At 45.2% G+C, this 57,671-nt stretch carries 52 protein-coding genes (1 of these 52 running past the window's edge); 22 read left to right on the forward strand and 30 right to left on the reverse strand.

Features of this window, described 5'->3' with window-relative positions; translation table 11 throughout:
* Positions 1-134: 134 nt before the first annotated feature.
* From GV64_RS08240 to frdD, 5 genes are all read left to right on the forward strand, one after another.
* Positions 135-1,331: an amino acid permease gene (locus GV64_RS08240; RefSeq protein ID WP_026257975.1), complete on the forward strand. Its 1,197-nt coding sequence runs from the start codon at positions 135-137 to the stop codon at positions 1,329-1,331.
* A 291-nt stretch (positions 1,332-1,622) separates the two neighbouring features.
* Positions 1,623-3,398 carry a fumarate reductase (quinol) flavoprotein subunit gene (gene frdA, locus GV64_RS08245; protein WP_020580566.1) on the forward strand — a complete coding sequence of 592 codons (1,776 nt, stop codon included), beginning with the start codon at positions 1,623-1,625 and terminating at the stop codon, positions 3,396-3,398.
* A 10-nt stretch (positions 3,399-3,408) separates the two neighbouring features.
* Entirely contained in the window at positions 3,409-4,158 is a 750-nt protein-coding gene (locus GV64_RS08250) for a succinate dehydrogenase/fumarate reductase iron-sulfur subunit (protein WP_026257974.1), read from the forward strand.
* Positions 4,158-4,547 (forward strand): hypothetical protein, encoded by a 390-nt coding sequence (locus GV64_RS08255; RefSeq protein ID WP_020580564.1) that lies wholly within the window; start codon positions 4,158-4,160, stop codon positions 4,545-4,547. The genes GV64_RS08250 and GV64_RS08255 overlap by 1 nt, the downstream gene beginning before the upstream one ends.
* Positions 4,548-4,559: 12 nt before the next feature.
* Complete coding sequence (gene frdD, locus GV64_RS08260) at positions 4,560-4,913, forward strand: fumarate reductase subunit FrdD (protein WP_020580563.1); 354 nt, start codon at positions 4,560-4,562, stop codon at positions 4,911-4,913.
* A 212-nt stretch (positions 4,914-5,125) separates the two neighbouring features.
* Here frdD and GV64_RS08265 read toward each other — a convergent pair whose 3' ends face one another.
* Together GV64_RS08265 and GV64_RS08270 are read right to left on the reverse strand one after the other, a co-directional pair.
* Positions 5,126-5,449 carry a hypothetical protein gene (locus GV64_RS08265; protein WP_020580562.1) on the reverse strand — a complete coding sequence of 108 codons (324 nt, stop codon included), beginning with the start codon at positions 5,447-5,449 and terminating at the stop codon, positions 5,126-5,128.
* Positions 5,449-5,868 carry a hypothetical protein gene (locus GV64_RS08270; protein WP_020580561.1) on the reverse strand — a complete coding sequence of 140 codons (420 nt, stop codon included), beginning with the start codon at positions 5,866-5,868 and terminating at the stop codon, positions 5,449-5,451. Before GV64_RS08270 ends, GV64_RS08265 begins: the two co-directional genes overlap by 1 nt.
* A gap of 159 nt (positions 5,869-6,027) precedes the next feature.
* On the opposite strand from GV64_RS08270, the gene GV64_RS08275 reads away from it, so the two are divergent.
* Together GV64_RS08275 and GV64_RS08280 are read left to right on the forward strand one after the other, a co-directional pair.
* On the forward strand, positions 6,028-6,723 hold the full coding sequence (locus GV64_RS08275) for an SDR family oxidoreductase (protein WP_020580560.1): 696 nt from the start codon (positions 6,028-6,030) through the stop codon (positions 6,721-6,723).
* Positions 6,724-6,747: 24 nt separating this feature from the next.
* Positions 6,748-7,407, forward strand: a complete 660-nt coding sequence (locus GV64_RS08280) for a hypothetical protein (protein ID WP_020580559.1) — start codon at positions 6,748-6,750, stop codon at positions 7,405-7,407.
* On the opposite strand, the gene GV64_RS08285 is transcribed toward GV64_RS08280, so the two are convergent.
* The 3 genes from GV64_RS08285 to GV64_RS08295 all read right to left on the reverse strand — a co-directional run bounded on the left by GV64_RS08285 (position 7,402) and on the right by GV64_RS08295 (position 10,184).
* Positions 7,402-7,725: an Hpt domain-containing protein gene (locus tag GV64_RS08285; RefSeq protein WP_020580558.1), complete on the reverse strand. Its 324-nt coding sequence runs from the start codon at positions 7,723-7,725 to the stop codon at positions 7,402-7,404. The two genes, GV64_RS08280 and GV64_RS08285, sit on opposite strands and share 6 nt — an antisense overlap.
* A 61-nt stretch (positions 7,726-7,786) precedes the next feature.
* Positions 7,787-9,754 carry a DUF1631 family protein gene (locus GV64_RS08290; protein WP_160171778.1) on the reverse strand — a complete coding sequence of 656 codons (1,968 nt, stop codon included), beginning with the start codon at positions 9,752-9,754 and terminating at the stop codon, positions 7,787-7,789.
* A 145-nt stretch (positions 9,755-9,899) separates the two neighbouring features.
* On the reverse strand, positions 9,900-10,184 hold the full coding sequence (locus GV64_RS08295; protein WP_020580556.1) for a hypothetical protein: 285 nt from the start codon (positions 10,182-10,184) through the stop codon (positions 9,900-9,902).
* A gap of 261 nt (positions 10,185-10,445) precedes the next feature.
* Between GV64_RS08295 and GV64_RS08300 the strand changes: the two genes are divergently transcribed.
* The 8 genes from GV64_RS08300 to GV64_RS08335 all read left to right on the forward strand — a co-directional run bounded on the left by GV64_RS08300 (position 10,446) and on the right by GV64_RS08335 (position 19,033).
* A complete protein-coding gene (locus GV64_RS08300; protein WP_020580555.1) occupies positions 10,446-10,751 on the forward strand; it encodes a hypothetical protein in 306 nt (101 codons plus the stop codon).
* A gap of 503 nt (positions 10,752-11,254) precedes the next feature.
* On the forward strand, positions 11,255-12,145 hold the full coding sequence (locus GV64_RS08305) for a TIGR01212 family radical SAM protein (protein ID WP_020580554.1): 891 nt from the start codon (positions 11,255-11,257) through the stop codon (positions 12,143-12,145).
* Between the two features lie 426 nt (positions 12,146-12,571).
* On the forward strand, positions 12,572-13,213 hold the full coding sequence (locus tag GV64_RS08310; protein ID WP_157236870.1) for a Crp/Fnr family transcriptional regulator: 642 nt from the start codon (positions 12,572-12,574) through the stop codon (positions 13,211-13,213).
* Positions 13,214-13,385: 172 nt separating this feature from the next.
* Positions 13,386-14,612, forward strand: coding sequence for a NupC/NupG family nucleoside CNT transporter (locus GV64_RS08315; RefSeq protein ID WP_020580552.1), 1,227 nt, complete (start codon positions 13,386-13,388; stop codon positions 14,610-14,612).
* A gap of 99 nt (positions 14,613-14,711) precedes the next feature.
* Positions 14,712-15,434 (forward strand): purine-nucleoside phosphorylase, encoded by a 723-nt coding sequence (gene deoD / locus GV64_RS08320; RefSeq protein ID WP_026257972.1) that lies wholly within the window; start codon positions 14,712-14,714, stop codon positions 15,432-15,434.
* Between the two features lie 268 nt (positions 15,435-15,702).
* The gene (gene guaD / locus GV64_RS08325; protein ID WP_020580550.1) at positions 15,703-17,070 is read left to right on the forward strand and encodes a guanine deaminase; all 1,368 of its coding nucleotides are present in this window, start codon (positions 15,703-15,705) and stop codon (positions 17,068-17,070) included.
* Between the two features lie 429 nt (positions 17,071-17,499).
* Positions 17,500-18,015, forward strand: a complete 516-nt coding sequence (locus tag GV64_RS08330) for a GNAT family N-acetyltransferase (protein ID WP_026257971.1) — start codon at positions 17,500-17,502, stop codon at positions 18,013-18,015.
* 97 nt (positions 18,016-18,112) lie between these two features.
* Positions 18,113-19,033, forward strand: coding sequence for a Gfo/Idh/MocA family protein (locus GV64_RS08335; protein WP_020580548.1), 921 nt, complete (start codon positions 18,113-18,115; stop codon positions 19,031-19,033).
* Between the two features lie 16 nt (positions 19,034-19,049).
* Here the strand turns inward: GV64_RS08335 and sctV are convergent, their stop codons facing one another.
* Genes sctV through GV64_RS08350 form a run of 3 tightly spaced genes read right to left on the reverse strand, consistent with a single transcriptional unit; the run spans position 19,050 to position 21,878 of the window.
* On the reverse strand, positions 19,050-21,131 hold the full coding sequence (sctV, locus tag GV64_RS08340) for a type III secretion system export apparatus subunit SctV (RefSeq protein ID WP_020580547.1): 2,082 nt from the start codon (positions 21,129-21,131) through the stop codon (positions 19,050-19,052).
* 42 nt (positions 21,132-21,173) lie between these two features.
* Positions 21,174-21,467 (reverse strand): tetratricopeptide repeat protein, encoded by a 294-nt coding sequence (locus GV64_RS08345; RefSeq protein WP_020580546.1) that lies wholly within the window; start codon positions 21,465-21,467, stop codon positions 21,174-21,176.
* Positions 21,468-21,479: 12 nt separating this feature from the next.
* On the reverse strand, positions 21,480-21,878 hold the full coding sequence (locus tag GV64_RS08350; RefSeq protein WP_020580545.1) for a hypothetical protein: 399 nt from the start codon (positions 21,876-21,878) through the stop codon (positions 21,480-21,482).
* Between the two features lie 235 nt (positions 21,879-22,113).
* Here GV64_RS08350 and sctC point away from each other — a divergent pair, with 235 nt between their 5' ends.
* Genes sctC through GV64_RS08365 form a run of 3 tightly spaced genes read left to right on the forward strand, consistent with a single transcriptional unit; the run spans position 22,114 to position 26,767 of the window.
* Positions 22,114-24,258, forward strand: a complete 2,145-nt coding sequence (gene sctC / locus GV64_RS08355; RefSeq protein WP_020580544.1) for a type III secretion system outer membrane ring subunit SctC — start codon at positions 22,114-22,116, stop codon at positions 24,256-24,258.
* Between the two features lie 18 nt (positions 24,259-24,276).
* On the forward strand, positions 24,277-25,806 hold the full coding sequence (gene glpD / locus GV64_RS08360; RefSeq protein ID WP_020580543.1) for a glycerol-3-phosphate dehydrogenase: 1,530 nt from the start codon (positions 24,277-24,279) through the stop codon (positions 25,804-25,806).
* A 55-nt stretch (positions 25,807-25,861) separates the two neighbouring features.
* On the forward strand, positions 25,862-26,767 hold the full coding sequence (locus GV64_RS08365) for a gluconeogenesis factor YvcK family protein (RefSeq protein ID WP_020580542.1): 906 nt from the start codon (positions 25,862-25,864) through the stop codon (positions 26,765-26,767).
* 23 nt (positions 26,768-26,790) lie between these two features.
* On the opposite strand, the gene GV64_RS08370 is transcribed toward GV64_RS08365, so the two are convergent.
* From GV64_RS08370 to GV64_RS08420, 11 genes are all read right to left on the reverse strand, one after another.
* Entirely contained in the window at positions 26,791-27,432 is a 642-nt protein-coding gene (locus tag GV64_RS08370; RefSeq protein WP_020580541.1) for a sugar transferase, read from the reverse strand.
* A 32-nt stretch (positions 27,433-27,464) separates the two neighbouring features.
* Positions 27,465-28,661, reverse strand: coding sequence for a glycosyltransferase family 2 protein (locus tag GV64_RS08375; protein ID WP_020580540.1), 1,197 nt, complete (start codon positions 28,659-28,661; stop codon positions 27,465-27,467).
* Complete coding sequence (locus tag GV64_RS08380; protein WP_020580539.1) at positions 28,658-29,752, reverse strand: glycosyltransferase; 1,095 nt, start codon at positions 29,750-29,752, stop codon at positions 28,658-28,660. Before GV64_RS08380 ends, GV64_RS08375 begins: the two co-directional genes overlap by 4 nt.
* On the reverse strand, positions 29,749-31,254 hold the full coding sequence (locus GV64_RS08385; RefSeq protein ID WP_020580538.1) for a GumC family protein: 1,506 nt from the start codon (positions 31,252-31,254) through the stop codon (positions 29,749-29,751). Before GV64_RS08385 ends, GV64_RS08380 begins: the two co-directional genes overlap by 4 nt.
* Positions 31,244-31,642 (reverse strand): hypothetical protein, encoded by a 399-nt coding sequence (locus GV64_RS08390; RefSeq protein ID WP_020580537.1) that lies wholly within the window; start codon positions 31,640-31,642, stop codon positions 31,244-31,246. The genes GV64_RS08385 and GV64_RS08390 overlap by 11 nt, the downstream gene beginning before the upstream one ends.
* A gap of 320 nt (positions 31,643-31,962) precedes the next feature.
* Positions 31,963-33,111: a glycosyltransferase gene (locus GV64_RS08395; RefSeq protein ID WP_020580536.1), complete on the reverse strand. Its 1,149-nt coding sequence runs from the start codon at positions 33,109-33,111 to the stop codon at positions 31,963-31,965.
* Entirely contained in the window at positions 33,104-33,829 is a 726-nt protein-coding gene (locus tag GV64_RS08400; RefSeq protein WP_020580535.1) for an acyltransferase, read from the reverse strand. The genes GV64_RS08395 and GV64_RS08400 overlap by 8 nt, the downstream gene beginning before the upstream one ends.
* Positions 33,792-35,282, reverse strand: coding sequence for an O-antigen ligase family protein (locus tag GV64_RS08405; RefSeq protein ID WP_020580534.1), 1,491 nt, complete (start codon positions 35,280-35,282; stop codon positions 33,792-33,794). Before GV64_RS08405 ends, GV64_RS08400 begins: the two co-directional genes overlap by 38 nt.
* 13 nt (positions 35,283-35,295) lie before the next feature.
* On the reverse strand, positions 35,296-36,726 hold the full coding sequence (locus GV64_RS08410; RefSeq protein WP_020580533.1) for a lipopolysaccharide biosynthesis protein: 1,431 nt from the start codon (positions 36,724-36,726) through the stop codon (positions 35,296-35,298).
* A 37-nt stretch (positions 36,727-36,763) separates the two neighbouring features.
* On the reverse strand, positions 36,764-37,834 hold the full coding sequence (locus GV64_RS08415; RefSeq protein ID WP_020580532.1) for a glycosyltransferase family 4 protein: 1,071 nt from the start codon (positions 37,832-37,834) through the stop codon (positions 36,764-36,766).
* Positions 37,827-39,935 (reverse strand): putative bifunctional diguanylate cyclase/phosphodiesterase, encoded by a 2,109-nt coding sequence (locus GV64_RS08420; RefSeq protein WP_020580531.1) that lies wholly within the window; start codon positions 39,933-39,935, stop codon positions 37,827-37,829. The genes GV64_RS08415 and GV64_RS08420 overlap by 8 nt, the downstream gene beginning before the upstream one ends.
* 376 nt (positions 39,936-40,311) lie before the next feature.
* Between GV64_RS08420 and GV64_RS08425 the strand changes: the two genes are divergently transcribed.
* From GV64_RS08425 to GV64_RS08440, 4 genes are all read left to right on the forward strand, one after another.
* Positions 40,312-40,644, forward strand: coding sequence for an STAS domain-containing protein (locus GV64_RS08425; RefSeq protein ID WP_020580529.1), 333 nt, complete (start codon positions 40,312-40,314; stop codon positions 40,642-40,644).
* A 259-nt stretch (positions 40,645-40,903) separates the two neighbouring features.
* Positions 40,904-41,179 carry a hypothetical protein gene (locus tag GV64_RS08430; RefSeq protein ID WP_152553970.1) on the forward strand — a complete coding sequence of 92 codons (276 nt, stop codon included), beginning with the start codon at positions 40,904-40,906 and terminating at the stop codon, positions 41,177-41,179.
* Positions 41,179-43,992 carry an SLBB domain-containing protein gene (locus GV64_RS08435; protein WP_020580527.1) on the forward strand — a complete coding sequence of 938 codons (2,814 nt, stop codon included), beginning with the start codon at positions 41,179-41,181 and terminating at the stop codon, positions 43,990-43,992. The genes GV64_RS08430 and GV64_RS08435 overlap by 1 nt, the downstream gene beginning before the upstream one ends.
* Positions 43,989-44,696, forward strand: a complete 708-nt coding sequence (locus tag GV64_RS08440; protein WP_020580526.1) for a CpsD/CapB family tyrosine-protein kinase — start codon at positions 43,989-43,991, stop codon at positions 44,694-44,696. The genes GV64_RS08435 and GV64_RS08440 overlap by 4 nt, the downstream gene beginning before the upstream one ends.
* Before the next feature lie 15 nt (positions 44,697-44,711).
* On the opposite strand, the gene GV64_RS08445 is transcribed toward GV64_RS08440, so the two are convergent.
* The 11 genes from GV64_RS08445 to nhaA all read right to left on the reverse strand — a co-directional run.
* Positions 44,712-45,488, reverse strand: a complete 777-nt coding sequence (locus tag GV64_RS08445) for a substrate-binding periplasmic protein (RefSeq protein ID WP_020580525.1) — start codon at positions 45,486-45,488, stop codon at positions 44,712-44,714.
* A 37-nt stretch (positions 45,489-45,525) separates the two neighbouring features.
* On the reverse strand, positions 45,526-46,197 hold the full coding sequence (locus tag GV64_RS08450) for a SanA/YdcF family protein (protein WP_026257968.1): 672 nt from the start codon (positions 46,195-46,197) through the stop codon (positions 45,526-45,528).
* 87 nt (positions 46,198-46,284) lie between these two features.
* The gene (locus GV64_RS08455) at positions 46,285-47,397 is read right to left on the reverse strand and encodes a glycosyltransferase family protein (protein ID WP_152553971.1); all 1,113 of its coding nucleotides are present in this window, start codon (positions 47,395-47,397) and stop codon (positions 46,285-46,287) included.
* Positions 47,398-47,546: 149 nt separating this feature from the next.
* Entirely contained in the window at positions 47,547-48,656 is a 1,110-nt protein-coding gene (gene trmA, locus GV64_RS08460; RefSeq protein ID WP_020580522.1) for a tRNA (uridine(54)-C5)-methyltransferase TrmA, read from the reverse strand.
* Between the two features lie 94 nt (positions 48,657-48,750).
* Positions 48,751-50,058, reverse strand: coding sequence for an NCS2 family permease (locus GV64_RS08465; protein WP_020580521.1), 1,308 nt, complete (start codon positions 50,056-50,058; stop codon positions 48,751-48,753).
* Positions 50,059-50,690: 632 nt separating this feature from the next.
* Complete coding sequence (locus tag GV64_RS23710) at positions 50,691-51,671, reverse strand: GIY-YIG nuclease family protein (RefSeq protein ID WP_020580519.1); 981 nt, start codon at positions 51,669-51,671, stop codon at positions 50,691-50,693.
* 253 nt (positions 51,672-51,924) lie between these two features.
* Entirely contained in the window at positions 51,925-52,410 is a 486-nt protein-coding gene (gene rimI, locus GV64_RS08475) for a ribosomal protein S18-alanine N-acetyltransferase (RefSeq protein WP_020580518.1), read from the reverse strand.
* 61 nt (positions 52,411-52,471) lie between these two features.
* Positions 52,472-53,410, reverse strand: a complete 939-nt coding sequence (locus tag GV64_RS08480; RefSeq protein ID WP_020580517.1) for a uracil-DNA glycosylase family protein — start codon at positions 53,408-53,410, stop codon at positions 52,472-52,474.
* 242 nt (positions 53,411-53,652) lie between these two features.
* Entirely contained in the window at positions 53,653-55,203 is a 1,551-nt protein-coding gene (locus tag GV64_RS08485) for a 2-isopropylmalate synthase (RefSeq protein WP_026257967.1), read from the reverse strand.
* A gap of 436 nt (positions 55,204-55,639) precedes the next feature.
* A complete protein-coding gene (hemH, locus tag GV64_RS08490) occupies positions 55,640-56,662 on the reverse strand; it encodes a ferrochelatase (RefSeq protein WP_020580515.1) in 1,023 nt (340 codons plus the stop codon).
* 225 nt (positions 56,663-56,887) lie between these two features.
* On the reverse strand, positions 56,888-57,671 hold the 3' portion of the coding sequence (nhaA, locus tag GV64_RS08495) for a Na+/H+ antiporter NhaA (RefSeq protein ID WP_020580514.1). 392 nt of this gene lie beyond the right edge of the window; 784 of the gene's 1,176 nt are visible here — the last part of the coding sequence; the start codon falls outside the window, past its right edge; it ends in the stop codon at positions 56,888-56,890.

Here is a 57,671-nt window from a genome sequence, read left to right on the forward strand (position 1 = left end):
TTCATTTTTGAAATAAGCAGAATTTACCTGCAATTCAGACTGACTTTGTCCAACAGGACATAAATAGGCAAGCATCTTTGCTAAATTCCCCTATCTTTATCACTGAAATTTATAATCAGTGATGGTGCTCGCTTATGTCTGAACCAAGTCGTTCCACCGTAATTGGCAGTGCTTTGATTTTGGCTGGAACGGCAATAGGAGCAGGCATGCTGGCATTGCCATTGGTATCAGCGAGTACCGGATTGATACCCGTAATCATTCTTTTTCTGGTAACAGCATTCTTTGCCGTAATTTCCGCCTTATATGCTTTTGAGGCCAATGTAGCCATTAAACCAGGCTGTAATTTGTACACAATGGCGAGCAGAACGCTGGGGCGTATTGGTAAAGTTCTCTCGGCTATTGCGCCACTTGGTCTTTTTTATGCGCTGATGTCTGCTTATTTCTCGGGAGGAGGGTCATTACTGGCACAGTATGTTCAGGTTGCTATTCCAGGGGCATCTTCTCAATTGTGTGTGATTCTGTTTGCCCTGATTGCTGGTGCGTTTGTCTATTACAGTACCCGGGCAGTGGACCTTATCAACAGAATTTTCTTCAGTTTGATGATTATCACTTTCATACTTGCACTGATTTCTCTGGCTCCATCGGTGCGTTATGAGAGCATGACTCATTCGACAGATGTCGGGTATTTCTCACTGATGGCAGCGCTGCCTGTGATATTTACTTCATTTGGTTACCATGGTGGTATACCCAGTATCATCATCTATCAGAGAAAGCAGCTGGCACATATTCCTCTTATCTTTTTACTGGCTACGTTGATTCCATTAACCGTCTATACGCTGTGGTTGATTGCAGTAATGGGGATTCTGCCAGAAGCAACATTACTGCAAGTCAGCCAGTCTTCCGGAGCAACCGCCCATTTAATCTCTGAATTAAGCCGAGATGATGACATGCATACTATCTTGTATCTGTTTTCTGACCTGGCTCTTTTAACTTCGGTACTGGGGGTTGCCCTAGGCCTGTTTGACTATCTTGCCAATTTACTGCAGCGTGCAGATACCCGTATTCATCGATTACAAACCGCTCTGGTGACTTTTATTCCTCCGGTAATTTTTGCCATTATGTTTCCGGATGGTTTTGTTGCAGCGTTAGGTTATGCAGCAATTGCTCTGGCAATACTGGCAATACTGCTGCCTACCGCAATGGTTTATGTACTCAGGAAAAATACAGAATACAAAAATTCGTTCCGGGCTCCAGGTGGAGTTGTTTTGATGTCTCTATGCTTTTTATTTGGTTGTATTGTCATCCTGTCTCAGCTTATCTCCAGGCTATAGGTTTTTTTACGTAATCTTGGTGAGTGGAGCGAAGTTGTTTGAGGTTTAAAAAGTATACCTGCCTACCGCAAAATGATTGCTGTTGTTTATAGTGATTACTCCTATATCTCCATATATAAAATATGGTTTTTCCGAAACATTGATTTATTTTTGTTCTATGTCAATGGCATTGATTTTGGGGTTATATAAACTCTTGTCCTAGATTTTTAACCCTTCTCTAATTATTCGATTTAGCCAGTTCTCTGGCTATCCCTGTTTGGGGTAGTGGTGAATGGTGATAGAGGTTTGCGTATGCAGGTCATAAAGGCTGATGTAGCCATTGTCGGTGCCGGAGGTGCCGGTCTTCGGGCTGCGATTGCCGTTGCAGAAAAAAATCCTGAACTAAAGGTAGCACTGATTTCCAAAGTGTATCCCATGAGAAGTCATACCGTTGCGGCTGAAGGTGGTTCTGCCGGGGTGGTTCAGGATCATGATTCTCTGGAAAATCATTTTGTTGACACCGTTGCGGGTGGTGACTGGCTATGTGATCAGGATGTAGTGGACTATTTTGTGTCCCATGCCACAGAAGAGATGATCCAGCTGGAGCACTGGGGTTGCCCATGGAACCGTAAGCCGGATGGCGACGTGAACGTTCGTGCCTTTGGTGGTATGAAAATAGAGCGTACCTGGTTTGCTGCAGACAAGTCTGGCTTCCATATGCTCCATACACTCTTCCAGACTTCCACTCAGTACCCATCAATTGAGCGTTACGACGAGTATTTCGCCACTGATCTGATTATGGAAGATGGTCGTGCTCAGGGTGTTGTAGCGATCGAAGTGAAAACCGGGGAACCTAAAGTATTCCTAGCGAAATCTGTAGTACTGGCAACAGGCGGCTCTGGTCGTATTTTCCGTTTTAACACCAATGGTGCCATTGTAACCGGCGATGGTCATGCCATGGCTCTGCGTGCGGGTGCGCCTCTGCGCGACATGGAATTTGTCCAGTATCACCCAACTGGCCTGCCAGGCTCTGGTGTTCTGATGACCGAAGGTTGTCGTGGTGAAGGCGGTATTCTGCTGAACAAGGATGGTTATCGTTATCTTCAGGATTACGGTCTGGGACCAGAGACACCAGTTGGTCAGCCAAAGAACAAATACATGGAGCTGGGTCCACGGGACAAGCTTTCTCAGGCTTTCTGGCAGGAGCAGCGTAAAGGTCGCACCATTGATACGCCGCTGGGTGATGCCGTTCACTTGGACCTGCGTCATCTGGGTGAACAGAAACTGATGGAGCGTCTGCCTCTGATCTGTTCCCTGGCGAAAAACTACCTGGGTGTTGATCCGGTTCATCAGCCAATTCCGGTTCGTCCTGCTGTTCATTACACCATGGGTGGTGTTAGAGCGGATATTAACTGTGCTACTGATCTGGCGGGTCTGTTTGCTGCTGGTGAATGTGCCAGCGTGGGTATGCACGGTGCTAACCGTCTGGGTTCAAACTCTCTGGCAGAGACTGTGGTTTTCGGTAAGGTTGCCGGTGAAAGTGCGGCTGATTTTGCCAGTCAGAACGTGATGTCTGATGAAAGTAAATTGCTGGATCAGGCAAAAGCGCACTTGGCAGCCATTGAAAGCCTGCGCAACGCAAACGGCACTGAAAAGGCATCTCACTTGCGTCACGAAATGGTGAAAGCCATGGAAGACAGTTTTGGTATTTACCGGGTTGGCGAAGAGATGCAGGCCGGTCTGGACAAAATCTCTGAACTTCGTGACCGTTTCAGAAACGTTAAGGTAGAAGACAAGAGCAAGGTATTTAACACCGAATTGTTGCAGGCTTTCGAACTGCAAAGTTCTCTGATGGTCGCTGAGTGTATGGCTATTGGTGGTGTTGAGCGTAAAGAATCCCGTGGTGCGCATCAGCGTATTGATGGCTTTGAAGCCCGTGATGATGTCAACTTCCTGAAACACTCCATCACCTTCTTCAATGGTGATGCCAAGCCGCGTCTGGAATATGAAGACGTTAATGTAACCCGCTTCCAGCCAGAAGAGCGTGTGTATGGCGCGGCGGCTGAGAAAAATGGTGAAGGGAAGTAAGGGGGCTGCCATGAGTGATAAAACCATAACCATCGAGATTCTGCGTTACAACCCGGAAACCGATGACAAGCCAACCTTTGGCACCTTTACCATTCCTTATGTCGAAGCCTGGTCTATGCTGGATGCCCTTGAGCACATCAAGGACGAGCTGGATTCAACACTGGCCTATCGCTGGTCCTGTCGTATGGCAGTGTGTGGTAGCTGTGGCATGGTGATTAACGGTACGCCGAAGCTGGGCTGTGAAACCTTCCTGCGAGATTACTACCCGAACACAATCCGGGTTGAACCACTGGCTAACTTCCCGATTGAGAAGGATCTGGTGATTGACTCTGAAGACTTCATCAAAAAGCTGGAGTCTGTGAAGCCCTACATCATCAATGCGATGGAGAAGCCGGTTGAAGAAGGTGTGAATAAACAGACACCGGCTCAACTGGGACTGTACAAGCAGTTCTCCATGTGCATTAACTGCATGCTCTGCTATTCCGCGTGTCCACAGATGGGCTTGAACCCATTGTTCACCGGACCGGCAGTGATTGCTCTGGGTCACCGCTACAATCTGGATAGTCGTGATGATGGCTATGAGCAGCGAACTGAAGTGATTCAGGGCAAGAATGGCGTCTGGTCCTGTACCTTTGTGGGCTACTGTTCTGAGGTTTGCCCGAAGAATGTCGATCCGGCTGCTGCCATCAATCAGAATAAATTGCAGGGTTCCCAGGACTGGGCGCTCTCTTTCCTGATGCCACGTAAAGGAGACAAGTGATGAGTCGTCGTCCCTATGTGCGCCCCATGAAGCGCACCTGGTATATGGATCACCCTTATTACCGCAATTACATGATTCGGGAGTCTTCCTGTGTCGTTGACGGTCTTTATGCGCTGAACCTGTTCGCAGGACTGGTGCAACTGGTGCGAGGTGAAGCCGCCTGGAACAGCTGGCTGGCTTTACAGGCTAACCCGCTGATGATTCTGTTCAGTGTGGTGACTCTGGGCCTGACCATTTATCACGCCGTGACTTACTTTGAGATGACGCCACGGGTTCTGCCTCAGCAGATCCGTAAGATGGTCAAGGATCATGTGGTCAACAAGCTGATGTACGTCGGTTTGGCTGTATGTTCAGCGGTTATCCTGGCAGCTTCTGTGTTTGGACTTTAAGGGAGAGGGAAGATGAGTAATAAGCGTCATATTGAACCTCTGTTATGGAGTCTGTTTGGTGCGGGTGGTACCACCATCGCCTTTTTCTTTCCGGCCATTATTTTTGTGGTTGGATTGGGTGTGCCTCTGGATATTATTCCGGCGGAAGCGCTTTCCTATGAACGGATGTCCGCATTCTTTCTGGAAAGCTGGATTGGCAAGCTGGCTCTGATGGTGGCACTGGTGCCTTCTTACTGGGCCTGTATTCACCGTATCTATCATGGTTCACATGATTTGGGCTTTCATCCGGGAGTGGGTGTTAAGGTCGCTTGCTATGGTGGGACTCTGATTCTCAGCCTGGCAACGATTACTCTGCTGTTGGTCTAATCCGATAGAATAACAAGGGGCTGAATAAGCCCCTTGTTATACCAATCGAACTTTCTAACTACGCTATTGCGCTGGAGATATGAACACCAGACCATCGTTAGAATTCCTCACAATAGCCCTGCTATTATTCGTCATTCTGCCTTGTTCTGACGTCCATATCTCCATGCTCATTACGGTAGTTAGAAAGCACGATTGGTATTATTTGGTTTGAGTTAAGATGAACTTTCAGGCGATTTAATTCTTTCCTGAAGGTATTTTTGTTCAATTCTTCTCTGATTTCTGGAACAGTTAACTTCCTGCTCAAGTGTGGAATTAGTTTTTTTTATGTGTTCTTCCTGCTCGTAGATCAATGCTGCAATCTGGTTGTGGATATTTTGAGTGATCTTGTCGACCAGCTGATTACGATTAATTTTGGTCAGAGAGTGCTTCTGAATAAATGTATCCACAGCTACTCTGGACATGACGCCAAGAAGACTGTCATGTTCGTCTGCTTGTTGAATTATTAAACTGAGACTATCAATCTTCCCAAGGTTCATTACAGTAGTTCCTTCGTGAGTTCCGGTAGTTTTTCCAGTACATAGAGCTTAACGAAGTGGTTACCAATAGTATGTTGAGCATCTTCAGGTAGATCAATGCTGTGCTTTTCTAGTAAGGATAGGGTTTGGTCCAGTTTTACAAGACTATCGCAATGCTGCTGAATTGCTGAAGAGAGTCCTGACCATTCACTCCTTTCAGCAAGTTGTACAATAATATCCAGATTATGAGGGGTAACTTGTCGATTGCTTAGCCTCTGGCCTTCAGTGCTTTTTGCTGATTTGTGATGGTATACCCGTGAATCAGCAAATTGAGCCTCTTTGGTCCTGAACTTACCTTTTGCTTTAGCCTTTATGCCAGACTCTTCTGACAGAGAAGTCTGGGTAGGCTGAATGGTTGTCCGGGATATGTCTTTTGCCATGGTACGTACCTGTCCGTGGTAACGTTGTAATACAGCCATTTTGCCATAAAGTAAGGTGGCTGCTTATCTTGTGTTGAACGGATGTCGTTATAAGGTTAAATATCGGCCATTTTGTTGTAAGTTCTATAAAGAATCTTTTTCTATACCACTGGAGGTCATATGCAGAAGGTAGTTGTGGTGACTGGTGTGAGCCGAGGACTTGGACTTGAGCTTTGTCGCCAATACCTTTCAGAGGGGGCTAAAGTGTATGGTTGCTGCCGGTTTCCGGAGCAGTCACAGCAACTTCTGGAGCTAAAACGCAATGCGGGCTACCAGTTTGAGTTGGTGCCTCTTGATATTACCCAGCCCGGAATGATTCATAATCTGCAATATGTCATTGAAGAGCCTATTGATATCCTGGTCAATAATGCCGGTATTTACGGTCCCTCCGGGCTATCTTATGATGAAGTGACTGTTGATCCCTGGATGGAGGTGCTTCGGGTGAATACTGTTGCGCCCATGATGGTTACTCAGGCTTTGGTTGAGAAAGTGGCTGAGAGCCATGATAAGAAAATTATCATGATGTCCAGTAAAATGGGGAGTGTGGGTGATAATCAGAAAGGAGGCAGTTATATCTACCGTTCTGCTAAAGCAGCACTGAATGCAGTGGGTAAAAGTCTGGCCATTGATCTTGCCGGGAAGGGGGTCAGCGTAGGTATTTTGCACCCGGGCTGGGTACAAACAGATATGGGTGGAGCTAATGCCCTGATAGATACTGAGACCTCGATCCGGGGTATTCGAAAAGTCATTGAGCAACTTTCTTTGAAAAACAGCGGCCAGTTTATCAATTATGATGGTTCAGTGATTCCCTGGTGAATTAACTAATCTGGTGAAATTTGAATGGCATCTATTGTTCAATCGTTACGCTTTTTTTCTTGTTATGGTTTGAGTTTGACAGCCTTGTTCCTGTTGGCAGCGGTTCCGTCTGAAATTATTGGCTTCTACCTTCATCAGTCTTTTGCAACCACTGGAGAGCTGAGCGGTGGGTTTGTTGACCTGCTTACCTCCGTATTGATCGAGCCTCTTGCCACAGGGGCGGCTATTTTCTTTATTGAGAGTCGTGATCAGGGAGGGAAGTTAAGTATTTACGACAGTTTAATGAAATCAACAGGCATCTATTTTCCGTTGGCTACCAGTTATCTGTTAGTGTTTGTGATGGTTACGCTTGGGTTGAGTCTCTATCTGATACCAGGTTTTTATCTGTTGTATAAACTGATGTTTGTGGAATATCGGGTTGCCCTGAAAAAAGAACAACCAATGGAAGCTATCAGAGCCAGCTTTAACCAGACGAAGGGGAGGTGGTCTTTGTTGTTTCTACCCTTTGTAGTTCTGCTGATCATTCTGCTGTCTTCTCAAACCCTGATTGGTTATTTATTGACGAGCCAGGGGGATGATATGCTGTTGCAGGTATTTGGTGGTGTTTTTGAGTCTCCCTTTATGGCATTTGCTGTTGTAGTTGGATATCGACTATTCAGTCTAACCAGTGAACCGCTCTCATAAATTGGGGTAGTGGGCTTCAATACTTTTGAAGCTATCATGCAGCTTAAGAAACAGAGGTTCATAACGCTCAGACTCAATCTGCTGTCCAGAATACTCCAGGTCTCCTGCAAGTGAGGCTAATTGATCCGCTCCGACAATAGCGGCTCCCCCTTTAATACGATGGGCAAAACTGACAATAAGCGCATTTTGGTGGTTATTGACCGCTGTTTTTAAATTCAGGATATCTTCCCGGGTACTCTGGAAAAAGGTTGATAACAGTTCTTCCAGTAGTGTCTCGTCACCATCAACAACTTGATTTAAATTTTCCAGATTTAACATAAAGCCTTCCGTACAGATGTTTAATAAGATAGTTAGTCGCCATTAAAACTGAGGGCTTTAATCAATGCTTTTTGAATCGCTCCATGACAGCTTGAATGGCACGATCAAAAATGGGGTTCTCTTCCATGATCCGGACTGAACCATTCTCAATTCCTTTCCTGAGGTCACTTCCGGATCGCTCCGCGACCCGCATTCCTGAGCGGTTTACAAAAATGTAGCGATGCCGGTCCTTACTGAGCCGGGCGAGCTTGCAGCGGAGGCGGTGAGAATCACCCTCGCCAATGAATTCAACCCATTGACCCGGATGCAATTCGTCAATAATGATGGGTTCAAGTGTGGAGTGGTAATCTTGTTGCTCACCAGTTATTTCATTTGATTTGCCCACGGTCAGTTCGAGTTCCAGGCGATCTTTATCCATCTCTGTGTTGACTTCTGAAAGTGATATTTCCTGTGGACTTATACCTGGTTTAACAGAGGAGAGAATGATCTCTTCTTCGAGTTCAGTTTCTCCTTCCGGCATTATTTCAGCCTGGAAATCAATGGTATTCTCTTGATCTTGATCTTGATCTTGATCTTGATTCAGGTTTTCTAATGGCTGTTCATTACTTTCAATTGGGTGGTTTTGGTTTTTCGAATCATCATGCTCAGGTTGCAGGATAATATTCAGGTTGTATTGGAACCCATCCAGGCAATCCTGGAATATATCCGGGTTTTCACTGTGATCAGAGACGATTGTTCGAACAGTGTGTTCAATCAGCATCAGCACATGGCTACTTAGTTTTGGGTCTTTGCAATACTGCATCCCAGCAGAGGTTAAGGTGTTTAACAAGAGGCGTGCGGGATGTTCCTGATCAGTTAAAAATGCATCATCCAGAATGGCTTGCTTTAAGATCGGAATCTGTAAAAGAGCTATCGTTTTTTTGATTTCATCAGGAAGGTTATGATCTTCCAGTATGTACTCAAATAACCAGCCAATCATATTGATCAGATCTTCGTGGTGACGTGAAAGCTTTGAGCTCACGCCCTGTATTTCCATAGCACCAATAACGGAGTTGTGAAGGTTTCTTATTGAAATCTGTTGCTCAAGAATCTCCAGCTGAAGTGTGCTGAGGACATTGGCCAGATCAATGGCCCTCACCCTGTTGGCCTTGGCCTCTGGGATGAGTTCATCTTCTGCCAGCATGTCTTCTAATCGGGATACCAACTTGTCAGCAAAGGCATCCAGAAACTGTGGGCTCTCCATTTCAGGATAGGGATCTTGATGTACGGCTGGCTGTCTTGATTTGTAGGATTGGGGAATAGACACAAGTTTTTGATCAGTGCTTGAACTGCTGTTTCTCTCCAATATTTCCGGTGGAGATAGCTGCTTGGGTTTCAGCCCTTTATCAATGAGTAGTTGATCGACTTTTAGCCAAAGCTCATCAGCTGGTTTTTTCAAGTGACAGGCAAACCAGACGAATAGCTGTTGCTCAATATCATGATCTGGGTGCAGGCTTTCAATAGCGGAAGAGAAGCTTTCACATATCCGCTCCGGCATGGCCGGATAAGTGCCTTCATGCAGAGGGTACTTAGACTCAAGACAGAGTTTGATTCGGCAAATGCGCTCTGAGTTATTACTGCTCTCAAAATGTTTGGTTGCAGAAAACCAGAGAAGTTTATGGTCAAGCTCGGCATTGTCCAGTAGCTCCAGCGTCAATGCACCCTCGTTTTGCTTTGAATGTTCATTCTCAATATTGGTCAAATTATTGATAAAGCACTTTTTGATGGATGATTCGGATTTCTTTAGACGGTTCTTGATATCTACCCAGCGCATTATGTCCTGATCATTGTTGATTTCTTCCAGGTGTGCTTCCAGTTGAGAAGACAAAGCAGGGATCAGTTTTTCGGCCTCAGGATAAATGATCGCTTGAACCAGTTGATTTAACTCAGAAAAAAGAGAGCATTGCGGAGGTTTGTCATCACCACTTCGGCTTAGAGGTATAATGTTGGAAGACTGAGCTGACATGCTGGCCACATCCCTGTACTGCACTGACATCACCTGCGGGATAAGTACCCACAGAGACCATTCACATCATTTAATTATAATTATATTGAAAGCTCTTAATTAGAATAAGAAGCAATAAAAAAGGAGAGGAGTCTGCCATTTGTCAAATAAATGACAACAAGCCAGAATGTTATCCCTCTCTGAGTTCTTTAGCTATTTCTTTAGCCTTTTCAAGTGCTTTATTGAAGCCATTTTTAAACAGATTTTCACGAATCTGCTTCTGGAGCTCTTCCGGTGTAATTTCACCATTTTCTGCAGTGCTTTCTGCAAGCTTGTTTTCTTCCTTGTTTTGCACAAGATCAGAAAATGCCTGAGATTGCATCGGATCAATACGGTCTACAGGTTTGACGTTGCCAACCTGTCCAGAGTTATCAGAGGGTAAGTTTTCTACATTCTTGTTAGTAATGAATGACATACTCAGGCTCTCCATTGCCCAGTTCAAGCTGGCTTCTTTTGTATTATGTCAATGTCGCTTTATCGGGCGGCATTGTTCGCTAATGCTTTCAATCCTTCTAATGATCAGTCTAGATTATGAATAGAGATTATAAAAAGATAGATGCTCTTGTTTTTGCTTGATGATCGTTATTTGGTTCAACGAGCTGACAGCTGGTCTGCTGATCATAAAGCCACCTGCCATACCGCCGACAACTGAATCTAGTACAGCCGGGAGATAACTATGAGCGGTGAGCATTTTACGTTAACGATCAGCCAAAGCACATCTGACGCCGGCGATTTTGCCATACATATGAAAGAACCAGATAAACCTGAGCAGCTATTAGTACATTTAAGGTTTATGCCTTTAGCCATGTTTGATGAAACGTATCTGGATGATTTGGTTGGAGTAATGGCCAGAAAACTGGCCAAGAGAATTATCGAGTGGCGTGTGGCACCCGATGATCCGGATGCCATGCAGGCCTGTCAGGATGAAGCCCGTGCTGTGGTGCAGGAAGCCCTTGAAAAAATGAAAAAACACCCTGAATAGCCATTTCAGGTGTTAATATCCAGATGGGAAAACCATTAATTTATACTGAAGAGCATGACTTGATCATGGAAGTCCTTCCTCGTTTAATCACTCCACCTGACTTCTTCAACCCTTAGGCTCTGTGACATAAGGTTCCTTTCCCAGTTCAAGCCAGAATGCTTCTGACCAGGCGCAAGAGCACAGGAATACTGGTGCCTTTCAAGTTCTTGCAACAACGGTAGAAGCATTCTGGCTTAGGCCGTTGTGTGGTTCGTAAAGCCGCTTTCCTGCTTCGTTGAACTGGTTTCAATGTAGAGCCACTACACCTGCACCAGTTCGCCTTGTGGAATACAGCTTTACGAATCAGGCTATGCGCCCCGCTGGGTTTGGAATTTTGTCAACAGACTCTAATATGAGAGCGTTCGATTAAGCATTGGCCATTAGGTCATGCGTTGAATTCCCTATAGGCGAACATACAGACAGCCGGTATGTTGTAGCGATTTTTTATTATGAAATGACTCTCTATGGACATGACCCGCTTCGTGAATACTTTTGGCCGTTATCTTCGGCAGAAGTACGGGGAAAAAGTGCACAAAGTTTCGGTGAATGCATCATTTACCTGTCCAAACCGAGACGGCAGTAAAGGTATTGGTGGCTGTACATTTTGTAATAATGCCTCTTTCAGTCCAGGCAGTACGAAAGCCGGTGATATTTCTGAACAGATCCGGCAGGCTCAGGAAAAGGTTGGGGCCCGTACCGGGGCCAAAAAATTCATTGCCTACTTTCAGTCCTACAGTAATACCTATGGTTCTCTTGAAGATCTCAAGCGCTATTATGATGAGGCGCTGGCCCAGCCAGGTGTGATAGGTCTTGCTGTTGGTACGCGCCCTGACTGTGTGCCGGATCCGGTTCTTAAACTGCTGTCAGGCTATCAGGATCAAGGTTATGAGGTTTGGTTGGAGCTGGGCCTTCAGTCAAGCTTTGATCACACCCTTGAACAGATCAACCGTGGGCATAGCTATAGCGATTATGAGGATGCAGTAATCAGGGCAAAAAAATATGGCCTTAAGCTGTGTACTCATCTGATTGTAGGGCTGCCTGGAGAAGATCCTGAGGACTCGCTGGTGAGCTTTGATCGTGTCATTGAGCTTGGGGTTGATGCCATTAAAATACACCCGCTCCACATTGTTAAAGGCACTCAAATGGCTCGACAGTGGCGTAAGGGAGAGGTTCGTGAGTTAACGATGGAATCCTATACGGATGTGCTGGCAAAAATGATTCTACGCTCACCAGAAGGATTATTGTTTCACAGGCTGACGGGGTCAGGTGAGCGACAGTATCTTCTTTCGCCAGAGTGGACAATGCATAAGTGGGATGTGCTGGGGGCTCTTTATAAAAAGCTTGAAACGAGTTGAAAATTGCTGGCTTATTTTATGTGAATCCTTACATAGAGGCTGCTATAGGCAGCCGTTAAAACTCTCATCCAATTATTTTTTATCCAGAATATTATTCTCAGTTGATCAAAGGATAATTCCTTCGCTGAGAAAATACAGATCCCAGTCTATTGAGTCTGGCTTCGATTTTTACTTAATACTGTATCCAGTAGCAATCTATTTCCACGGCATGTTTTCATAAATGTCGATGTTGCTGCGTTCATTACCGCTAGCGAACTAATGACCTGCTGGCATAATGCTGGCATACCTCTTTAGATTCCGATTTTCATACTCGTTTTTTCTTTCTTGTTTACGAGCTCCACTATCATCCCTGAATAGCTCTCTAAGAAAGCTGAATTCAATACTGAGTAGAAAGAATAGAGCTATTTATCTTTTTTGGGAGGCGGTGTGCTCCGGGATTTTGATACAAAAATATATCATCGTTTATTGACAGTACCTGGAGGAAGGCCGGTTCGATATGCTGCGGGTCAGGTCATCTGTTTTCAGGGGGGGGAGGCCAATGCTCTGGTCGTTGTCTCGGGTGCTGATATTAAGGTGCAGTATGTCTCAGCATCCGGGAGAAAGTATACCCTCGGTCAGGAAGAAAATTATTTCGGGGTGTTGGGGGAAATGGAGCTATTCAGCGGCTCAGGAACCCATATGCTCAGTGTTGTTGCCGTTAATCCCGTTGTTGGTTATCAGCTTACCCGTGAGAAAGTTCTGGGTGCTTTGGTAAAAATGCCCGATCTTGCTCTGGATTTTCTCGCACTGATGTCAAACCGGTATCACACGACGGTGACCAGAGCGATGGAGAATATTCTCTATGGCCTTCGATTCAATGCGCTTAAAAGACTGGTTGACCTGTCCGATGCGGCCGATCACGGTGCTTTTACGGTTGCTCAGGACATTGAGGCTGAGAGTTTGGGAACCTCTTCCCGAGCGTACCGGAGAGTTTTAAAGAGTCTTATTGATGAAGGTGTGCTGGAGAAGCATGGAAATAGTTTCAAACTTATCAATCCGGAGCATGCTTTTTCAGAAATACAGACATGAATCAAAAAATGATCAAGTTTTAACAAAAAACGCATTCAACAGGACAATTGTCCTTTTTTACGAAGCCTCTGTTGAATAAAGATAGGGGCAATTAAGGCCAGCCTTATTTCTTGAGCGGTTTTCATTGAAAACTGTGGGCATCATTTTTCTTGTTTATTGTTAGGGGGCACTCATGGGTATCTTCATGAGCCTGTTTGGTATGGCAATGCTTATCGGGATTGCGATACTTTTTTCGGAAAATCGAAAAGCGATAAATGTACGGACTGTTTTGGGTGCATTACTTATTCAAATTGCGTTCGGTGCATTTGTTATGTATGTCCCCGCAGGTCAGACAGTATTACAAGTTGCATCCAGTGGTGTGCAAAGTGTTATTAACTTTGCCAATGATGGCCTGGCTTTTGTTTTTGGTGATCTGGCCAGATTTGAAGTCGGTTTTGTTTTTGTAATTAATGTCCTGTTTGTCGTTGTTTTTATCAGTGCATTAATCTCAGTTCTTTATTATTTAAACATTATGCAGGCGGTCATTAACGTAATTGGCGGTGTACTGCATAAGCTTCTTGGTACCAGCCGGGCAGAATCTCTCTCAGCAACGGCGAATATTTTTGTGGGTCCTATTGAAGCACCCTCCATGGTTAGACCTTTTGTTCAGGGCATGACCCGCTCTGAGCTATTTGCGGTGATGACGGGGGGGCTTGCTTCCGTAGCGGGCGGTACCATGATCGGTTACATCAATCTGGGCATCGATATCAAATATATTCTGACCGCCTGCTTTATGACGGCTCCGGCAGGGTTATTGTTTGCGAAGCTGATTTGCCCGGAAACCGCTGAACCAGCCAATAACGTCAATGATGTGATCGACCAGTCTGATGAGAAGCCTGAATCCATTCTGGATGCTATTACCCAAGGCTCCATGGTTGGTCTGCAGCAGGTCGCCTGTGTGACGGCGTTGTTGATCTCATTTGTTGCCATGGTGGCTCTGGTCAACGGTATTGTTGGTGGGCTGGGTGGCTTGATTGGTTTTGACGGCATTACGGTGCAGAGCATTCTGGGCTATCTCTTGTCACCTCTGGCCTTTGTTATGGGGGTGCCCTGGAGTGAAGCTACTCAGGCAGCCTCTTTTATTGGCCAGAAAATCATCATTAATGAGTTTGTTGCCTATATCGACTTTGTGAAGGTTGCAGCAGAACTCTCTCCCAAGACTCAAGCCATTGTTACTTTTGCACTCTGTGGCTTTGCCAACATTGGCTCCGTTGCCATGGTGGTGGGTGGTCTGGGTGGTCTTGTTCCTGGCCGCAGAAAAGAGATGAATGCGCTGGCAATGAAAACACTGCTGGCGTCGGTACTTGCCAACTTGATGAGTGGCACTATTGCCGGATTGCTGATCGGACTTGGCGGTTAATCAATAATTGAAACCTGCCGGACCTATAAACCTCAGGGGGAGTTGACCGGCAGATTTGTGACCCTGACATAGACAGTTGTATCGTTGGAGTTTGAATCCGTGAGTACTGCACACATTAATGCGAAGCCAGGCGATTTTGCAGAAACTATTCTGATGCCGGGGGACCCGCTTCGAGCCAAGTTTATCGCTGAAAACTATCTGGATGATGCCAGAGAAGTGACCAACGTCAGAGGTATGCTGGGTTTTACCGGAACCTATAAAGGCAAGCCGGTGTCTGTCATGGGACATGGTATGGGTATACCATCTGCCTCTATTTATTTTCATGAGCTGATTACTGTTTATGCAGTGAAAAACCTGATACGTATCGGCAGCTGTGGTGCAATTCATGACGATGTAAAATTGATGGATCTGGTCATTGGCATGGGAGCCAGCACTGACTCCAAAGTCAACCGTATCCGCTTAAGGGATCATGACTTTGCTGCGTTGGCTGACTTCTCTCTCCTGCGTACAGCGGTTGAGCAAGCGGAACAGAAAGGTTTATCGGTTAAAGTGGGCAACCTGTTTTCTTCTGACCTGTTCTACCGCCCGGATGAGGACCTGTATCCACTGATGGCCAGTCATGGAATTCTGGGTGTTGAGATGGAAGCGGCTGCACTTTATGGTGTTGCTGCAGCACTGGGAGCCAAAGCACTGACTATTTGCACCGTCACTGATCATATTCTGCGCCATGAGGCCCTGGGAGCGGATGAGCGTCGCACGACTCTGAATGATATGATCACTCTGGCGTTGGATACCGTTGATCAAATGGATGAAAAATCCTGATCTCTACGTGATGTGTAACTAACCATATGGCATCATACTTTCTGAGTAAGTGGTCAATCACTCTTCAGCGTTACAACTTTGGTCATATAGCTACGGCTATGCTCCCGCCATTGTGCCTTGCATAGTAACTGTCCACTCACCCAGAAATATTCGATTCCATATGGTCAGCTACTTATTGTTGATTAATTGAATGGGCGTGGTTTCTTTATGAATCACGCTCATTTTTTATATGGCTTCCTTCGAATCTAATTGGCCCACAGGTTTAGTAATGAATCACGATGATATTCTTTTCGGCATATTGGGAAATGCTTTTCATTGCCCGGTTCTTGGAGAGTTTGAATTTCTAGAGAATGTACTGATTACCATCAATACTGACGGTGAGATTGATTCTCTTCTAAAGCCTGATGAATATGCAGTCAGTGATATTATGGAGGTGCTTGAGAGAGAAAACCGTCTGGTCAGGTTAAAGGAGAAGCAATACCTTATACCGGGGTTGATTGATTTGCATTGCCATGCCCCACAGTGGCCTCAAATGGGTAAGGGGCTGGATCTTCCCCTGTATAACTGGCTGGCGAATTATACATTTCCACTGGAAGCTAAATATCAAGATCTGGAGTTTGCCAAACGTGTTTATGATGATCTGGTCCAGTCTACCTTAAGTAGTGGTACAACCAGTGCCGTTTATTTCTCCAGTATTCATCTTGAGCCAACGAGGGTACTTGCAGATACCTGCCTGGAAAAAGGGCAACGGGCTTTTGTTGGTAAAGTCTGTATGGATGATGTTGAGCAATGCCCTGATTATTATCGCCAGAGCGTTGAAAAGAGCCTCTATGAAACCGAAGCGTTTCATCAGTATGTTTCAACGATGTCGGGCAATCATGGATTGATTTCATCCGTGGTTACGCCACGATTTATACCCAGCTGCACAGAAGGTCTTCTCAAAGAGTTAGGACAGTTTGCCACCAATAATAACTGTTATGTGCAGACTCACTGCTCCGAAAGTGACTGGGCGAGAGAGTATAGCCAGCAAAAATACGGTGAAACGGATATTTCTGTTTATGAAAAAACTGGCTTGCTGGGTAGAAAAACCATTCTCGCTCACTCGATTTTTCTGACTGAACAGGATGTTATCAAAATACAGGATTATGGTGCCAGTATTGCTCACTGCCCTTTGTCGAATATGTACTTTGCCAATGCAGCTATGGAAACTCGAGAACTGCTCAACAGAGGATTACACTGCGGTTTGGGCAGCGATGTGGCGGCCAGTGTGACACCTTCAATGTTGCGGTCTTGCTTTGATGCGGTCACTCACTCCCGGGTTAGGGAAGAGGGCACCTCGACAAAACTGGCAGCAGGTGAGCGAGGAGAGGCGAAGACGAGAATTTCATTCCTTGAAGCATTCTGGATGGCGACAACCGGCGGTGGAAAAGCACTTGATAAGAATATAGGGGTGTTTCGAAGAGGTTTCAGTTTTGACGCGGTTCTGGTGGATGCCAATATTCAGGACTGTGATTTGAAAATATGGCAAGCGTTGGATAGTGCTTCGGATATTCTGGAAAAAATTATATCGACCACTAACAGGCAGAACATCATAAAAGTATGGGTGCAGGGTAGGGAAGTTGTTTGTAAACAATAATTAGCGGATCAGGTGGAAACAATACTATAGGTGTTTTTTTCACCTGATGTAAATGATTTAAAATCATGGGTTTAGTAATGTGACGCATGGTTATGTCCTATAAAAAATGGATTTTTTTCTTTGGCTTTCTATTAAATGAAATCGAAATTTTATTTTTAATTTAAAAAAAGAATAATTCTATCAGGTGTCTTTTAAAGGAAAAGTTCATATTGAGTATTATAATTCCTGCCAAAGGTGTTTGGGGCTTTCATCTTTTCTTCCTTAATTAATAAATCAAGCCTGCTAAATGGAATAGATAATCTTAACACTTCAGCTTGATTGGATATTGCTAGGCGTTTTAAACGATATGGTTGGGCTATAGATATATAAATAAAGCCTGTATCGCTTTTGCCGATGTTTTACCTGATAGCTGACTATCAGGATAATGATATGCATATAGACCTGGGTAATGGTTACTGCCTCAGAAGGTTCCTTTATGGGGATGCCATCTCTTTGGCCAAGCATGGTAATAACGCTAAAATTGCGAAAAATCTTCGGGATACTTTTCCGCATCCCTATACGATCGAACATGCCAGAGCCTGGGTGCAACATGTAAAAGAGCATGAGACCAAAACCCGGTTTGCCATTGATTTTGGTGGTGAGGCTATCGGAGAGATTGGTTTTGTGGTTCAGTTGGATGTTCATCGCTTCGGGGCAGAGATCGGCTTTTGGGTTTCAGAGGAACACTGGGGTAAAGGGATTATGACCGGTGCTCTGTCCTATGTTTGTCAGTATGCATTTGATGAAATGGGGCTTGTTCGAATTTTTGCAGATGTTCAGGCTCGCAATGAGGGGTCCCGTCGAGTTTTGGAAAAGTGTGGTTTTGAGCTTGAAGGCGTGATGAGAAAACACGTTTATAAGGATGAGCAGTTTATAGATCAGTTGGTTTTTGCTTTAGTCCGCTAGTTGTAATTTTTGTCTTTCTTCTCTTATTTAGTAACATCACTTCTCCCCCTTTCTGGGGTGAGAAGTAATGTAGCGGCTAAAGAAATGAGAGAAAGTAATGAGAATTGGTTTGATCGGTCTGGGAGATATTGCACAGAAGGCATACTTGCCAATTCTTACGGAATTTCCTTCTGTTGAAGCTGTTTTCTGTACCCGAAGCCGTCAGGTTCTTAGTGAGCTTGCAAAGAAATACCGGGTAAATGACTTTTGTTGCGATTATAAACAGCTTCTGAATATGGGTGTTGATGCTGTCATGATCCACAGTGCCACCTCAACCCATGTGGACATAGCCAGCTACTTTCTTAAAAACAGTATTCCCGTGTTTGTGGATAAGCCCTTGTCCACTGACTTCGGCGACTGCGAAAGACTGCATGACTTAGCCGAAAGTGTCAGGCAGCCCCTTTTTGTTGGTTTTAATAGACGCTATCTTCCAATTTTAAAAGAACCCCTGTTACAGGAGTCCAAAGAATCACCTTTACTCTATTTCCGCTGGGAAAAAAATAGACATAACCTGCCAGGGGCTCCGCGAACATTTGTTTTTGATGACTTGATTCACCCACTGGATAGTGTGAATCAATCTGCAGGTGTTAAACCGGAAGACCTATTGATATCAGAACAGATGTCTAATTTCGGCCTTAACAGGCTTGATATTCAATGGCAGGCAGGAAGTACTTTGATACAGGCTTCTATGAATCGGTTGAATGGAATTACCAATGAGCGGATCACTTTGTGTTATGAAAACCAGTCGTACCTGTTTGATAGTTTTCATACTGGAGTCCTTCAAAAAGCCAGTCGGGAACAGTTGGTTCGCCTGCCCGACTGGACGCCGATGCTGGCAAGTAAAGGATTTAACGCTATGATTGAACACTGGCTGGAAGTGGTCTCGAAAGGAAAATTGGCCGAGGATATTATTGCAAGAAACCTCAGGACTCACCTGCTGGCTGAAACGATCTGCCAGCAGGTTGAGAAACAGATTTAGGGGAGATAACCCCTATTTACAGCGAGATACGACCCAGGGGTTGAACAGTGATCTCTTCAGTCAACTCCTGGTGTGAAAGCACTGCCAGGTCATAGACCTCCAGCTCGAGGAGTTTACGGACATAGCGGCGTATATCCATGGATGTGATCAGCACAGGCTTATGCTCAAGGTGGCCTATTTTACCGACTGAGTGTTTAACGTTTTCGACAAACTGTGCAGAAGTAGACGGATCAAGTGCTAAGTAACTGCCTGCCGAAGTCTGTCGAATGCCTGAACGGATCGTGTCTTCTACATCCTGATCAAGCAGGTAAACTGGCAGCATATTTTTGCCATTGGAGTATTTATAGCTGATGTAACGCTTCAATGACGAGCGTACATACTCAGTTAACTGAACAACCTCTTTCTCCTTATGCCCCCATACCACCAGAGACTGTAGAATGGATCGAAGGTTCCTGATGGAAATATCTTCAGATACCAGGCGCTGGAATATCTCCGTAATCTTATTGACGGGTAAAAGTCGCTGCACTTCTTTAATCAGTTCACCAAAACTGCTTTCCATTTTTTCCAGAAGGTAGCGGGTTTCCTGAATGCCAATGAAATCTTCTGCATACTTTTTCAAAACATGAGCCAGGTGATAGGTCATGATTTTGGGCGAGTCCATAAAGTTAACATTATTACGCTCAAGCTTGTCCTTCTGGCTCTCATTGACCCAGAGAGAGTCGAGGCTTGGTAGGAAGGGGTCACCCATTTCATAGGGGATCTTCAGCATGTCCAGATGCTCATTACTCTCCCTGACAAATAGAGAACCAGGCTTGAAGTAGCCTGAGGCTACGGGAACCTCTTGGAGCAGTATGCTATAGGTATTCTCATCCATGGAATCATTAAATCGTAGATGAATACCTGGAAAAGGAACACCAAGATCCATATACAGTGACTTACGAACTTTGAGTAACTCCTCATTCAGGGAGGATGTATTCAGGCTCTTCTGAACAGAGGTAGGGACATCAATAATCAAGGGCAGGGTCTGGGTAAACTCTTCCTGCTGATCCAGTCTGGTTTTTGCTTCACCAGGCGTTTCTGTTGCAGCGGCCATAGCCGGAATACCACCGTCTTCTTCAGCTGTTCGGGCTTTCTCTGTTTTCTTCAGTAGAAAATAACCACCACCACCAATGGCTGCAGCGAGACTTAGAAAGGTTAGCGTTGGGAAACCAGGAATCAAGGCGAAGCCAAGCAATAATGCGCCACCGACCATTAGCGCCTTCGGCTTATTGGTGAGTTGATCACCTATTTCATTACCCAGATCCTTGGCATCTTCATTGGATACCCGGGTAACGATAATACCAGCGGTGATGGAGATCAGCAGGGCTGGTATCTGGGAGATAAGCCCGTCACCAATGGTCAAAATAGCGTAGAGCTGAAGAGCATCTCCGCCTGACATTCCCTCGCTGGTACCAATAGCAACCCCGGCGGTGATGTTGACAAAGATGATGATTAAACCAGCGATGGCATCACCTTTAACAAACTTCATGGCACCATCCATCGAGCCGAACAGCTGACTTTCTTTGGTGACCAACTCTCTTCGGCGCTGAGCTTCTTCCATCTCGATGGCCCCAGCACGAAGGTCAGCATCGATACTCATTTGCTTTCCAGGCATACCATCCAGAGAGAAGCGGGCACTAACCTCTGCTACCCGTTCGGAACCTTTGGTAATTACCAGAAACTGGACAATGGTTATGATCAGGAAGATAACCACACCAACCCCAAGACTTCCGCCGACCACAAAATTACCAAAGGTGTAGACGATTTCACCGGCATCGGCCTGAAGGAGAATCAGACGGGTAGTGGTGATAGACAGAGCAAGTCGGAAGAGAGTGGTTATCAGTAGAACCCCCGGGAAGGAGGAAAACTCCAGAGGCGACTTGAGATAAATGGATGTCATCAGAAGAATGGTGGATATCCCCATATTCAACGCGATGAGGAAATCCACCAGGGGGGTGGGCATGGGTAGAATGATAAGCCCGATGATGGATACCAGCAGGCCTGCCAGTACCAGATCATTCCTACCCCCGAAGTTCAGCCCGGGTAACAGTTGTGCCATGAGAGGTGCGCCGCTGCTATGGGGCTGGCTTTGTCTTGAAGATTAGCGGCTCAGTGCAGCTTTTTTCTTCTTGAGCAGGGCTCGCCCCTTGATCCATTTTATAGCCCGTACATCGCTGCCAGGCCTCGCATATTTTAGAAAATTATCGGCTGCATTGATGGATTCTTCAGGCTGTTCTGCTTGTAGGTAGGCATAGCTCAGCATGCGATAGACATCGGGATTTTCCTTATCTATAGACTTCAGGGCTTCCAGTAAGGCAATGGATTTTCTGGGCTGAAGATATTCAAGATAATAAGATGCCTGCGACAGTAGCCAGGTTTTTAATGATTTATCCATTTCAATATTCCTTTAGCTGGCAATCAATACATTACGACACATCATTAGATATTCACTATCTGTTTTAGCGTTCTCTATAACGGCAATTGCCTCTTCCATGGCTTTGGTATAGTTGCTGTTTTTTTTCTGTTTCTTAAGGTACTTTGAAAGTGAGTTAATCGCTTCTCTGGTAAGGCGATAATGCTCTTCAGGGTTGGAATAAATGTTTTGGCCAGAGATATTTGTGGCAAACTTTAATTCCCTGTTCTGGAAATTTCTGCTCATATCCAAAGCCTTCCAGGTGTAGTCAACGACTTTTTCACCAGAAGGTCTAAAGTTTGATTTTGATTTTGGAAAATCTGAATCAGCTAATGCACTGTCGATTCTTGACATTCCCGAGATACCGCTACCAAATGAAACTGATCCTGCCATAACAAAGCCCGCCTGATAAATTAATCCTTTGGTGCTTTCGGCGGAAAAGTAGAGGGATTAAATAACTTTTCTCATGTTAATTATTTTTTTGACGAAATACTGGTGAATTGAGTTTGTTTTCCGATAAACTGGTATGTAACGAATTTTTATTGACACTTACTAAATTACAAGGCATCTATTCATTAAGGGCTGTTGAATAAGCTGGAGCAGACATGAGCATGGAGGCACGCGTCTGATGGGCTTTATAAGAAATACCCTGATAATCCTGTCCCTGTTGCTGGCGCTTACTTTTCAAGCGTTGGCGAACTGGTCATCCGAGGAGCCCCAAACCCGAAAACATGTGGTGCGCCCTAAGGAGACTCTGGAAGTTATTGCGGGCAGTTACGGGTTTGAGGTGAATGAACTGGCCCGCTATAACAAACTTGATTCTACTCAGGAGTTGCGGGTAGGACAGGTTATCTACTTCCCATCCAACATTGCACAGGAGCAGCCCGATCTTCCTTCAGTCGATCAGGGAAGACCTCTGGATGCCAGAACTTTTCCCAATTCAGTCGGTGCAACTGTTGAGGCAGAGAGCGCACGATTAATGCCGCTTTTGGATGGGGAGCAGTTGTCAGGGAAAGAGTCAGACCTCTCCAGGTACGGCAGTCAGGTTCATTATGCTTCGTCTTCTGACTTTGATTATAACTTTGCTCAGAAAAATACGCGTCAGAATATGGCGCCAGACGCCCGCCGCTCTGCAAACCTCTATATGATGCAGTCGCAGACACCAGGCGACAATAAAATGGTTATTTCTGCAGAGGATGCTATCCGCGATGCAATAGACGACTTTGAGGATACTATCGGTGATGATGAGTCGCCTGCTCTGGCCGCTTTTGGCGTTCGTCCTTATGCTTATTTTGGGAATGGGGACAGCTTGAAGGAAGTCTTACAAAATTTTGCTGCCAGCTATTACATGCCAGTTATTATTGCGGATACGGTTGAAGGGCAGGTCAATGGCAAGATTGGTCCTATGACCCCAGTGGACTTTCTGGATCATTTGGCAAATATCTATGGTTTCATCTGGTATTTTGATGGGCATACACTGTTTGTTTATGATGGTAGCTCTTCCAGCCAGCAGATTATCAGTCTGAGTTATTTACCTATTAACCAGCTAAAGAAAACACTGAAAAAGATCGGTATCTGGGATGGTCGATTTTTCTGGAAAGAGCAACCTAAGGAAGGGTTGGTATTTATCTCTGGTCCTCCCCGCTATATTGAGTTGGTTTCCCAAACCGCCATGTTACTGGATGCTAAAGAGGGGGAGCGTCAGAAGAGTAAACTTACTGTGCGCACTTTCCCGCTCAAATACGCCTGGGCTACCGATAAGTCGTTTACCTTCAGAGGGCAGCAACTAACGGTTCCAGGTATTGCCACCATCCTGACAAGAATTATTAACGGCGGTGGTGTCGCTCAGGTAACAAAGCAGGGGTTGCCTAATCCATCGGTTACTCCGGCAGAGAGTGTCAGTACATCCGGGGAGTCCAAACCTATGGATGGCTCAGAGTCAGCCGCTATGGAACAGTTAAATGCCGGGGCTGTAGCTGATGATATTTATATTAATGCGGATCCACGATTGAATGCGATCATTGTGCATGACCTTGAATCCAAGATGCCAATGTATGAAGAGCTCATCGCTTCACTGGACAAGCCCACCTCTCAAATAGAGATCAGTGTTTCAATTATTGATATCAATACTCAGGATCTGCAGGCTTTGGGAGTCGACTGGAATAATTCTGGCAGCTCAAGCGACAATCAGTTCTCTTTTACCCCCAACACAACTGCGGATTACACAACCATAGTATCCAGTGCCCTCGGCTCGTTTAATGCAAGACTGCAATTTCTTGCCGATGAGGGGAGAGCTAAGATTGTTTCAAGGCCATCAATCCTGACACTTGATAATATTGAAGCTATTCTCGACAACAGCAGTACGTTTTATGTCTCAGTGGCGAGTAATGAGGACTCGGAATTATTCCCTGTTACATCAGGAACAGTTGTCCAGGTTACACCAAGAATTGTTCGTGAAGATCATGGCAGAAGCATTCATATGAGTGTCAATATTCAGGACGGTACTGGCAGTCAGGGAACTGAAGAAATAGGCCAGAAACTGCCTGAAATTACCAATAGCTCAATTAATACCCAGGCGATTATCAGTGAACAGGAGAGCCTGTTAATTGGAGGGTTTTACAAAGAGCAGAATGAAGAAAAGCTCTCAAAGGTACCTCTCCTTGGAGATATCCCGGTTCTTGGTCATTTGTTTCGAGCGGAGTCAACTTCCAAGATCAAGCAGGTACGTTTATTCCTGATAACACCTCGAATCATTGGTACAAAACAAACCTGATGTTGTGTAAGGGAGGTCATGTTGGACGTGGCTGAGCAGGCAACAGACTATGATCTTCTGGTTATTGGTGGAGGTATTAACGGGGTTGGTGTTGCTTACGATGCTGCGGGGCGTGGCCTAAGGGTTTGTTTGTGTGAGATGGGGGACCTGGCAGGAGCGACGTCCTCTTCCAGCAGTAAACTGATCCACGGCGGACTTCGCTATCTTGAGCAATATGAATTTCGCCTGGTCACAGAAGCGCTAGCTGAACGTGAAGTTCTTCTGAAAATAGCGCCACATATTTCATGGCCATTACGCTTTTATCTTCCGCACCAACCCGGATTAAGGCCAGCCTGGATGGTTCGACTAGGCTTGTTTCTTTATGATCATCTAAGTAATCGCAATACGTTGGCGGATAGTCGTTGTTTAAAGCTTGATGCTGACAGCCCTTTAAAAAGCTCCTTCAAAACCGTGTTTGAATACTCTGATGTCTGGGTCGATGATGCTCGCTTGGTGTTACTGAATGCTCTGGGTTTGCGTGAGCGTGGTGGGAGTGTTTTTACCAGAACAAAAGTTGTCTCAGGTTCTCGTAAAAATGGTCATTGGCATATCGGGCTTAAAGACCGATTAACCGGGAGAACAGAGGAGGTAACATCCAGGGCTTTAGTCAATGCAGCCGGCCCCTGGGTTACTGATGTTCTTGACGGGTTATCCAGAGCGGCAGGTAAGACAGTACGTCTGATAAAAGGAAGTCATATTGTCGTTCCTAAAGTTTATCAGGGAGATCAGGCATACATTCTTCAGAACTACGATAAAAGAGTGGTTTTTGTCATTCCATTTCTTGGGGATTACTCTCTGATCGGTACAACGGAAGTTGAATATAAGGACGACCCTAAGGCTGTTCACTGTTCAGCTCAGGAGCGAGAGTACCTCTGTCAGGTGGTAAATGATTATTTCAAAAACTCGATTTCTATAGATGACATTCTTTGGGATTACTCAGGTGTTCGGCCATTGTGTGAGGATAAGTCCAGTAATGCGCGTACTGTTAGTCGGGATTATGCTTTTGAGCTAGAGGATGAGAATGGGAGAGCGCCTTTACTTTCAATTTTTGGGGGAAAGCTGACAACCTATAGAAAGCTTGGCGAGCATGCCATGGACAGTCTGGCTCGCTATTTTCCAATGGCTGCAACGGCCTGGACTCAAAGCTGCTTATTACCAGGAGCCTTGACTATTGATGAGTGTCTTCAGGAATTAGGTCAGCGTTTTTCATGGTTACCTGAATCTATGGCCATTCGCTATGCTCAAAGCTATGGCTCTCTTGCATATCAGTTTCTTGATGGAGTAAGCAGTATAAGTGACTTGGGAATGGATTTCGGTTCAGGGTTATATCAACGTGAAGTTGATTACCTTATCCATAATGAATGGGTTTTGAAAGTTGATGATTTGCTGTGGCGGAGGAGTAAGCTGGGTTTGTCTCTATGTACCGAAGAAACCTGTGTGTTGGCCGATTACATTGAGAGTCATGTCCAGATGGGGTTGGCGCAAGGTACTCTGAATCGTATTGGTTAGCAGAGCAAGAAAACCTATACATTTAATTTCAATAATTTAATAAAGATAATGCGCAATGTACTCTGTTAAAGTGTTATATCAGTGTCGTCGAATTGTCGCTATTGGCGGAGGGCATGGCCTTGGCAGGGTAATGGCAAGCCTGGGCTTTCTGGGAGAGCGTCTGTCCGGTATTGTTGCTACCACTGATGATGGTGGGTCAACAGGTCGGCTCAGGGATGCCAGTGGCTGTATTGCCTGGGGGGATCTAAGAAATTGTCTGAATCAGCTTTGCTCCGACAGCCCGAATCTGGCACGAATCTTATTTGAATATCGTTTTAAAAACAGTGGCGATATCAGCGGACATAATCTTGGGAATCTGATTTTGTTGGCAATGGATCAGATGTGTGTTCGTCCATTGGATGCAATTAATTTGATTCGGCAGATGTTACAGGTAGGTGCAGAACTGATTCCAATGTCTGAAGAGCCTGCTCGTTTGGGGGCAGTAGTAGATGGGCAGGAAGTTGTTGGTGAAACCGCAGTTGATTCTCTGGAAAAACGTCCGGAAAAATTGATGATTTTACCCACTATAAGGCCAACTGATGAAGCGTTAGCAAAGATAAAAGAATCTGAAATGATCATCCTGGGTCCTGGTAGCTTTATGACCAGTATTTTGCCGGCACTGCTGATTCCGGAAATCGCGGAGAGCATTCGTTCCAGTAAAGCATTGAAAGTATTTATCGGTAATATTAATCAGGAACTATCGGCCGTAGGTAAAATGCCCATCAGTGAAAAATTGTCATGGATGAACGAAATGACCGGGGTATATCCAGATGTACTGTTGTGGCCTGAAGAAAATGGGCAACCAGAACGTCTTCAGTGTGACACACATGTTCGGCCCTTAGCTGACAGTTTTCAGCCGGGTGTTCATAGTCGGGAAGCATTAAGACAAAGCCTTGATCAGCTTGCCTCAGCCCTGTTTTAATCTGGTGCTTTTATAAAAGAAGCTTATTGCCCACGACCTGTAATCATAACTACGATGGTCTTGAACATCACATAAATATCCATTTTCAGCCATTCCCAGGGACTGCTTAAAGCCAGTGCATAGGCATGGTCATAAGCGACTTTATTTCTTACATCATTAAGCGTCTCATCATAGCCCATGTTGACTTGAGCAAGGCCAGTAATCCCGGGAACAACATCAAAGGTTCTTTCTGAATAAAAGGGTATATTGTTTTCCAGTTTATTGTACATTCCAGGCCGCTCTGGCCTTGGTCCTACCATGGACATATCGCCTACAAGAACATTCCAAAGCTGGGGTAGTTCATCAAGACGTGTTTTTCTTAGAAAATTACCAATTTTGGTAATTCTTGGGTCGTTTTTCTGAGCCCATACTGGCCCTGTTCCTTCCTCAGCATCGTTGCGCATCGTTCTGAATTTTTTCATCATGAATAAACGTATGTAGTATTCCTTTTGATAACCAATACGCATCTGCTGGTAAATAATAGGCCCTGGGCTATCCAGCCTAATAGCCAGTGCGATAATGGGAAATAGCGGCAGGGTTATTAACAGTCCGACCAGTGCTATAAGAATATCCATTAACCGCTTTCCCATAGATGCGATTGGGTGGACATAGGTTGATTCTTTCATGGGTACACTCCTTAAGTACATTGTGAATTTTCTTATACTTCGTTATTAACTCGTTTCCATTGGCCCTTACTCTGGCCAGACAGATATTTAATTAACCCAATAGCCATCGCCATATGCCCGGATACCACGTAAAAAAGCACTCTTAATATTTTGGGACCTGGCTGTGAATGCAGAGCTATATATAGAGTGGTTAGTCCATAAACGGCCAATTGACTCGAAAGAATGATCTGAAAAAAAAGAGAGTTTTGAGCGAGTAGGGCCGACGATAAAAGTGCCATTAGCAAAAACAGTGGCATGAAAGGACGAAGAAATTTACCGGAGAAAAAATTGAAGGCGACTTTGCCAAACCTGGGGTGAAGTAACCCGGCATGACGAATAGCCTGTTGAACATTGCCCGCAGCAATACGTTTTCTGCGTTGAAAGTCCATCTCATTACATGCCTGTTCGAGTTCCATCGCTATTATTCTTGGGTCGTAAAGACATCGGTAACCTTTCATAATTATTTGAACGGGAAGGGTGAAATCATCATTGATGGTATCTGGCGGTATTAAGTCAAACAGGTCATGCCGAAAAGCATAAAATGCACCATGGACACCCAGTGTTGCCCCGAGAGTACTTTCCCGTGTTTTAATATTTCTTTGGTATTGCCAGTAGGCCTGCTCCCCAACACTGAGAGATTGAAAAAAGTGATAACTTCCACAAACAACACCCGTATTCTCATTGCTCAGGTGTGCTGCGACGATTAACAAACTGTCAATGGATAACAGGGATGACACATCGGAGAGAGCGACGATACTGCAGCGGCTTAGGCCGATGGCTTCATTCAATACTGCGACTTTTCCACAATTATCGGGTTTTTCCACGATGGAGAGATTCAGGTGTCTGCACTCAGGCTCAGTGAGTGTTTCTTTTGCAAAAAGTGCGGTTTTATCGGTACAGCCATCACATACCAGAATTACTCTAAGCTTATAATCCGGGTAGTCCAGAGCAGCCAGGTTTCGTATCTTTTCCTGAATGGTATCTGCTTCATTATGTGCAGGCATGATCAGGCAGATACTGGGCAACATATGATCAAGTGGTGTGACTTGGTAGTTACGGTGATAAAAGGAGGGTAACGTGTTTTCCAACCCCTGCGTCATTAGTTTCAGGATTACGGGATAACCAATATGGTGATAAACAATCACCAGACTCACCAGTAAAAAAACGGCTAAGGCCAACCATTCCATCATATTGGCCTCCCAAGATAGAGTTCATTGTATTGATCGATCATCCTTTCCAGATTGCAGTTTTCAACAACAAAATTTCTTGCTGACGCTTGCTTTTCAGAATTGACCCCTGTCCTGAGCTGTCTATTGAGGGCTGCTTCCAACTCCTGGGTGCTTTCGGGTTTTATCAATACGCCGCTATTGGGGTCAACCGCCTCTCTACAGCCACCAACATCGGTCATGACCACGACTCTCTGGCAAGATTGGGCCTCAAGAGGTGATAGAGGGAGCCCTTCTTGTTTTGACGCAAGGCAAAAAATATCAATTGCATGATAAAATCCGGGCATATCATCAATCACGCCCAGAAAATGCACACGCTGCTCAATATTCAGTCTTTTTGCTAATGCTCTAAGTTTTTGCTCCAGCTCACCTCCGCCAGCCAGGGCCAATTGAGTGGTTGCTGGCAGTTTTGAGAAAGCATGGAGCAGGAGGTTATGAGATTTCACTTCGGTGAAACGAGCTGCACAGCCAACAATCGGAGCATCAGCTGGTAAATTAAGCCTATGCCTGGCAGCAACCTGGTCAGCGGGCTTAAAGTGGCTGGTATCAATACCATTAAGAATGACTGATGGCTTGGATAGAGGAATATGTTTTCGAATATTTGTTGCAACCAGTTCAGCATCTGCGACAACGTGAGGTCTGAGCAAATGGAAGCAGGCAGATACCAGCCAGCGTCGCTTTTGGTTATTCAAATGCCAGGCATCATGTTCAGTATGAACGTGGTCACAGCCAGCCAGTTTGGCCGCAATACCACCATAGAGAAGAGGGCCTACATGATGGGTGTGAATCACATCTACTTTGAGCTCATTGAGAAGCTGAGAGAGCTTTTTTACGGTACATACACTCAGGCCGGAAGGCTTATTTAGAAAGTGAGCTCTTTCCAGGTGCTGAATTCTTGGCCATTGATTAATGGCCTCAGATCGGGTTCCTTCAAGGCTGATAATGTGAACAGCTTCAGGGGTGTTGGCCTTTCGTTGCAGATCCAGAGCCATTGTCTCGATGCCACCTGGAGCCAGATGCTGGACAATCTGGGCAATGACGAGCGGTTTGTTCATGATGGCACCTCCCCATCATTAAACCAGTCTTTCTCTGGGTCGTAGGTCAAGGTTGGAGCTTTTGGCATATTAGGTATTCTTGCCAGTACAGGAATACCAGAGATCCGCTCGATACTGTCCTGAAGCCGGAGTGTGGTATCAGATATTTCAGAGATGGCAGCAAGCCCAGTCCCTATACCCAGGCCAGCAAATAGCCCGGCAACCACAAACAATGAGGCTGGTAGCTGATTGGGACTGCTGGGGGTGAATGGTTCGTCAATGATCTTTACTTGTTCCGATTCCTGGTAAGCACTCAGATCTTCGGTTACTTTTGCCATTACATAGCGGTTAAGAAAGTCATCATAAAGCTTCTGCTTGATGCCAAAGTCTCGCTGAAGCTCTACCAGGGTTCTTTCTACTTCCGCAAATTGCTGTACTTTGTTCTGAAGCTGATCGGTTTGTTCCTTTATATTTTTTACTTCGTTCTCAAGACTGTTTACTTTGGCTTTGGCATCCTGAACGGCCTGAAGCTGAGAGGCAAGTATTGTAGTCTGTCCTCCCTGTGGGTTATCCATTGAGACTGAGGGGGTTGATGACGCCAGATTCCAGAGGCGTTGAACATCTTCTGTCTTAAGCTTGCTGCTTTCAGTGATCATTCTCTGGCGTTCTTTTTTTAGCCGATCAAGCTCTCTGACTGAGGCCTGAACTTTACTGTGCTTTTCTGTGTAGCGGGAACGAAGCATACTGAGCGTGGTGCGGGTATTGATGATCCGCTCCTCAAGCTTGCCGATTACGGGGTTGGTTTGAGCCAGGTTGCCATTGAATTCTTCCATCGCCGCTTTTGCGCCGGCAAGCTCTGTCTGCTTCTCCATTAATAATTGGCGAAGCTCTGCCAGTCGAGTGACATTCGCCTTGTGTAGCTCAGGCAGCTCCAGTGCATATCTGGCTTTGTATTCAGATAACTTCAGTTCAGCATCAGTCAGTTCTTTGTGCCTGCTATCTACCTGATCCTTAAGAAACTGGGTGGAAGCCACCTGCCATGATTTCTGGGGTGCCTGAACCAATGTAAGGAAATGCTTTGTAACTTTGGTCAGTAGCTCTTTAATGTCTGTTTTATTCTCACTGCGATAATAAATTTTGACCAGGTCTCCACCAAATACGATAGATAATGACCGTGAAAGCTCATCAATCGCCTCATCAATTTGTTCTTCAGAAGATTTATAATCGATAAACCCGACAGCCTTGGCGACTCCTTTTAACACCTTGCGGCTCTTAAGCAGTATTTTCAGTGCTAACTGTCGTTCTTCAAGGTTGGTAGAAATGGTGAAATCTTCCAAAATTGGATTGAGTTCGGTGGTATTTTGAAGAAGTATCGTTGTATGAGCCTCATAGAATTTCGGAGCCATGAAACTGGCAAAGAAACCGACAATTGGCATGATGAGAATTGGAACGCAAATTGTGTATCGCCTCCGCCAGGCTGCACTGAGAAGGCGAAACAGGTTTCTCAGGATTTCACTGGACATTCTTACCCCCTACAGCGTGAATAGTCGCTGAATCAAGATCGAGCTCTGGTTGGTAGATCAGCTCAATCTCTTTGCTGTATTGAGCCAATATTGCTTTCAGGCTCTGGAGTCTTGACCATGAATCATTGAGTGTTTTGAATGGTTCTCCCGCTGAAGATGGGGCAACTGAAATAATAATATTCAGGCGCTGGCTTTCAGGTAAGGATTTAAAAAAGAGATCTATAACTTGCCTATGCTGGGTATTAACTTGTAATTCTTGTTGATTAAAACTGATGGATAGCTGGCGGCGATACATATCCTTTGATATGGGTAATGCGTTTTCAGCCTGATTCATTTTTTCGATGACATCAGAAAGCTGCTGAGTAGAATGAGCCTGCTTCTTTTCCATTAACGTCTGAAAACTGGATGATACGCTACACCCAGCTAACCATGGCAAGCAAAAACATAGCATTGTGGCAAAGGTACGGGATCCATATCGCTTGATCACGGTGACTTCCCTGTTATCAACCTCTAAATTCTGAAAGCCAATTGACTCAGGAGAAGAACACAGGCTGACAGTTTTTTGTCCTTCTCGAGGCAATTGATCTCCTGATAAACAATTATGTTGGCTTTTATGACATTTTTTATAATAAACACAATCGCTTATGCATCATTACTATTAAGTGTAGCTTCTGTTTTTGAGGGGGGATCAACGAGAGGAAATCAATTTTAGTGGAAAGTTTTCTTTGCTTTAGTGAGGTGATCGATAAGAGCCTCTAACTGTATAGCCCTGTGTTGCCATGACTCTTTTGCAACAGTTTCCTGACGAATAGCTTTATCTTTCTGCAGTTGATCTGCTCTCAAAATAACCCTGGAAAAAGGTTCTCTGGAGGATTGGATAGCGACAATATCTTCATATTCTCTGACAGCAGGGAAAAGCGTTGAGGCAATGGGGGTTCCAGACGCCAGATACTCTCTTAACTTCAAAGGGTTGCAGGCTTCAATCTGGCGATTTTTGCGAAAGGGCAGCATGGCTACATTCCAGTGTTGAACGTAGGAGGGCAGCTGGTCATGTGGCCTGGAGCCCAGGAAATGGACATTTGGCAATGCTTGAAGTGAAGAGACATCTGTTTTTATATCCCCAATAAAGACAAACTGCCAGCTTGGTAGGGCAATTGCTGACTGAGCCAGAATATCGGTATCCAGCCAGGCAGAAATACTCCCGTAGAAGCCGGCAATGGGTCCGTTTAAAGGAAGGTCTTCAGGCTTGTTTTCAGGCGATGAAAAGAGTGGGTAATCAACACCATGCGGGAGGATAATGGTGTTTGGATTATTAAACTTCTGAGCCAGTGTTTTACTGACAACCAGTATCAGATCAACCTTTCCAGACAATTCCTGTTCCAATGGGTTGACCATGGCATGATCAACGCCATCCAAAGCCTCAAAATCATCACCACAATAATAGATAGACACTTGTTCATTTAAGCTGCCAATCATATCGACAGCCGTTGGTAGTGATAGCCATAGAACAATGTTTTCAAACCCTTGTTGCTCTATTGCCTTATCAAGGTCTTTTAATAAGAGATATTTGTTAAGCCTGCGAATCAGTTTAAAACCGTAAAAAGGCAGTACTTTGGGATTAATGATGACAGGGAGGATTTGTTCTGAATTATTTTTCTTTGTTTTATCAGAGCCTTTCAGCATAGCTAATGCTTTTTGGAATAGTCGTTTAAGATCTCTCAGTGAAAGCTGTGGAGCTCTCATGCCAATAGAGTTAACCCAGATGACCCGGTGTTTCTTCATCAAATGGCTGATAAGGTGTTGGGTGCTGGAAGGCAGGCCTCCCCAGTCTTCTCCAAATACAATCAGATCAGCCATTTCCTGTCTCCGATGGCAAATCCAGTGATTTAATAACCTTAGCGGGAATGCCTCCTGCAAGAACACCGGATGGTAGGTCTTTAGTAACAACGCTGCCGGTAGCAACGATGGTACCTGCTCCAATGGTTACACCGCTCATAACGGTAACTCCGGCTGCCAGCCAGACATCATCTTCGATAATAATACTGCCAACCTGATCATCACTGTCTGGCTCACCCCGAGCCCTGGCTGCTGGATCCACCGGATGACCTGGATAGCCAACCAGCCTGACCTTAACGGCCAGTCTTACATTGTCACCAATGTTGATTCGGTCACCGACAAAAATTTCATTCTGCCAGCTGATACCTACATTGCTGCCAATGTTCAGTTGAGGCTTTAATGTTTTTGATGCTCTGCCGCTGATGGTGGTATGGCCTGAAAGTCGACAGTGATCACCCATGGTTATTTTCAATGGTCCCAATAGTAGTGGCATACCTGAGTAGAGATAGAGCTTTCTGGGAGTATTGGCAAGTTGAGATTTGAAAAGCGGCGTCCAGTAAAAAATGCGAGTCAGACTGCTGATAAAACCAGTAATGATTTTATGTAAATGATAAAAGAGTCCATGAAGCGGCTTTATTACTGGCATTTCAAAGCTTCTAATGGACTTTAATGTTGTGAATAGCGCTCTTGCTGTTGAAGAGTCACTGTTTTTTAGCCGAGCTTTCAGACTGTCTAGCATTTGGCAAGCCCTTGCCGTGTCTGGTTTTCCTTGATTCATTAACTATAGACGTTTTTTCTATGTCTGCTTCTGATGCTGGATAGTGTTTATCCATAAAGTTGGCAATGGCAATGCTGATAGCGGTAATGATATAAACAGGCCAGAGAAAACCCTGACTTAGAAACGTGCCTGAAACACAAAAACCCACTAGTCCTGCGTAGGTACCTACAGCAATTGCCGACATATGAGGATCGTATTCTGGTGAACCTTTATTTCTGTCCAGCTTTTTCAGCGAACCGTATACGGACATGAAAATAGTGAAAATCATAAAGCCAAAAAGACCAAAGCCCACAAAACCAGACTCTGACATGACCTGGAACCAGGTACTGTGGGTCACGTGAGCCTGCCCTTCTGACCGGCTGTGGGTGGCGTAATCCCAGTAATTATCCAGAAATAGTGAGAGGCCAACGCCTGTTAGCGGATTTCGAAGCGCCATATTGAAGGCTGCTTCCCAGGCATGAATGCGCCCCATGGCTGATTCATCCACACCTTCCTCCCCCTGGCCACCGGATTTCCGGTCACTGATACCGGCAGCAGCGACCAGTATCATCAAGCCAAAGCTGCCAATGCTGATCAGTAGTAGCTTTGATTTAATAATTCGAAGCCCAAAGATACCAAACACCGCAACCGTTGCGAGCAGGCCCCCACGGCTTTGGGTTGCAATGATGGATGAAACAAAGACGACAATACCGATCAAACCAAGAAGTGTTCGAATCTTGCCAGTACCCTTAGTTGTAGCGAAGGCAACGGCATAGCTCATGGGAAAGCTGAGTACCAGAGAGAGGTCATTAGGGTCACCAAGGCTGGTACCAGGAATGGTGACACGGGTTTCTTCGACCATGCCAATACCATTGGCATTGTTGTAAAGGGTTACACCACCAACGGCCAGGCCTGAGCAGATAATGAGAAAGTGAGCCAGCTTGAAATGCCAGTGTTCGGTCATTAGCCATGATATAGCTAAAACCATTATCCCGATTTTCATATAAACACTGGTGAAGCTGCCAAAAGCAGAAGGCGGGTAGCTGGAGAATGCAATACCAATAACTACCCAGCCAAAGAACCGGGCAAAGATCGTGTGTTCATGTCGCCAGTAAACCTGAACTTTCTGAGTAATAATGATATGCCAGGCAAGAACAAAGTAAGAGCCTAACGCGGTTAACAGAGGGATTTTGATAGGATCCAGTTGTGGAAATACCTCGTGAAGTCTGAAAAAAGAGAACAGAATAAAAGTCAGACAGACTACGAACGGTTTTCGCAGAATAAAGAGCAGGCCCAGTGGAATGACTGCCAGTGGCAGTAATGCAATAGGGTGTGGGAATATCAGACTGGGCAGTGCTGCAAGGGCGCAGTAGGCTGCAACGGTTACCGTCTGGTAGCGATTAATAAACAGCCGTTCAATACTGGGTAGCTGCATCACTCATACCACCCTAGTGCCTTAAATACCGAAGTGTTGTAAACAGCTGATGCCTAAATAGCAGTAATTGAGTTGCTGAAAAGAGCAGCACACCAGCTAGAATCATCAGAAACAGTAAAATGGCATCATGTATCTGTCCTGTCAGGTGACTTCGAAGCAACATTAAACCAGTCAGCATAATAACTGAGCTGAAAAAGCTAGGGATAAGCGCTCTGAGAAACGATGATAATTTCAGTTGAAATATTGGCAGTATGGTTTTCAGGTGAAAAGTAAAACTGATCAGGTTAATGATCAACCAGGCCCAGCAGGCTCCTTCCACGCCGTACTGGATTCCAATAATAAAAAGAGGCAGTGTTGCAATGGTATAAAGCAGTGTACGGCTGTTCTTTCCAGGCTCGCCAATAGCGGTTACACCGGTAGCCATCATTTCAGATAGCATTCGAAAGGGACTGGACAGGCAGAGAATCTGGAAAGGAATGATCGCCGCGGCCCACTTATCAGACAAAATAAGGGTGATCAGCTCCGGAGAAACAGCGCACATGCCAAAGTACATGGGAAACAGCCCCAGACTGGCAAGTTGTGCTGATTTGTGCAGATATTGACCAGCAATATCTTTTTCATTCTGCAGTTTGGCAAAAGATGAAAGCCCTAAATGATTGAGCAGTTCACCAATTTTGTCACTGGGAAGATTGGCAAGATTCCGGGCTACAGAGAAAACCCCCAGGTCGCTTTTAGTCAACAAGCGACCAATGCTGATGTTGCCAAACACGTTGACGAAATAACGTAGTACATCATTAACCGTTGCTATGCCACTGAATCCTGCCATTTGCGAAAACCCCCGGAAGTTCCAGGTTGGCCAGGCCCAACAGGGAGCAATGAGATTGTAACCGATGACTAAAGCCAGACGCATAAACAGATGCCCATAAATAAGAGACCAGACACCAAAACCTGTCGCTGCCATGGCAATGGTGACCACGCTGGTCATGAGAGCTGTATAAAACTGGACTTTCTCCCGTTCTTTGAACAGCATCTTACGACTGGCCATGGCATAAGGCAGAGTATGAAATACCATGATCAGGTGCTGGCAGGCGACGGCTTGAATCAGTATCGTCACTCTGGGTTCATCAAAGAAACCAGCGATGCCAGGGGCGATTGAAAAGAAGAAGGTAAAAAAGATCAGGCAGGAGATGATGTTAATAGTGAATGCCTGGCGAAGCCTGAATGGGCTGAGTTCTTCAGCCTGAATAATGGCTTTGCCAATTCCAAAGTCGCCCATTAAGGCAAATATACCAATGAAAGCCATGGTCATGGCCATTAGGCCATAATCGTCTGGAGTCAGGAGGCGAATTAGAATTAATGTATTGAGCCAGGTGAAAATCTGAGCAGCCAGGCGCAGAATAGCCCCGACTTTCAAACCTTTAATTACATTTTGACCAAGTTCCATCTTGATTCACCCAGCTTGTTTTACTGCGATTCTATTTCTATGCACCTGAACGGATCATTGGTGTTTTATGGTCGGCTTCTGGCCAGGTAAGCCCTTTTGACTGAACCGCCTTTTGGTAGACTTCAATAATTTTTGGCAAAATGGCCTGGTTGGAGTAATGGTTGATGATTGTTGTTATACAGGACTCCCTCAATTGCCATTTAACGGTTTCTGGTAGCGAGAACCAGAATTGTAATAGATTGCTCATTCCGTTCAGATCGCCCATTGGTGTAGTCCAGCCATTAAACCCCTGAACAATAAGATCAGGTATTCCCCCCAGTGGAAAACTCACTACAGGAACACCATGTGCCATTGCTTCAAGTGCCACCATGGGTAAGCCCTCAAAGCGTGAAGTAATGCATAACAGGCCTATTTCCCGCCAATGTGACGCCATCGACTGAACCTGCCCCATAAACATGACATTACTGACTTGTTGCTTCTGAAGGCTTTTTTCCATGGGGCCACTTCCGTAAAGCCTGAAGGGGAGCAATGGTTGGTGTTTAGCCAGTTGTAGAAATAGGTCAGGCCCTTTCTCATAACTCAGTCGGCCAACAAATGCGATGGCTTTTCCTGACGATGGCTGATGCTCAGGGACCTCTACAAAATTATTGATTCTATAAGGCGAGTGGATATGCCTCTTGGCAATCTCATCACTGACGGCAATATTTTCAGACATGATACTGGTTAACTGATCAAGCAGAGTATATAGCCGGACGATACCTTCACCAGGATCGCCATTGTGAAAGGTTGAAACGATGGGCGTCTTTGAAATAGTTGCAGCCAGTCGCCCAAAAATTCCGGCTTTATAACCGTGGGTGTGGAGTAACAATGGTTGAACCGATTTGAGTTCAGAGATCAGGTGGGCAAGTTTTCCACTGTGGTAGCGAAAATGAAGGTTTATATCTTTTAAGTCCTCTTCAAGAGGGTGGGCGTTCGAGTATTTTTGGTAGAACCAGATTTCTACTGGCCAACCACTATTTTTCAGTGCTTTTCCAAGCTGGTAAACATGCGTCTCAATGCCGCCGGCCTGACGGGAATCAAGCAATATGACGATGGGGGGCTTAGTCATTATTAGCTCCCTGGTCACGATTCATATTGACAAGGTTTGGTCTGGGCTCTGTTGAGAGAGCGTTATGGTCGCTGAGATGGTTGATAAAGTCCTGTGCCGGTAAGGGTTTTCCGTAGTAATAGCCCTGTCCTTCCTGGCAGCCCTTTTCGATCAGGTAGTTTTCCTGTTCAGCCGTTTCTATGCCTTCAGCCAGTACTTTCAGGCCAAAGCTTTTGCCAATCTGAACAATAGCTTCAACGATGACACAGTTCTCTTTATTCTCAGGAAGGCCTTCAATAAAGGATTTATCAATTTTGATTTTATCGAACGGGAATTGTTTCAGGTAACTCAAGGAGGAATAACCTGTTCCAAAATCATCCAGAGCCAGGCCTACGCCAATCTCTTTAATCTTCCGAAGCTGAATTTTTGATGTTTCAAGATCTTCAATGATGGATGTTTCAGTCACTTCCAGTTCCATCGTTTCCGGAGGAATTTGATATTTATCCAGCAGGTAGGCAATGCGATCGACAATATTCTGGTCCTGAAGTTGAACTGCTGAAAGATTGACCGCCATACGGAGGTCTTCATATCCAGCAAGGTGCCAGCGGTGCAGTTGCTGAAATGCATTTTCAAGAACCCAGTCGCCAATGGGGATAATATCAAGACTGTGTTCCGCCATGGGGATAAACATATCGGGGGAGATCAGGCCTTTTTCCGGATGTTTCCAGCGAAGCAGAGCTTCAATGCCAACCAGTTTGCCTTTCTGGTAGTTAAACTGCGGTTGAAAGGCGAGGCTGAGCTCGTGATGCTCAAGTGCCTTATGGAGGTCCATTTCCAGGCGTTTACGTTGACGGATTTCTGTATCAATGGTGGCAATGTAGAACTGGTAGCGATTGCGGCTTCTTGATTTTGCCATAATCATGGCAAACTCAGCTTGTTGCAGTAGCGTGTCTACATCATCACCATCATCCGGAAACAGCGTGATGCCAACAGTGGCACTGACAGTTAGTTGCTCATTATTAATTTCAAAAGGTCGATCAAGTTGTTTGATCAGAGCTTGAGCCAGTTCGGCAGCTTCATAAGGCTGCTCGATTTGTGACTGAATAATGGCAAACTGATCCTCGCCGAGTCGGCCAATATAAGCTTTGTTGCCAATATGGTTTCTCAGGCGGTCAGAGAGTTTAACCAGAATATGTTCAGCTGCATTGAAGTTTACCTGAGCGTTTAGCGACTTAAAGTCGTCCAGTCCAAGGCATAGAAGCGCGATACTTTCTCCTTTTGAAGAAGCCTTTTCAATGAGCTTGTTGATCTGATTTTGTAAGGTACGTCGGTTTGGCAGTCTGGTCAGATAGTCATATTGAGAAAGCCGCATGATTCGAGCTTCTGCTTTTTGACGAAGACTGTAGTGGTAATCAATAGAGGTCAACAGTTTATTGGCGGTTTTTACCCAAAGGCCTAATTCATTATTTTCATTGCCTTTTGGTATGGGTAATTGCTGCTGGCCAGGCTCTTCCGGGTCAATGCTGGATAGGTGACGAATAACGCGCTTCAGGGGTTTGGTCAGTAGCGTTGAATAGATGAGATACAGCAGCAATGCCATGGCTATGGCTCTGATTACCCCGGAAAAGACAACAACGACAGATCTCTGAATCAATGCTTTACCTTCGTAAGCCGTGTCGATTGAGAGAATCAGCTCGCCAAAATACTCTTTCTCTGGTTTATGTCCATACAATGGCTGTCGGTATATTCGAATGGGGTTAAAGATGTAGTCTGAAATGAGCCGGTACCGGGAGGCAAAAACGGGTCTTTCTACCATGGCTAGCTCGGGGGCACCGTCAAGCCGGATTGCTGCAACCTGAACGGATTTCATCTCCAGCAAACCGTTCAGGACTTCCTGTCCCATACCGGTATCCAGACGATAGGCAGCTCTACTGGCGGGTTCATTGATCATAGCCAGCATTTCTCTTGCTTTTCGATCAATAGCCTTACTTGACTGGTGAACATCCAGAAAAACCTGCACCAGACTCAATGAAACGCCCAAAATACAGGCGCCAAGAAGAACGGCTTTAAGCAGCTTGATTGACAGCTGTTCTTTGGAATGAATGCCTTTTTTTGTATCCATATAATGACTTCAAATTGTCGCCATTCATTCAGAGTCATTAGGATACAGCTCTATTTCTGAATGTTGTAAGCATGTTTGGTGATTTTATAATGTTTTTTAATCTGCTATATGAATTAAATATAGGGGGGGATGGGATTTATGTTTTATACGAAAAAGAAATTGATTTTGTTTTTTAAATTTCTAAAAAACGTTTTGAGGTTGATTGATTTTTGGCTGAATATTATTTTTTCTTATTTTATAAGGTGATAGTGAGTTTAATTTTAAAAGCTATTTGTTGGCTGACTCTATTGTCTAATCTAATTATGTGTGATCGCTTTAAATAACTGCTTAACTAAATTTTATAAATAAAAAGAGCAGGTTTCAGGAGTAAAGGGTAATGGATTACGCGACTTATCAGGCAAGTAGCTGCGATATTATTGAATTACATAGTAAATTTGATGCAGATACTGTCAATGAAGTTAGGAATCACTTTGATCATTTAATAAAAGATTGTGCCGGTGATGTGCTTGTTGATATGAGTTCAGTTAATGAACTTGATTCTTCAGGTATTGGAGCCTTGGTTTTTCTTTATAAGCGACTGAAGATAGAAAGTAGAAATCTTGGATTGCTTGGCGTTAATGGAAAGCCTGACGAGTTATTGACTATGCTCAGGATTAACCAGACGATTAAGCAATATGAAAGTGTTGACGAGTATCTGGCGAAAAAATAGAAATAGGGCTGTTGTTCTTTCTATTGTGTCCAATATTAAATGTGTTGGACAACTTTCTATTTGCTTTTTTTTTCCTCTAATCTCTTCCTGTGTGGTGCTTTGGCCTCTTCATAGTGATCGTGACTATAGTCTTTCTATTGATGAGAGCCGTCAGGTTAGAGATATTGATCAATCTTATGTAATAAACCTCTTTGAATTAAGCAGGCATCGATACTTGGAGCTGAAAAGTTCAGGAGGTGAGTATTGTTTTCCAGCTCAAATGAACATTATCCAAAATCAGCATCAACTAATAGAGTATGAAATAGATGGTGACCTTCTGGGTGATGCCAGCAATACTTTAACTGAGTCTTTCTCATCCCTGGAGAAGGTCAGGACTCTGATGGAAAAGGAAGCCGAAGATGGTGGGTGTACTTTACAGTATGCTGCTGGTTTTATTCAAAAAGCTGAAAAGCTGTTGAAGTCAGAAGATTCAGTATTGGGTCTCAGTGACTGGCCAAGGCCTATGAGCTTGCGCATGTTTATGCGGAGCAAGTGATGAAGTATTTTAATGGAGAGTATTGCAAGAACACCATTTATGGTTATCTGTTTTTTTTATTGTTAGTTTTATCTACTGGGCTTTCTGCCAATTCAACTATAGAAGAAAATGGAGTATTTTTTATTGAATTAAGTGGTAATGATAAATCATTGCCTGCTTTGCTGGTTAGCGAGAATGTGGAAGTCAATCTTCCTGATGGAACTATCATCAGTCTAAGCAATCATGATAGTGAACAGGCCGCATCCAAGATACTCAAAGAGCTTTCGAAATCCCATGATATTAAATCCGTAAAGTATTTTGATTCTGAAAGTTTGCTTAATATTGCTGTTCTAGGAGATATCCAGAGCCCTGGTAAATATCGTATACCTGTAGGTTCCCATCTGAATAAACTGAATTTTTATCACCCAATTTATGATGACATGGCGTTTAATGCTAACTATACCGTTATTAGGGGGGGGCAGCAGATAAAAGTCAGCTCCAATAGTTTATCCGAATGGGGGCTTAAGCTTGGTGATGCTGTTCTGATATCTTTGGATAAACGACATGTGGAAAAAACAGAGAAGGAAGGTAAGGATAGACGTAATGCTAAGGGCACAATTAACGAGGATATAACTAAGCCTATTGAAGAACCTGTAGAGGTTTCTTCGGAAAAAGCAGCTATTGAAAGCGAGGATGGCAAAGAAGTAAAAAATATTTCGAATGATGTAGACGCTAAATCAGGAGGCAGTGAGATTACATCATCTGCCCGAGTGAGAGATCCTGAACGTTATAAACTGCAGTCTGGTGATATTCTGGTTGTTGGTTTACCCGGAGAGGAGGGATTTAATAAAAATTTCCTAATAGGAAGAGATGGAACTATCCATCTACCTGAAATTGGCCAGCTGAAAACTGCAGGCTTGACGTTAAGAGAAGTAGAGAAAGTAATTTATACCGCGCTATCCGATGCATTTTTAGGCTTGGATAATCTGACAATACAGCTGAAAGAAAAACGGTTATTAGTCACAGTGCTGGGTTTTGTAAATAACCCCGGAGAAGTTGAGCTTCCCAGTACGGGAAATATCCAGATGGCGATTACTGAAGCTGGTGGTTTTGTTGATGGGGCACAGCTTGACAAGCTTCAGTTAAGAAGAGATGGGAAAAAGAATGTATTCAACTTTAAGCGCTATCTGGATACAGGTGACCCGAATGTTCTGCCCGAAATAAAATCTCTGGATGAAATATTTGTTCCGACTTCTCCGGGTTTGAGCAGTGTTCATGGTGAGCCTCGGGTTGTTGATGATAAAGCGGTTGACTCAGTCTCTGATAGAACGGTTATCAAAGTTTTTGGTGAGGTTCTCAGACCAGTGAGTTTCCCTTATCTGGAAGGTATTAACGTTGTTGATGCCATTTTGAAAGGAGGTGGGGTTACCCGTTATGCCAATGTTGAACAGGTTCGGGTACTGTCAGGCAGCGAGCCTCAGCTGTTTAACCTGAAAGCTTATCTGGACAGTGGTAAAGCAAGTGATTTGCCACTTTTACAAGAGGGTGCAACCGTTTATGTGCCTAAGCAGGTTGACTCTATATCGGGTGGTGGTCGTACTGTCTATGTGATGGGGCAAGTACAAAAACCAGGCGCTTATGAGACTGCTAAAAATGTGAGCTTTTTAGATGTTTTGGCAAATGCAGGGGGGCCAAATCGCTATGCCGATATAAGGTCGGTCAGAATTTTGCGGAGAGATGGTAGTGTATTGCCATTTAATCTTCAGGACTTCACTGAAGGGCGGTCCACTGCTTTACCTCCAATGGAGCCAGGCGATGCGGTATTTTTTCCTGAAAAAGGGCCAGAAGATGATAAATCCTGGCTTAAGCTTGAGACGGATAATTCTCTTAAAATATTGGGAGCCATAAAAAAGCCTGGACGATATGAGTGGGCTCCATCTGTCGATTTTATGGACTATATCAGTAATGCCGGAGGGCCTACGGCGAAAGCCGATCTTTCGCATGTCAAAATTATTAAACCTGGTCCGGATAACCAGAGGATCTCTATAGAGTTTAATCTTCAGGAGTTTATAGATATAGGTGGGCAGTGGTCTGATATGCCAAAGCTTTCAGGTGGCTCAACCATTGTCGTTCCTGAATTGCCAGTGAATCCCACCTCGCAAACATCAAGTTGGGTGAAATTACCAAAGGAAGCAGCGATTTATATTATGGGGGCTGTTATAGAGCCCGGGCGATATGCTTTTAATGAAGATATGGGATTTTTGGATATATTGTCTGCTTCAGAGGGACCGTCAGAAGAAGCAGACTTAAGCCGGATTCGGGTGATTCATCGAAACGAGGGAGTGCCAAAAGTCAGTAAGGTGAATTTACTTCAATATTTTGAAACAGGTGATGAGTCACTCCTGCCTAAAGTTAAGGCCGAGGACACTATCTTCATAGCATCAAGAAAACGTAAGTGGGTAGAGAAGCACCCTGAAGATACGGTGCGAATTATGGGTTCGGTGTTTAAGTCAGGTCGTTATGAATTTACGAACAATATGACAATTCTCGATCTAATCGCTGAAGCAGGGGGACCAAAAGAAACGGCTTATATTGAAAAAATACTGATTGTAAATAGTTCATGTTGCGAAAGCAGAGCATCAACATTTGATCTTGTGGATTTTATGAAGGATCCAGACGCTTCCCGATTACCAATATTAAGGGCAGGAGATACAGTCTTCGTTCCAGAGCTATCACAGTCTAACTGGAATAACTTTAATGACCTGGTTGCTGATACCGCAGGTATCCTGAATGTACTTATGATGCTGACGAACTTAGGGTGGCTTAGACCATGATTAAGCTTCCCATAAACTATCTGGAAATAGAAGAGATATACAGCAATAGTATTGGCAAAGGTATGCGATCTGTTGCAATAACATCTGCAAATGCTGAGGAAGGTTGTAGTACTCTGGCTTATGCATTGAGTCAGCGAAGTGAAGTTGATGGCAAGCGTACTTTATTAGTAGAAGTAAATATGCTACATCCTGAACTGGGTGATATCTCGGGCCATATTCACACGGACTGGTTACCCAACCCCAAGTCAGCTGATGGCTGTATCATGCGTACTGATGATGTGAACCTGGATATACTGCCAGCTCCTTGTGATACTGATGTATTAATGTTCCGGAATATCGCCAATATGAGCAAGCTCATGCAGCACTGGCTGGAAAATTATGATGCTGTTATTTTTGATACCTCTCCGGTGAATGCTCGAAACCGTAATAATATTCCTGCTGAATCCGTTTGTGCGATGGTGGATGGAACTATTTTAATGGTTATGGCCGGAATTACTCGGCAGACACAGTTTAAGGCCGCTTTGGATCGATTAAATCATAATGATGTATCGCTGATTGGAGTGGTTTTTAATGACTACCGTAACCCTCGTCTTGCTGATGAAATCTGCAGAGAAACACATCGGTTGGATAACTGGTTTCCCAATGTTATGAGCAAAATAAGGCGTCACATCAAGAAGTCTTCATTCTTTAATATTGATCTATAAGTGATACCTTCTGAATCACTGGTAATTATTAATAATTTTATCAATGATTCCTTTTCTCTTTAGTTTCTGCAGTACAGTATCAATCTCCTTTCCATGTTGCTCTTGGTTTATGTTAAGCATAAATGAAACTGGAACGCAGTCAAATAGTGATCCGATTTCAAAGATATCCTGGGGGTCATTACTAGCAAGGTGTTCAAAAACCGTTTGATCCATCAAGGCAAGGTCAGTTCTTTTGTGAGCAAGCATTTTTAGAACACCTTGTTCATTACTTGCGTCTGCCCGGTGAATGCTCCCTTCATCAAAGAAAGGTTCAAAAATCGGGAAAGTAAAGTTTTGTACAACACCTATACGTTTTCCAATAAATACTGCAGGGGAGCTTGCTTTGATAGCTTCCCCTTTTCTAAAAACCGTTACTTCACAGTGTTCGGAAATGGGGTTGGTAAAGTAGGTGTGTTGTTTATACTTTGTCCGCCAGACTGGGGATGTCCATGTTTCCATATCCAACTCATTGCTGACGACTTTATTAATAAGCCGGTTGAAAGGGTAGTAACTAAACTCAAACCGAAACCGGCTGTTTTCACTGACGGCTTTTAGTATGTCCTTTACGATACCTTTATCTTCTTCTATCCAGAACAGCGGAGGGTAGTCTTGTTGCAGTAAGCCCACACGAATGACCACTTCTTTTCTGGAGTGTGCCTGGATAGGGAGGGCTACTGAGATTGCAAGGGCAAACATGCCCAGCAGTATCCTACTCATCAATGAGTTTTGAGTATTTCTTCTTTCTCTATCCATGAGAATCACTGTCTGGTAATTGATACTTTAAGTATGATCAGGTTGGTGGGGTAATGCCAATTTCAATCGTAGGGCCAAGGAATTTCGGGCCAGTGTTCAGGAAGTGCACTTCCAGAACTGCCAGCACTCTGGCAAGAAACTCTCTGGTTTTATTACTGATGTCCGAGTTATAACCTTCTCCTGCATTGAAGGCGATGGCATCGATGTCATGATTCAGGGCAATATAGAGTGCCCGCTTATTGTGTGGGGCCTGTGAAATAATGGTGAAACTGTTTAAATCAAAGACATGATGCGCTCTCAGGACCGAGTCCAGTGTTCTGAAGCCCGCATAGTCCCGGTATATCCGATCTGAGGGAACCCCTCTTTTGAGAAGGTCTCGCCTGATGGTACTTGGTTCATCATAAAAGCGTGTGCTGTTATCACCACTGATAAGGATGTAGTCAATTTTACCCGCTTTAAAGAGGCGATGGGCTGCCTCTAGCCGGAGTCGGTAGTGGTCATTAAAACCACCGATACGAGAGTATTTGCTGGTACCCAGTAAAACCCCTACCTGATTGTAGGGAAGGCTGCTGATATTTGAATAAAGGGATTCATTGGTTGTGCTTGCGACCAGATAGTTACACAGAACAGTAAATGCCAGCAGGGTGGCTGCAGAGAGCGCTGCCAGCCGGGAAATGATCACTAAATGGGGCAGTCGAACACCCATCATCAACCTTCAACGAAAATCCTATTATTCTATGAGTAGACCATATTGTGTGGCTATCATAAAGTCGATGGATAGTAATTATTGCGATTTTTAATCAGACTTTCGTCTTAATCCATCAATCATAAGCTTTGATATCGTTTTGCTGGGGGCGTCTGGTATCCCCAGTTGTTCTGCTATTGCTGGTGGCCTGTATCCCAATATGTGCGCTTTAATCATTAGCGCCAATGGTTTTGGAAATGATGCCCGAATGGCAAGCTGTTCGGTCAGCATAAGGTTCTGGTAGCTTTGGTCGGTAACGTAAATAACAGGTTTGCCTCTGTAGATAGCCTGTTGGGCCACTGATGACTTATGTACGATAACGGCTGAAGCAATGGTACTTAACGTGGCTGTTGAGTAAGTACCATGGTGAAGCAGGTGAACATTTCCGCCTGCCATGGAGTCAATGATTCTCCGCTCAAGGCCGCCATCAAATTTAGGGTGATAAGTCACCAGAAAAAGGGTGTCAGGGAGTAGTCGTGTTGCTTCTATAAATGTTTGAAAAGCTTTTGGGTAACTTTTGCTATAATCACCGGCAAACAATACGACGGGTTGATGGGGGGGGATGTTTAGAGTCTCGCGTAACAGGTCTGTATCGGTTTCCTGATAGATCGTGTCCCACTCTTCCAGAGTAGGCTGTCCGGTCACTTTTACCATCGCTCCCTTAGACTGGGCTATACCCTGAAAGCTAGCGGCAGTTGTTTTGCTGGGTACGTGAAATTCATCCACATAGCTGAGTTCATCGAGAAAAGGCTGCACGTAGCTGATTGAATCGACAGGTTCAAAATTATCGTAAAAGGCAATGACTCTAGCGCCTCTCCTTTCCCAGATATTGGCAATCTGAGCCTGTGCCCTGCTGGCCATACCGGTATAGACGATTTTCGCGGAAATCATTTCAGCGAGATGGTAGACCAGACTCTGGTTTAATGCCTGGTTGCGGTTATCGAATAGTGCATCATTGTGTGTCAGTGCATCTATCTGAATCAGCGCAGGGTCATCCTTGAAGACCTCTGCAGCACGACCCATGGCCAGTATTCGGTAAGGAATATTGGCACTTTTCAATCTTTCCTGAATACGAATAAAGGCATTACTTTCACCCTGATCGTAGGCAACGAAGAGAATGGCTGTTTTTATATAGTCGGTTTCACTGCTGTGTGAAACGGGCATAAAAAAGAGCCAGAGAAAGGAAAAAATGACGGGTGCTGACAGGTACTTGAGCTTGTTGTTTTTCACTTGATACTACCCCGGTGGACATCCTTAAAACGTTTACTTCCTAAGTTTGAAAGTAGGATTGCCACCGGAGGTTGTAAAACTGATTATTTCCTAATCAGATGAACGCCCATTTCAGCGTGATGAGTGTATGGGAACTGATCAAAAAGGGCTATTTTTTCGATTTTATGGGTCTGGCAGATCGTTGACAGATTGTGCTTCAGAGTTTCAGGGTTGCAGGAAATGTACAGAATATTGTCGAAATTCTGTACCAGTTTCTCTGTTCCTTCATCAAGGCCTGCGCGAGGTGGGTCAACCAGAATGGTAGAGAAGCGATAGCTGTCCAGATCGATTTCGCTCAAACGGCGGAACTCACGCTCTTTATTCATGGCCTGCGTAAACTCCTCACTGGAAAGGCGGGCGATTTCTACATTGTCCACACCGTTCAATTTGAAGTTTTCCCGGGCAGAGTGCACTGAGGTTTTTGCAATCTCGGTGGCCAGTACTTTTTCAAAGTGGCCTGCAAGTACACAGGTAAAGTTGCCATTACCACAATAGAGTTCTAATAAATCACTACGCTCCTTTAATGAAGCGCTTAACGCAATTTGTTGCGAGGTACGGCTGGCCCAGGAAAGCATATGTTCATTAACGCCAGCATTAGGCTGAGTAAAACTGTTTTCTACCTGAGTGTAATGGAACGCCTTCCCATCAACAGTCAGCGTTTCTGTGACATAATCTTTATCCAGCACCCGTTTCTGCTTACGGGCACGTCCGATAATGCGAATGCCAAACCTTTCCTGAAGTTCGGTTGCTTCCTGCTTCCAATCATCATCCAGCTGTCGATGATAGATCAGTGAAACCAATGCTTCCTGAGTCTGGGTTGTGAGAAACTCAACCTGAAAGAGTCTTTTTTTAAGATGATTGCTGGCAATGATCGCTTCAATCAATGGCATCATTAACCGGTTAATAGTTTCTGAGCCGCTGGGAAAGGACGTTACTTCGAAGGGCTGCTTGGTCTGTGGATCAAACATCCGGTAGTAACAATGGTCGCCTTCATGCCAGACATGAAACTCTGCCCTCATCCGGTAATTTTCTGGTCTTGAGCGGAATAGTTCCAGCTCAGGAATGCCAAACTCTGCAAATTCACTGCGAATACGGCTGGCTTTTTCTGCCAGTTGCTCTTCATACCTTTCGGGTTGAACTGTTGGTAAGGACATGGTGTCTGGAATCAATAAAAAAACGGCCCATATTATGGGCCGTAATGGTAAGAACGTGAAGAGTGGTTTATGACTGGGTTTATCACCGATCAGTTTACATAACGATCTTCGCCAGACACAACGCGCCAACGATGTATGAAGCAACGGATATCTGGCGGTAGTTACCACTCAGCAGCTTCAGAATGATGTAGGAGAGCATGCCAATAATAATGCCTTCTGCAATGCTGTATGTCATTGGCATAAACAGCAGGGTCAGAAACGCAGGGATCGATTCGCTGAAGTCATTCAGATCGATCTCCTGAATAGGAGACATCATGAACAGTCCCACCAGAACCAGGGCAGGAGTGGTTGCGGCGCCTGGCACCATCAGGAACAGGGGCGAGAGGAACAGGGCGACCAGGAACAAGCCTGCGACGACCAGAGCTGTCAATCCAGTGCGACCACCTTCAGAAACCCCGGTGGCACTTTCCACAAAGGTGGTTACTGTACTGGTTCCAAGGCAGGCGCCAGCAGTGGTAGCAACTGCATCGGCAAACAGTGCCTGTTTACAGTTGGGCACTTCGCCTTTTTCATTCAGCATGTTGGCTTTGGTTGATACACCCACCAGAGTCCCTACTGTGTCGAACATATCAACAAACAGGAAGGTAAACAGGATGATGGCCATATCAGTAGTGAATACTTGATCCCACTGGAACTGGAATAAGATCGGAGAAAGATCTGGAGGCGTCAGGCCATTGCTGAAATCTGGCATAGAGGTAACGCCCAGAGGGAAACCAATCAGGGTGGTTGCTACGATACCGATCAGAAGGGCACCGCGAACACCTTTTACCAGCAACACGCCCGTGACCAGAATACCAATCAGCGCCAGCAGTGGCTTTGGATCAGTCAACGAACCAACCGCTACCAGTGTGGCCGGATTGGCTTCCACAATACCGGCATTCTGCAGACCAATAAAGGCAATAAATAAACCAATACCACAGGAGACCGCTTTCTTTAGACTCAGCGGTACGCTGTTAACAATGGCTTCACGGATATTAAAGGCGGTCAGAACCAGGAAAATGATACCTTCCAGAAAAACGGCCGTGAGTGCCATCTGCCAGGAGTATCCCATGCCCAGAACAACACCGTAAGCAAAGAAGGCGTTCAGTCCCATCCCCGGGGCGAGAGCAAAAGGCAGTTTTGCCCAGAGCGCCATGACCAGCGTACCGATAATGGCTGAGATGGTGGTTGCGGTGAATACAGCACCAAAGTCCATGCCTGCATCTTTAAGGATCAGCGGGTTGACCACAAGAATATACGCCATGGTCATAAACGTGGTGAAGCCTGCAATCACCTCGGTTTTGACATTCGTGCCATGGGCTTTCAGGTCAAAATAATTCTCGAGTAGTTCCCTGCTGGACATAGGTTACCTTTAGTCTTTACATCAGCATTATGTTCTTTCGATCAGAAGCGGCGTTCTAATATTTTGCCTGTTCGGTCGATCAGAAAAGCGGTTAAAGATATATTCTTTTTAGTCTTGGCTTAATACGTATTTATGTCTTTTTTATTGGTTTGGCTGGGTGGGAGAAGTGGTTAAAAAGTGATCGGTTTGGTTCTCTGGCGATACTATACCTTGTGCAGGGTGTTTTCCTGTGTGCATTAACAGAGTTATCCACAGAAGTTGTGGTTAACTGGTGTCTGAAGTTTTGCTACGGGGCAGGGGGTAAGTTGCTGATGTTTTTAAGTAAGCTCTTATGCCTCTTGTAACTCTTGTAACTCTTTTAATTCTTAGCTTCGATGCTCTAGCTGGGCCAAAATATTCTGGCGAACCTTCTTCATCTGTGATGAGATCCGGTCGCTGCGATGACCGGTAAGAATCATTCTCTGCTCAAGCCTTTGAAGTGCGTGAAAGGTCCGGTTGAGCCTGAGGCTAAGTGCTTTCTGGAAGTGCTTTTCAGATTGGCTGTTTGTATTATTCATAACCCAAGTATAGATGGGTGTGAAATGTGAACACCCTCAAAGGAGTATGGCTTTGAGGGTGTGTAAGGGTGGGGGTCAGGCTACAGCAGAAATACTCTGATTATTCATGCTTATGGCTCGTGTGTTGAGCTCTGTCAGCAGTTTTTCAATTTGTTGGCGTTCGGACGCCTGATTGTCTGAGGTCTTCTGAGCTCTGGCCTTTCTATGTCGCTCGATGGCATCACGGATTCGCCTTTCCTTTGGGTCAAGCTCGATAACAATCTCTGGTTCAATATTTTCCACAAGCTCTGGCTGAGCTGTTGCCTCAACTTCAACTTCCACCAGTGCTGGCTTGCCGGGTTTTTTGTTGAGGATTTCAACCGCGCTATTATCGCCGGATAACACCGCATTAGCTGCGGCCTGGATGGCTTCAAGTTGTGCAGAAATATCATCACTCAAGCAGATGTTATTCATCTGAACAACCGCATTAACTTGTGAGCCATTTTCCTGTTTGGCTGCAAGTTGCTCTTTCTGGGTGTCAGCTGTACTTTCTGCTGTGGTAGCCGCAGGGATTTCCAGCTTGATTTCTGCTGTTCTCAGAACTTCAGCAGGAGTTGCGGCCTTGGTTTTTTCTGTGCCGGGTTGCTGAGTCGTTGCAGGTTTCTCATCAGTCTGCTTTTTGGGCTCGAGGGATGGCTCATCAAAGTCGTCGACGTCACCGTCAAACTCCGAAAAGATGCTGGCCAGCTCTTTCTCAAGATTGGATTTTCTGGTTCGTGTTTTCTTTTTGGGCTGAATTTTTACCGTGCTGGTTTTGTAGCCTTTCAGGCTGCGTGCATTCAGCGTTTCAATCGCTTCCTGCTCCAGCATGTTTAGTTCATTACGATCTTCAACATCGTCCCACTCTTCAACAACAAACCCATCCTGGCCGTGTACGCGAATTTCCTGATATAAGGGGTAGTCAAGGTTTTGCTCGGCTGCAGCCACCATTTTTTCCCATTGGTCTGCCAGGTCATTTCGGGTTGACCCGACATAGACTTGAGAGGTGGTTTTGTTGGTGACGGTGAAGATAATCAACGCTTAAGACCTTGCTAGAACTGAAACAGGGGCGGGATTATACCTGTCAATTTCAGACTGTGCAGGGGGGGAAAGCTCGTATTTTGTAGTTTTTTTTATCAATTTTTGAGTTGATTTTTCAGGCTGTTCTGCCAGTGTTTCGGCAAAAGGTCTCGGCAAGGCGAAGCGCTATTGCGTTAATATGATTTAGTTGTCGTTTATTGTGTTGTCTGAGGTTTCTTTGTTGTGGTAAATCCGTTATGGAGAGTAACGGTTAATTGAAATCGTCATAGCCCAGTTCCATGGCCATGACAATAGCATCTTCCCAGCCATTCCCCATTGGATAATAGTTTTTTCTTATGCCTATCTCGCTGAATCCTTCATGAAGGTAAAGGTTAAATGCTTTATTGTTGGATTTGCGAACTTCCAGTAATAGAGTATTGCAATTTGATTGGGTCGCTTTCTGTGTCATGTGTTGCAGGAGTTGTCGGCCGATACCCTGCCTCTGGTGCAATTTGTCTATTGTCAGGATAAGAATGCTGGCTTCTCCAGCAGCGGCCATCATTACGCAATGCCCGACAGGGGTGCCATTAATCTCTGCCAGCTCACAGATGTAGCCTGACTTCAGGCTGTCTGCAAAATGTGCTTTTCGCCAGGGATGCTCTGCTGATCGCTGTTCAACAGCATTGACCTGCTCAAGGTCGGTGTCTTGAATGCTTCGAAAGTTGATAGTGTCTGAGGTTGTGATCAGTGGTGTCATGATGATTGATGGTGTGTAAAAGAGATTAGGCTTTGGTTGCTGGTTACCCTTGTTCTGGTTTCTAGTCAGACGCTATGGAGATGGGCAATGTTTTTGATAGCGTTATCGGTAATAGGGGGGAGAGATCCTGCCATGCTTCTCTTTTGAGTATCGGTTGCTTCATAAGCTCATTCAAGCCATGAGTGACCGCAAACCATTGGTTAGTATGCGTTCCCTGCTGAATGCCGCGGAGTTGTTCAAAGCTTTTTTCCGGGTCTAGTACAAACCTGGCAGCAGATTGTCCCAGTAAAAGAACAAACTTTCTGCGGGATAAACCGTATTGATTGCTCAAATAGGCGCAGACTGCATCAGCTGCAGTATAGTCGTCCTGGTTAAGCTGGCTGAGCAGGCCCCGGTTTTCAGACATCGGCCAGACAAACTCTCGGAAAGGGCTGGTGTTATCAGAGCTTAGTTTCAGCGCTCGCAGTATGTCCTTTAATAGTCGTTGATGGTAACGGCTGAATTGATTAAGTCCCGAGTGTGGCATTTCAGCAACGATAAGGCACTCATCGTTGACTGGCAGAATTATCAGTCTGAATTTACTGACAGAACCACTCAGCTGCTTTACTGGTTCCGGAGTCACCTCTTCAATTGGCTTGGCCTCCTGAACGGCAGGAGTGGCTGAAGCCATAAACTGTCCAAGGATGTCGGCCGGCTTTGTGCGAGAGTAATCAGTCTGTGGCTTTTGTTGGGGTGGTGCGACATGACTGGCTGGGGCCGCAGTGCCTGCTTCTGAGGCGGCAAATATCTCAGCATCCTCTTTGATCCAGTCAAAGGGTCTTGCTGGAAGTGCGTTAGAAAGCTGGCACCTGGGATACCAAGTCTGTATACCCATGGCGCCCAGATAGCTCTGCCTTAGCTTTTCACTGCGGGCGCTTTGGTTTTGGTCTTTCAAAGCCTGATTGTTGATAGCCTGCTCATCGCCAGATTGTGATGGTTGATCAACAGTTTTGCCCTGCATGCCCGCTCTCAATGTTCGCTCATGATGAGCGTTGAAAAGATTAAAATGCCAATATTCACTAGTCTTTCAAGCTGCTACTGTGTTGGCTGCGTTCTTTTGCTGGTGGAGCACCAGTTAGCCCGATCACCTGCTTGGTATAGTCTCACAGGGACGGGCTTGCTTGCCGCCGTGTAGCAACTTGAAATCCTTTGAGCATAGTAACACCGAAAGTAACTGTTGGCATTTTAATCCGATGCCTGTAATCAAACAGGGCCGGTTTGTGGGTTTGCCTTGGTGATATCCGCCTCCAACAAATTGAGAGCATGGATGTAGGCCTTGGCTGACGCAATGACAATGTCGGTATCAGCGCCTGAACCATTCACAATCTGCCCATTCTTCTCAAGGCGGACAGATACTTTACCCTGGGAGTCGGTGCCTGATGTGATCGCGCTGACATTATAAAGAGCCAGTTTAGCCTGAGAGTTTGCCGACTTTTCGATGGCTTTGAATATTGCATCCACTGGGCCATCGCCCCCGCTGGTTACCACCTGCTTTTCACCATTGATTTCAATGGTGATGGTCGCTTCTGGAGTGTTTCCAATTCTTGAGCCTGCATTGAGGTCGAGCAGCTTATACTTCTCGATCAGCTCGCTGGAGCTTCTGACGTCACTGACCAGTGCCTGAAGGTCGTCATCATAAATTTCTGACTTTTTATCGGCCAAAACCTTGAAGCGCTGGAAGGCATCGTTCAGTTCTTCCTGACTATTGAAGGATATGCCCAGTTCTTCCATGCGGGTTTTGAACGCATTACGGCCAGACAGCTTGCCAAGCACCAGACGGTTGGTATTCCAGCCAACATCTTCAGCGCGCATGATTTCATAGGTTTCACGGTGTTTCAGAACGCCGTCCTGATGAATTCCTGATTCGTGGGCAAATGCATTTGCTCCAACAATGGCCTTGTTGGGTTGCACAGGGAAACCGGTAATGGATGAAACCAGTCGTGAGGCTGGCACAATCTGTGTAGTATCAATACCGGTTGTAACACCCAGGCTATCGGCGCGTGTCTTGAGTGCCATGACAATTTCCTCGAGGGAGGCGTTACCCGCTCTTTCACCCAGGCCGTTAATCGTGCATTCGACCTGACGGGCGCCATTCACGACAGCTGAGAGAGAGTTGGCAACTGCCAGACCGAGGTCGTTGTGACAGTGCACAGAGAAAATGGCTTTGTCAGCATTGGGGATGCGTTCGATCAGCGTTTTGATGGTTTCGCCAAACTGGTGTGGCAGCGCATAGCCAACGGTATCCGGGATGTTGATGGTTCTGGCACCTGCATCAATGGCTGCTTCAATAATACGGCACAAAAAGTCTATTTCGGATCGTCCCGCATCTTCACAGGAAAATTCTACGTCATCAATCTGGTTTCGGGCTCTTTTAACCGCAAAAACCGCTTGCTTGATCACATCCTCCGGATCCATGCACAGCTTATGTTGCATGTGGATGGGGGACGTGGCGATAAAGGTATGAATTCGACCTCTTTTGGCAGGCTTTAATGCTTCTGCTGCCCGGTCAATGTCTTTTTCCAGTGCTCGGGAAAGGCTGCAGACGGTGCTTTCAGTGATGTTTGAGGCGATTGCTTTAACCGCTTCAAAATCTCCGGGGCTGGCCATGGCAAAGCCAGCTTCAATAACATCTACACGCAGTTTTTCCAGTGTTCTGGCAATTCGTAACTTCTCATCCCGGGTCATTGCAGCACCTGGGCTTTGCTCGCCATCCCGTAAGGTGGTATCGAAAATAACGACCTGATTGTTGTTCATGGTATATCCCTTGCCTTTGCCATCCGAAAGGCTGATCGAATTTTTATAGATGCTGCTCATGTGTTCAGAGCGCGCAGCAGTCTTAACCAGCAAGGCGACTATTTAGGTCGTTATGCTTGCTGTTGGGCCTTCAGGCCATGTACTGGGGGAGTTGGTAATAAATATACCCTAAGGCAGCAGTAGGAGTAGCAGGCGAGCAGGAGCAAAGAGGAATTCAGGCAGGCAGGTGAAACCCGCTACATTAGAAGTTTTTGTATGACTTCTTTTATAAAAATGCTGTTTTTGCCAGTTCGTCACGCTATTCATTGCGCCCGTCTCTTGAAGGAGAGTTGTTTTTACGTAGATTGGCTAGGTAGTTGTACTATAAAGGCAGATTTTAATGGATACAAGATGGATTTAGGTTATGGGCATAATTAATGCCCATAATATCTCGGAATCAATAAGTCAGCGGGTGCTCTATCCACTGCTTTAACAGGTTTATCCAGGCAGGATGATCATTCAGGCAGGGGATCAGTTCCAGTGATTCACCGCCGGCTTTAATAAACTCCTCTTTGGCGCCAATGCCGATTTCTTCCAGTGTTTCCAAGCAGTCCGAAACAAACGAGGGGCAAATGACGAGTATTCTTCTCGCTCCCTGGTCAGCCACCTGTTTTATAACATCCAGAGTGTTCGGTTCCAGCCATTTGGCTTTGCCAAGTCGTGATTGGAAGCCGACGCTGTATTTATCAATCGGGATGCCTGCTTTTTCTACAAAGGCTTCCGTAGTCTGATAAACCTGATGGCGATAGCAAGTTTTGTGAGCGATCGACGTTTTTTGACAACAGCTTTTATCTTTCAGGCAGTGACTTCCTGTAGGGTCGTCTTTGATGATGTGTCGCTCAGGAACCCCGTGGTAACTGAATATCAGGTGGTCAAAGTCTTTCTCCAGCCAGGGTTTTGCGCTCTCTACCAAGGCTTCTATATAGCCATCATGATCATAAAATACTGGATGAACACGAAGTGGAACGGTTATGCCCATCTCCTGCATCAGTTTTTTTGCCTGTTCAATGACAGTTTTGACCGAAGACATGGCGTAGTGAGGGTAGAGCGGAAAGAGCAGAATTTCCTCAATATCGGGTTGCTTTGCAAGCCTGCTAAGAGCTTCGGCCATATCGGGCTTACCATAGCGCATAGCCAGCTCAATGGGGGTGTTGGTTTTTGATCTCAGCTTTTCAGTGCAGTTTTCACTGTTGACGATCAGTGGGGAGCCTTTTTCTGTCCAGATTGCACGGTACGCTTCAGCGGATTTTGCTGGCCGTGATGGGAGAATAAACAGGCTGAGTAGTGTTCTGCGAATGAGCCAGGGAAGGTCAATCACATGCTTGTCCATCAAAAACTCATCGAGGTATTGTCGGACATCTTCAATGGATGTGCTGTCCGGCGATCCCAGATTAACCAGCAAAACGCCTCTGTTTTCCATAGGCTAATGAGCTCTCTGTATGATTTGTCAGAAATACCGCCAAATCCTTTTAGTGTTCAGGCTGGGCTGTATGCGTGGGGTATTTCGGGATTGATAAAATTGAAAGCGAGTTTAACAGCTTTTGGACAGGTGTTGGTGGCAATGGTTCTTTTTCTTGTGGGTAAGTGCTTCTGGCCCTCGTGAGGATGGCCAGAAGTTAGTAAAGCTAGGGCTTGGTGAAGAGGGTTAGACCCGCTTGCGCCCAGCCCAGTACAGGATGGAAAAGCCAAAAACGGCAGACAGTATGGAGCCGGTTAAGACGCCAATTCGATCTGAAATCAGATAGCTGGTGTTGACATCTTCAAATGCCAGCGAGCTGATGAACAAGCTCATGGTAAAGCCAATGCCACAGAGAATCGATAGGCCGTACATCTGTGTCCAGTTGGAATCAGTCGGCAGTTTGGCAAGGCCTGATTTAATGGCCAGCCAGCAGAAACTGAAGACGCCAATCTGCTTTCCCAGGAATAGTCCGGTCACGATTCCCAGCGGAATGGGTGTCAGAATGCTTTTGACCTGCTCAGCATTGAGCTCCAGACCCGCATTGGCAAAGGCGAAGATTGGCAGGATGACATAATTAACCGGACTGTGCAGTTTGTGTTGCAGGGCTTTAAGTGGTGAGCGCCCTCGACGGTCAACCACCTTCAGTGGAATGGTAAAGGCCAGCAGCACCCCAGCCAGTGTGGCATGAACCCCTGACTTCAATACACAGATCCAGAGTAGTGTGCCCACAACTATATAGGGGCCTATTTTGGTGACCCCTCGATAATTGAAAAATGCCAGTACAGCGAGAAGCACTGTTGCAATACCCATTGAAGTGAGTGACAGGTCTTCTGTATAGAATATGGCAATAATGATAATGGCGCCCAGATCATCAATAATTGCCAGAGCCAGTAGGAAGGTCATCAGTGATGAGGGGACCCGTTTACCAAGCAGTGCCAGTATGCCCACGGCAAAGGCGATGTCAGTAGCT

It is taken from the genome of Endozoicomonas elysicola (genome assembly GCF_000710775.1).
Classification (GTDB): Bacteria; Pseudomonadota; Gammaproteobacteria; order Pseudomonadales; family Endozoicomonadaceae; genus Endozoicomonas; species Endozoicomonas elysicola.

Excerpts from the sequence above, each read along its gene's own strand:
- GV64_RS08315 (WP_020580552.1), top strand. The coding sequence starts at position 13,386 with ATGGGTATCTTCATGAGCCTGTTTGGTATGGCAATGCTTATCGGGATT.
- GV64_RS08390 (WP_020580537.1), bottom strand. The coding sequence starts at position 31,642 with ATGGAAAAGAAGCAGGCTCATTCTACTCAGCAGCTTTCTGATGTCATC.
- GV64_RS08295 (WP_020580556.1), bottom strand. The coding sequence starts at position 10,184 with ATGTCATTCATTACTAACAAGAATGTAGAAAACTTACCCTCTGATAAC.
- rimI (WP_020580518.1), bottom strand. The coding sequence starts at position 52,410 with ATGACACCACTGATCACAACCTCAGACACTATCAACTTTCGAAGCATT.
- hemH (WP_020580515.1), bottom strand. The coding sequence starts at position 56,662 with ATGGAAAACAGAGGCGTTTTGCTGGTTAATCTGGGATCGCCGGACAGC.
- GV64_RS08415 (WP_020580532.1), bottom strand. The coding sequence starts at position 37,834 with ATGACTAAGCCCCCCATCGTCATATTGCTTGATTCCCGTCAGGCCGGC.
- GV64_RS08335 (WP_020580548.1), top strand. The coding sequence starts at position 18,113 with ATGAGAATTGGTTTGATCGGTCTGGGAGATATTGCACAGAAGGCATAC.
- GV64_RS08265 (WP_020580562.1), bottom strand. The coding sequence starts at position 5,449 with ATGAACCTTGGGAAGATTGATAGTCTCAGTTTAATAATTCAACAAGCA.
- GV64_RS08275 (WP_020580560.1), top strand. The coding sequence starts at position 6,028 with ATGCAGAAGGTAGTTGTGGTGACTGGTGTGAGCCGAGGACTTGGACTT.
- GV64_RS08330 (WP_026257971.1), top strand. The coding sequence starts at position 17,500 with ATGCATATAGACCTGGGTAATGGTTACTGCCTCAGAAGGTTCCTTTAT.
- trmA (WP_020580522.1), bottom strand. The coding sequence starts at position 48,656 with ATGTCCTTACCAACAGTTCAACCCGAAAGGTATGAAGAGCAACTGGCA.
- GV64_RS08435 (WP_020580527.1), top strand. The coding sequence starts at position 41,179 with ATGAAGTATTTTAATGGAGAGTATTGCAAGAACACCATTTATGGTTAT.
- GV64_RS08455 (WP_152553971.1), bottom strand. The coding sequence starts at position 47,397 with ATGCCCGTTTCACACAGCAGTGAAACCGACTATATAAAAACAGCCATT.
- GV64_RS08465 (WP_020580521.1), bottom strand. The coding sequence starts at position 50,058 with ATGTCCAGCAGGGAACTACTCGAGAATTATTTTGACCTGAAAGCCCAT.
- sctV (WP_020580547.1), bottom strand. The coding sequence starts at position 21,131 with ATGGCACAACTGTTACCCGGGCTGAACTTCGGGGGTAGGAATGATCTG.
- GV64_RS08365 (WP_020580542.1), top strand. The coding sequence starts at position 25,862 with ATGTACTCTGTTAAAGTGTTATATCAGTGTCGTCGAATTGTCGCTATT.
- GV64_RS08400 (WP_020580535.1), bottom strand. The coding sequence starts at position 33,829 with ATGCTAGACAGTCTGAAAGCTCGGCTAAAAAACAGTGACTCTTCAACA.
- GV64_RS08445 (WP_020580525.1), bottom strand. The coding sequence starts at position 45,488 with ATGGATAGAGAAAGAAGAAATACTCAAAACTCATTGATGAGTAGGATA.
- GV64_RS08285 (WP_020580558.1), bottom strand. The coding sequence starts at position 7,725 with ATGTTAAATCTGGAAAATTTAAATCAAGTTGTTGATGGTGACGAGACA.
- frdA (WP_020580566.1), top strand. The coding sequence starts at position 1,623 with ATGCAGGTCATAAAGGCTGATGTAGCCATTGTCGGTGCCGGAGGTGCC.
- glpD (WP_020580543.1), top strand. The coding sequence starts at position 24,277 with ATGTTGGACGTGGCTGAGCAGGCAACAGACTATGATCTTCTGGTTATT.
- GV64_RS08480 (WP_020580517.1), bottom strand. The coding sequence starts at position 53,410 with ATGCAGGGCAAAACTGTTGATCAACCATCACAATCTGGCGATGAGCAG.
- GV64_RS08405 (WP_020580534.1), bottom strand. The coding sequence starts at position 35,282 with ATGCAGCTACCCAGTATTGAACGGCTGTTTATTAATCGCTACCAGACG.
- GV64_RS08425 (WP_020580529.1), top strand. The coding sequence starts at position 40,312 with ATGGATTACGCGACTTATCAGGCAAGTAGCTGCGATATTATTGAATTA.
- GV64_RS08350 (WP_020580545.1), bottom strand. The coding sequence starts at position 21,878 with ATGGCAGGATCAGTTTCATTTGGTAGCGGTATCTCGGGAATGTCAAGA.
- GV64_RS08300 (WP_020580555.1), top strand. The coding sequence starts at position 10,446 with ATGAGCGGTGAGCATTTTACGTTAACGATCAGCCAAAGCACATCTGAC.
- guaD (WP_020580550.1), top strand. The coding sequence starts at position 15,703 with ATGAATCACGATGATATTCTTTTCGGCATATTGGGAAATGCTTTTCAT.
- GV64_RS08250 (WP_026257974.1), top strand. The coding sequence starts at position 3,409 with ATGAGTGATAAAACCATAACCATCGAGATTCTGCGTTACAACCCGGAA.
- frdD (WP_020580563.1), top strand. The coding sequence starts at position 4,560 with ATGAGTAATAAGCGTCATATTGAACCTCTGTTATGGAGTCTGTTTGGT.
- GV64_RS08450 (WP_026257968.1), bottom strand. The coding sequence starts at position 46,197 with ATGATGGGTGTTCGACTGCCCCATTTAGTGATCATTTCCCGGCTGGCA.
- GV64_RS08485 (WP_026257967.1), bottom strand. The coding sequence starts at position 55,203 with ATGAACAACAATCAGGTCGTTATTTTCGATACCACCTTACGGGATGGC.
- GV64_RS08345 (WP_020580546.1), bottom strand. The coding sequence starts at position 21,467 with ATGGATAAATCATTAAAAACCTGGCTACTGTCGCAGGCATCTTATTAT.
- GV64_RS08385 (WP_020580538.1), bottom strand. The coding sequence starts at position 31,254 with ATGTCCAGTGAAATCCTGAGAAACCTGTTTCGCCTTCTCAGTGCAGCC.
- GV64_RS08440 (WP_020580526.1), top strand. The coding sequence starts at position 43,989 with ATGATTAAGCTTCCCATAAACTATCTGGAAATAGAAGAGATATACAGC.
- GV64_RS08270 (WP_020580561.1), bottom strand. The coding sequence starts at position 5,868 with ATGGCAAAAGACATATCCCGGACAACCATTCAGCCTACCCAGACTTCT.
- GV64_RS08240 (WP_026257975.1), top strand. The coding sequence starts at position 135 with ATGTCTGAACCAAGTCGTTCCACCGTAATTGGCAGTGCTTTGATTTTG.
- GV64_RS08430 (WP_152553970.1), top strand. The coding sequence starts at position 40,904 with ATGAACATTATCCAAAATCAGCATCAACTAATAGAGTATGAAATAGAT.
- GV64_RS08410 (WP_020580533.1), bottom strand. The coding sequence starts at position 36,726 with ATGGAACTTGGTCAAAATGTAATTAAAGGTTTGAAAGTCGGGGCTATT.
- GV64_RS08305 (WP_020580554.1), top strand. The coding sequence starts at position 11,255 with ATGGACATGACCCGCTTCGTGAATACTTTTGGCCGTTATCTTCGGCAG.
- GV64_RS08380 (WP_020580539.1), bottom strand. The coding sequence starts at position 29,752 with ATGAACAAACCGCTCGTCATTGCCCAGATTGTCCAGCATCTGGCTCCA.
- GV64_RS08420 (WP_020580531.1), bottom strand. The coding sequence starts at position 39,935 with ATGGATACAAAAAAAGGCATTCATTCCAAAGAACAGCTGTCAATCAAG.
- GV64_RS08375 (WP_020580540.1), bottom strand. The coding sequence starts at position 28,661 with ATGATGGAATGGTTGGCCTTAGCCGTTTTTTTACTGGTGAGTCTGGTG.
- GV64_RS08280 (WP_020580559.1), top strand. The coding sequence starts at position 6,748 with ATGGCATCTATTGTTCAATCGTTACGCTTTTTTTCTTGTTATGGTTTG.
- GV64_RS08255 (WP_020580564.1), top strand. The coding sequence starts at position 4,158 with ATGAGTCGTCGTCCCTATGTGCGCCCCATGAAGCGCACCTGGTATATG.
- GV64_RS08370 (WP_020580541.1), bottom strand. The coding sequence starts at position 27,432 with ATGAAAGAATCAACCTATGTCCACCCAATCGCATCTATGGGAAAGCGG.
- sctC (WP_020580544.1), top strand. The coding sequence starts at position 22,114 with ATGGGCTTTATAAGAAATACCCTGATAATCCTGTCCCTGTTGCTGGCG.
- GV64_RS08395 (WP_020580536.1), bottom strand. The coding sequence starts at position 33,111 with ATGGCTGATCTGATTGTATTTGGAGAAGACTGGGGAGGCCTGCCTTCC.